At 63.2% G+C, this 57,471-nt stretch carries 51 protein-coding genes (1 of these 51 only partly in view); 23 read left to right on the plus strand and 28 right to left on the minus strand.

The annotated features are described in order from the left end of the window. Positions 1–372, plus strand: a 372-nt coding sequence (locus NKH29_RS05305; RefSeq protein WP_352999163.1) for an ABC transporter permease subunit, incomplete at its 5' end; no start/stop codon positions are given. A 33-nt stretch (positions 373–405) separates the two neighbouring features. Further along, positions 406–1,407: an Ldh family oxidoreductase gene (locus NKH29_RS05310; protein ID WP_352484390.1), complete on the plus strand. Its 1,002-nt coding sequence runs from the start codon at positions 406–408 to the stop codon at positions 1,405–1,407. Positions 1,408–1,464: 57 nt separating this feature from the next. On the opposite strand, the gene NKH29_RS05315 is transcribed toward NKH29_RS05310, so the two are convergent. Next, positions 1,465–1,734 carry a hypothetical protein gene (locus NKH29_RS05315; RefSeq protein ID WP_352484389.1) on the minus strand — a complete coding sequence of 90 codons (270 nt, stop codon included), beginning with the start codon at positions 1,732–1,734 and terminating at the stop codon, positions 1,465–1,467. 243 nt (positions 1,735–1,977) lie between these two features. Between NKH29_RS05315 and NKH29_RS05320 the strand changes: the two genes are divergently transcribed. Then, on the plus strand, positions 1,978–2,952 hold the full coding sequence (locus NKH29_RS05320) for a complex I NDUFA9 subunit family protein (protein ID WP_352999165.1): 975 nt from the start codon (positions 1,978–1,980) through the stop codon (positions 2,950–2,952). A 27-nt stretch (positions 2,953–2,979) separates the two neighbouring features. Here NKH29_RS05320 and NKH29_RS05325 read toward each other — a convergent pair whose 3' ends face one another. Further along, the gene (locus NKH29_RS05325) at positions 2,980–4,353 is read right to left on the minus strand and encodes a cytochrome P450 (RefSeq protein WP_023718033.1); all 1,374 of its coding nucleotides are present in this window, start codon (positions 4,351–4,353) and stop codon (positions 2,980–2,982) included. Positions 4,354–4,537: 184 nt separating this feature from the next. On the opposite strand from NKH29_RS05325, the gene NKH29_RS05330 reads away from it, so the two are divergent. From NKH29_RS05330 to NKH29_RS05345, 4 genes are all read left to right on the plus strand, one after another. After that, positions 4,538–5,107 carry an NADPH-dependent FMN reductase gene (locus NKH29_RS05330; protein ID WP_023718034.1) on the plus strand — a complete coding sequence of 190 codons (570 nt, stop codon included), beginning with the start codon at positions 4,538–4,540 and terminating at the stop codon, positions 5,105–5,107. A 58-nt stretch (positions 5,108–5,165) separates the two neighbouring features. After that, a complete protein-coding gene (locus NKH29_RS05335) occupies positions 5,166–7,832 on the plus strand; it encodes a caspase family protein (RefSeq protein WP_352789352.1) in 2,667 nt (888 codons plus the stop codon). Between the two features lie 146 nt (positions 7,833–7,978). After that, positions 7,979–10,450, plus strand: coding sequence for a DNA topoisomerase (ATP-hydrolyzing) subunit B (gene gyrB, locus NKH29_RS05340; protein WP_352999166.1), 2,472 nt, complete (start codon positions 7,979–7,981; stop codon positions 10,448–10,450). A gap of 248 nt (positions 10,451–10,698) precedes the next feature. Beyond that, positions 10,699–11,616, plus strand: coding sequence for a hypothetical protein (locus tag NKH29_RS05345; protein ID WP_023718037.1), 918 nt, complete (start codon positions 10,699–10,701; stop codon positions 11,614–11,616). 103 nt (positions 11,617–11,719) lie between these two features. Here NKH29_RS05345 and NKH29_RS05350 read toward each other — a convergent pair whose 3' ends face one another. From NKH29_RS05350 to NKH29_RS05400, 11 genes are all read right to left on the minus strand, one after another. Next, a complete protein-coding gene (locus tag NKH29_RS05350; protein ID WP_352484386.1) occupies positions 11,720–13,186 on the minus strand; it encodes a hypothetical protein in 1,467 nt (488 codons plus the stop codon). A gap of 140 nt (positions 13,187–13,326) precedes the next feature. Further along, positions 13,327–14,724: an NAD(P)(+) transhydrogenase (Re/Si-specific) subunit beta gene (locus NKH29_RS05355; RefSeq protein WP_352484385.1), complete on the minus strand. Its 1,398-nt coding sequence runs from the start codon at positions 14,722–14,724 to the stop codon at positions 13,327–13,329. 6 nt (positions 14,725–14,730) lie between these two features. Further along, a complete protein-coding gene (locus tag NKH29_RS05360; RefSeq protein ID WP_036244434.1) occupies positions 14,731–15,153 on the minus strand; it encodes an NAD(P) transhydrogenase subunit alpha part 2 in 423 nt (140 codons plus the stop codon). After that, positions 15,153–16,427, minus strand: coding sequence for a Re/Si-specific NAD(P)(+) transhydrogenase subunit alpha (locus NKH29_RS05365; protein ID WP_352484384.1), 1,275 nt, complete (start codon positions 16,425–16,427; stop codon positions 15,153–15,155). Before NKH29_RS05365 ends, NKH29_RS05360 begins: the two co-directional genes overlap by 1 nt. Positions 16,428–16,508: 81 nt before the next feature. Beyond that, the gene (locus tag NKH29_RS05370) at positions 16,509–16,733 is read right to left on the minus strand and encodes an aa3-type cytochrome c oxidase subunit IV (RefSeq protein WP_023718042.1); all 225 of its coding nucleotides are present in this window, start codon (positions 16,731–16,733) and stop codon (positions 16,509–16,511) included. A 236-nt stretch (positions 16,734–16,969) separates the two neighbouring features. Further along, positions 16,970–17,119: a DUF3096 domain-containing protein gene (locus NKH29_RS05375; RefSeq protein ID WP_023718043.1), complete on the minus strand. Its 150-nt coding sequence runs from the start codon at positions 17,117–17,119 to the stop codon at positions 16,970–16,972. Positions 17,120–17,244: 125 nt separating this feature from the next. Next, the gene (locus NKH29_RS05380) at positions 17,245–17,928 is read right to left on the minus strand and encodes an N-acyl amino acid synthase FeeM domain-containing protein (protein WP_245278538.1); all 684 of its coding nucleotides are present in this window, start codon (positions 17,926–17,928) and stop codon (positions 17,245–17,247) included. 244 nt (positions 17,929–18,172) lie between these two features. Further along, positions 18,173–20,485 carry a putative bifunctional diguanylate cyclase/phosphodiesterase gene (locus NKH29_RS05385; protein WP_023718046.1) on the minus strand — a complete coding sequence of 771 codons (2,313 nt, stop codon included), beginning with the start codon at positions 20,483–20,485 and terminating at the stop codon, positions 18,173–18,175. A gap of 152 nt (positions 20,486–20,637) precedes the next feature. Beyond that, a complete protein-coding gene (locus tag NKH29_RS05390) occupies positions 20,638–24,117 on the minus strand; it encodes an indolepyruvate ferredoxin oxidoreductase family protein (protein WP_352999168.1) in 3,480 nt (1,159 codons plus the stop codon). A gap of 224 nt (positions 24,118–24,341) precedes the next feature. Further along, positions 24,342–24,887, minus strand: coding sequence for a hypothetical protein (locus tag NKH29_RS05395; RefSeq protein ID WP_023718048.1), 546 nt, complete (start codon positions 24,885–24,887; stop codon positions 24,342–24,344). Next, a complete protein-coding gene (locus NKH29_RS05400) occupies positions 24,880–25,503 on the minus strand; it encodes a CGNR zinc finger domain-containing protein (protein WP_023718049.1) in 624 nt (207 codons plus the stop codon). Before NKH29_RS05400 ends, NKH29_RS05395 begins: the two co-directional genes overlap by 8 nt. Positions 25,504–25,663: 160 nt before the next feature. Between NKH29_RS05400 and NKH29_RS05405 the strand changes: the two genes are divergently transcribed. From NKH29_RS05405 to NKH29_RS05425, 5 genes are all read left to right on the plus strand, one after another. After that, positions 25,664–26,569 (plus strand): branched-chain amino acid ABC transporter permease, encoded by a 906-nt coding sequence (locus NKH29_RS05405; protein WP_023718050.1) that lies wholly within the window; start codon positions 25,664–25,666, stop codon positions 26,567–26,569. Between the two features lie 204 nt (positions 26,570–26,773). Continuing rightward, complete coding sequence (locus tag NKH29_RS05410) at positions 26,774–27,358, plus strand: TRAP transporter small permease subunit (protein ID WP_023718051.1); 585 nt, start codon at positions 26,774–26,776, stop codon at positions 27,356–27,358. Next, a complete protein-coding gene (locus NKH29_RS05415) occupies positions 27,358–29,130 on the plus strand; it encodes a TRAP transporter large permease (protein WP_031193698.1) in 1,773 nt (590 codons plus the stop codon). Before NKH29_RS05410 ends, NKH29_RS05415 begins: the two co-directional genes overlap by 1 nt. A 16-nt stretch (positions 29,131–29,146) precedes the next feature. Next, positions 29,147–30,172 carry a zinc-dependent alcohol dehydrogenase family protein gene (locus tag NKH29_RS05420; protein ID WP_023718053.1) on the plus strand — a complete coding sequence of 342 codons (1,026 nt, stop codon included), beginning with the start codon at positions 29,147–29,149 and terminating at the stop codon, positions 30,170–30,172. Positions 30,173–30,447: 275 nt separating this feature from the next. Next, complete coding sequence (locus NKH29_RS05425) at positions 30,448–30,822, plus strand: VOC family protein (RefSeq protein ID WP_352484380.1); 375 nt, start codon at positions 30,448–30,450, stop codon at positions 30,820–30,822. 150 nt (positions 30,823–30,972) lie between these two features. Here the strand turns inward: NKH29_RS05425 and NKH29_RS05430 are convergent, their stop codons facing one another. Beyond that, complete coding sequence (locus NKH29_RS05430) at positions 30,973–32,082, minus strand: TRAP transporter substrate-binding protein (protein WP_023718055.1); 1,110 nt, start codon at positions 32,080–32,082, stop codon at positions 30,973–30,975. 285 nt (positions 32,083–32,367) lie between these two features. On the opposite strand from NKH29_RS05430, the gene NKH29_RS05435 reads away from it, so the two are divergent. Further along, complete coding sequence (locus NKH29_RS05435; protein ID WP_352484379.1) at positions 32,368–33,141, plus strand: gamma-glutamyl-gamma-aminobutyrate hydrolase family protein; 774 nt, start codon at positions 32,368–32,370, stop codon at positions 33,139–33,141. A 6-nt stretch (positions 33,142–33,147) separates the two neighbouring features. Here NKH29_RS05435 and NKH29_RS05440 read toward each other — a convergent pair whose 3' ends face one another. From NKH29_RS05440 to NKH29_RS05460, 5 genes are all read right to left on the minus strand, one after another. Next, entirely contained in the window at positions 33,148–33,543 is a 396-nt protein-coding gene (locus NKH29_RS05440) for a hypothetical protein (protein WP_352484378.1), read from the minus strand. Between the two features lie 154 nt (positions 33,544–33,697). Next, on the minus strand, positions 33,698–34,678 hold the full coding sequence (locus NKH29_RS05445) for a 2-hydroxyacid dehydrogenase (RefSeq protein WP_023718057.1): 981 nt from the start codon (positions 34,676–34,678) through the stop codon (positions 33,698–33,700). Beyond that, positions 34,675–35,697 (minus strand): LacI family DNA-binding transcriptional regulator, encoded by a 1,023-nt coding sequence (locus NKH29_RS05450; protein WP_023676245.1) that lies wholly within the window; start codon positions 35,695–35,697, stop codon positions 34,675–34,677. Before NKH29_RS05450 ends, NKH29_RS05445 begins: the two co-directional genes overlap by 4 nt. A 68-nt stretch (positions 35,698–35,765) precedes the next feature. After that, positions 35,766–36,650, minus strand: a complete 885-nt coding sequence (locus NKH29_RS05455; protein WP_352484377.1) for a DMT family transporter — start codon at positions 36,648–36,650, stop codon at positions 35,766–35,768. A gap of 185 nt (positions 36,651–36,835) precedes the next feature. Continuing rightward, positions 36,836–37,243: a DUF2000 family protein gene (locus tag NKH29_RS05460; protein ID WP_352640551.1), complete on the minus strand. Its 408-nt coding sequence runs from the start codon at positions 37,241–37,243 to the stop codon at positions 36,836–36,838. A 51-nt stretch (positions 37,244–37,294) separates the two neighbouring features. Here NKH29_RS05460 and NKH29_RS05465 point away from each other — a divergent pair, with 51 nt between their 5' ends. Next, positions 37,295–38,167, plus strand: a complete 873-nt coding sequence (locus tag NKH29_RS05465; RefSeq protein ID WP_023718060.1) for an AraC family transcriptional regulator — start codon at positions 37,295–37,297, stop codon at positions 38,165–38,167. A gap of 1 nt (position 38,168) precedes the next feature. On the opposite strand, the gene NKH29_RS05470 is transcribed toward NKH29_RS05465, so the two are convergent. Both NKH29_RS05470 and NKH29_RS05475 read right to left on the minus strand, forming a co-directional pair. Next, positions 38,169–38,651, minus strand: coding sequence for a MarR family winged helix-turn-helix transcriptional regulator (locus tag NKH29_RS05470; RefSeq protein WP_023718061.1), 483 nt, complete (start codon positions 38,649–38,651; stop codon positions 38,169–38,171). Between the two features lie 203 nt (positions 38,652–38,854). Further along, entirely contained in the window at positions 38,855–39,577 is a 723-nt protein-coding gene (locus NKH29_RS05475; RefSeq protein WP_352716444.1) for an intradiol ring-cleavage dioxygenase, read from the minus strand. A 186-nt stretch (positions 39,578–39,763) separates the two neighbouring features. Between NKH29_RS05475 and NKH29_RS05480 the strand changes: the two genes are divergently transcribed. Continuing rightward, entirely contained in the window at positions 39,764–40,825 is a 1,062-nt protein-coding gene (locus NKH29_RS05480; RefSeq protein ID WP_023718063.1) for a CobW family GTP-binding protein, read from the plus strand. A gap of 153 nt (positions 40,826–40,978) precedes the next feature. Next, on the plus strand, positions 40,979–41,953 hold the full coding sequence (locus tag NKH29_RS05485; RefSeq protein ID WP_352999170.1) for a WD40 repeat domain-containing protein: 975 nt from the start codon (positions 40,979–40,981) through the stop codon (positions 41,951–41,953). A 4-nt stretch (positions 41,954–41,957) separates the two neighbouring features. Here the strand turns inward: NKH29_RS05485 and NKH29_RS05490 are convergent, their stop codons facing one another. Continuing rightward, a complete protein-coding gene (locus tag NKH29_RS05490) occupies positions 41,958–42,479 on the minus strand; it encodes a hypothetical protein (protein WP_348633211.1) in 522 nt (173 codons plus the stop codon). An 89-nt stretch (positions 42,480–42,568) separates the two neighbouring features. Between NKH29_RS05490 and NKH29_RS05495 the strand changes: the two genes are divergently transcribed. The 3 genes from NKH29_RS05495 to NKH29_RS05505 all read left to right on the plus strand — a co-directional run bounded on the left by NKH29_RS05495 (position 42,569) and on the right by NKH29_RS05505 (position 46,196). Next, on the plus strand, positions 42,569–43,951 hold the full coding sequence (locus NKH29_RS05495; protein WP_023718066.1) for an aspartate aminotransferase family protein: 1,383 nt from the start codon (positions 42,569–42,571) through the stop codon (positions 43,949–43,951). 14 nt (positions 43,952–43,965) lie between these two features. Further along, the gene (locus NKH29_RS05500) at positions 43,966–45,387 is read left to right on the plus strand and encodes a glutamine synthetase family protein (protein WP_352547943.1); all 1,422 of its coding nucleotides are present in this window, start codon (positions 43,966–43,968) and stop codon (positions 45,385–45,387) included. 86 nt (positions 45,388–45,473) lie between these two features. Further along, a complete protein-coding gene (locus NKH29_RS05505) occupies positions 45,474–46,196 on the plus strand; it encodes a UdgX family uracil-DNA binding protein (protein WP_280940411.1) in 723 nt (240 codons plus the stop codon). Position 46,197: 1 nt separating this feature from the next. On the opposite strand, the gene NKH29_RS05510 is transcribed toward NKH29_RS05505, so the two are convergent. The 4 genes from NKH29_RS05510 to NKH29_RS05525 form a co-directional block, all read right to left on the minus strand. Beyond that, the gene (locus tag NKH29_RS05510) at positions 46,198–47,463 is read right to left on the minus strand and encodes a glycerate kinase type-2 family protein (RefSeq protein ID WP_352789371.1); all 1,266 of its coding nucleotides are present in this window, start codon (positions 47,461–47,463) and stop codon (positions 46,198–46,200) included. A gap of 199 nt (positions 47,464–47,662) precedes the next feature. Next, positions 47,663–48,169 (minus strand): heme-degrading domain-containing protein, encoded by a 507-nt coding sequence (locus tag NKH29_RS05515; protein ID WP_352963166.1) that lies wholly within the window; start codon positions 48,167–48,169, stop codon positions 47,663–47,665. 75 nt (positions 48,170–48,244) lie between these two features. Beyond that, complete coding sequence (gene guaD, locus NKH29_RS05520; RefSeq protein WP_352910640.1) at positions 48,245–49,558, minus strand: guanine deaminase; 1,314 nt, start codon at positions 49,556–49,558, stop codon at positions 48,245–48,247. Next, on the minus strand, positions 49,555–50,772 hold the full coding sequence (locus tag NKH29_RS05525) for a urate hydroxylase PuuD (RefSeq protein WP_352999172.1): 1,218 nt from the start codon (positions 50,770–50,772) through the stop codon (positions 49,555–49,557). Before NKH29_RS05525 ends, guaD begins: the two co-directional genes overlap by 4 nt. A 139-nt stretch (positions 50,773–50,911) precedes the next feature. On the opposite strand from NKH29_RS05525, the gene NKH29_RS05530 reads away from it, so the two are divergent. The 4 genes from NKH29_RS05530 to dps all read left to right on the plus strand — a co-directional run bounded on the left by NKH29_RS05530 (position 50,912) and on the right by dps (position 54,799). Beyond that, positions 50,912–51,832 (plus strand): LysR family transcriptional regulator, encoded by a 921-nt coding sequence (locus tag NKH29_RS05530; RefSeq protein WP_023718073.1) that lies wholly within the window; start codon positions 50,912–50,914, stop codon positions 51,830–51,832. 76 nt (positions 51,833–51,908) lie between these two features. Then, positions 51,909–52,916, plus strand: coding sequence for an LLM class flavin-dependent oxidoreductase (locus NKH29_RS05535; protein ID WP_031193704.1), 1,008 nt, complete (start codon positions 51,909–51,911; stop codon positions 52,914–52,916). Continuing rightward, positions 52,913–54,166: an LLM class flavin-dependent oxidoreductase gene (locus NKH29_RS05540; RefSeq protein ID WP_352895479.1), complete on the plus strand. Its 1,254-nt coding sequence runs from the start codon at positions 52,913–52,915 to the stop codon at positions 54,164–54,166. Before NKH29_RS05535 ends, NKH29_RS05540 begins: the two co-directional genes overlap by 4 nt. Positions 54,167–54,310: 144 nt before the next feature. Further along, positions 54,311–54,799, plus strand: a complete 489-nt coding sequence (gene dps / locus NKH29_RS05545; protein WP_023718076.1) for a DNA starvation/stationary phase protection protein Dps — start codon at positions 54,311–54,313, stop codon at positions 54,797–54,799. A gap of 9 nt (positions 54,800–54,808) precedes the next feature. Here dps and xdhC read toward each other — a convergent pair whose 3' ends face one another. After that, positions 54,809–55,771, minus strand: coding sequence for a xanthine dehydrogenase accessory protein XdhC (xdhC, locus tag NKH29_RS05550; protein ID WP_352548003.1), 963 nt, complete (start codon positions 55,769–55,771; stop codon positions 54,809–54,811). Between the two features lie 62 nt (positions 55,772–55,833). Next, positions 55,834–57,471 carry the 3' portion of a xanthine dehydrogenase molybdopterin binding subunit gene (xdhB, locus tag NKH29_RS05555; RefSeq protein WP_352548005.1) on the minus strand. Its footprint extends 714 nt past the window's final position, so the window shows 1,638 of its 2,352 coding nt (coding positions 715–2,352); the start codon falls outside the window, past its right edge; it ends in the stop codon at positions 55,834–55,836.

The following is a 57,471-nucleotide window of genomic DNA, read 5'->3' on the forward strand; positions in this document are numbered from 1 at the left end:
ATCTCGTATGCCGGCTATGAAGGTGAAGTGATGCGTGGCGCCTTCGCCGGTGTACCGCATGGCCAACTCGAGGCGGCCCGCGCTTTCGGCATGAGCCGTTGGAAAATCTTCAGGCGAATATGGCTCCCGCAGGCGATCAGCCGGGCGCTGCCGACGCTGGCGGGTGAAACCGTTCTCCAGCTGAAAGCAACACCGCTGGTGGCAACGATAACCATGGTCGACATCTATGCCGTAGCCTCGCGGGTGCGCCAGGATCTCTTCGTCACCTACGAACCCTTGCTGCTTCTGGCGTTGGTCTATATGTCCATCACCGGTATCCTGGTGTTCGGCTTCCACCGGCTCGAGGCGCGGATCCCGAGCAAGCTAGGCTAAAGCTGTTAAAGTCGCGAATTCAGGGCAGCTACCATGCAACTCAGTCTCGACCAGGCGACAGGGCTGTGCCGGATGGCCGCACTTGGCGCCGGCGCCAACGAAGAGGCGGCGCAGTCGCTGGCTGCCTCGATCGTCGCGGCCGAGGCTGAAGGACTGTCGACCGTCGGGCTGTCGCATTTCATTGATTATCTCGAAGCGCTGGAAGCCGGCCGTATCGACGGCAATGCCGATCCTGTCATCACCAGGCCAGCGCTCGCGGTTTATCTCTCCGATGCCCGCGGCGGACTGGCGCATACCGGTTTCGACCGCACGATCGATGACCTCGCCAAGGCGGCGCGGCTGTTCGGCGTTGCCATCTTTTCGCAGAAGAATGCCTATACGTGCGGCGCGCTCGGCTATTTCACCGGACGGCTGGCCGCGCAGGGATTGGTGTCGTTCGCCGCGACCAACGGCCCGGCCGTGCTTGCCGGCTCGGGCTCGGTCAAGCCGGTCTACTGCACCAACCCGATGTCCTTTGCCGCACCCGCCGCGGACGGGGCGCCGCTGGTCATCGACCAGTCGTCGAGCGCCACCGCCTTCGTCAACATCCGCAAGGCCGCCGAGGATGGCAAGAAGATCCCCGAAGGCTGGGCTCTGGACGCCAGCGGCAATCCAACCACGGACCCGGCAGCCGCCATGAAAGGCGCCATGCTTGCCTTCGGCGGCCAGCGCGGCGCCAACATCGCGCTGATGGTCGAGGTACTGGCTGCGGGCCTGTCGGGCGCCAACTGGTCCCTCGATGCGCCATGGTTCAGCGGCGGGCCGGACAGTCCGGGAACCGGCCTGTTCGTGCTCGCCGTCGAGCCCAAGCTGCTCGATCCGGACTTCGAGAAACGGATGAAGGACCAGCTCGACCGGTTGCGGCGGCGCTATGGCGTGCATTTGCCGGGGCGTGCCCGGGCCGAGGCCGCGGAGAAGGCGGCGGCGCGCGGCATAAGCGCGCCGAAAGCCGTGGTGCAACGCATTTCCGAATTCGCCGCGCGCTATTCGTCCTGAAGAAATTCGTTTGTCCGATGAGCGGCTGAGGAGGCCGGCCGATCCGGCAGCGCGAGCCTACTTCCCGCAATAATGATCGTTGATGACGTTCGCCGCATTCGCGTCCGGTCCTACCCTGTTGTAGGAGCAGGGTTCGGCGGCCGTCGTGAACAGGTGGTTGTCATAGTAGCGCGGGCCGCCGAACAGGAACTCGATGATGTCGCCGTTGGCGGGAACATAGCGTTCGGGTTGAGCTTGGTGGTGATGCCGGTTTCCAGCGAATGCCGAGGCGCCAATGCTGCAGCCTGCTGCTAAAGCCAGAGCGAAGATCGCAACGCGTTTTGTCATTGGCAATATCCTTCATTCGGAATCAAACCATACATCTAAAATCGCCGACCGAACAAAGGTTCCTGTTTCGAATGGAGTTACCGCAAAGCCGGGCCTCGGCGGAGTTTTCTGCCGTTTCGAGCGGATCCGTAAAATCATGCTTCAACAATGCCGGGCGACCTATGGTCGCCCTTTGCCTTTGGCGCGAAACGGACTATGAAACGGCTTCAACCAAGCCATCTGGATAGCCCGCCGGAGCCAGCCATGACCGAAATCCTGCAGACCCCAAAGCTCGTCGTCGTCTTCGGCGGCTCCGGCTTTGTCGGTCGTCATGTCGTGCGGGCGCTGGCCAAGCGCGGCTACCGCATCCGGGTCGCCTGCCGCCGGCCCGATCTCGCCGGCCACCTGCAGCCGCTCGGCAATGTCGGGCAGATCCAGCCGGTGCAGGCCAATGTCCGGGTGCGCTGGTCGGTCGACCGCGCCGTGCAAGGCGCGGACCATGTCGTCAATCTGGTGGCGATCGCGCATGAGGCCGGCCGGCAGAAATTCACTGCCGTGCATGAGTTCGGCGCGCGCGCTGTCGCCGAGGCGGCGCGCGCCGTCGGCGCCGGCCTCACCCACATCTCGGCTCTGGGCGCGGATCTCCACGCACAATCGGACTATGCGCGTACCAAGGCGCTCGGCGAAAAGGCGGTTCTGGAGACGATCCAGGACGCCGTGATCTTGCGGCCATCGATCAATTTCGGGCCGGAGGACGGTTTCTTCAACCGCTTTGCCAACATGGCCCGCTTTTCCCCAGTCCTGCCGCTGATCGGCGGCGGTCAGACGAAATTCCAGCCGGTCTATGTCGGCGACGTCGCCGAAGCGGTGGCGCACTCGGTCGACGGCAAGGTCCAGGGCGGCCAGATCTATGAGCTCGGCGGGCCGCAGGTGCTCAGCTTCAAGGAATGCATGCAAGAGCTGCTTGTCATCATAGAACGCAAGCGGTTTTTGCTGCCTATGCCGTGGTGGCTGGCGAACCTCCAGGCATCAATTCTCGGGCTGCTGCCAAATCCGTTGTTGACCAAGGACCAGGTCCTGCTGTTGCGCCAGCACAATGTCGTGTCGGATGCCGCCGTCAAGGACAACAGGACGCTCGCCGGCCTCGGAATCCAGCCACGGTCGATCGGAACCATCCTGCCCAGCTATCTCTGGCGCTACCGCGCCGCGGGCCAGTTCCAACGCAAGTCCGCCGCATAGTACCGGCGCGAATGGACGTTCAGCCGCTTACGAGGCGCGCCGGGTGACTTGCATCGGCAGCCCGCCTTGCGGTTGCGTCGTCAGCTTCTGCACCGGCCAGGGGCGGGTCTCCGCGGTGGTGTCGAAGCGGTAGCGCGACAGCATGATCGCCAACGCAATGATCGCCTCCTGCATGGCGAAGCTGGCACCGATGCAGACGCGGGGGCCGGCGCCGAACGGCAAATACTGGAAACGGTCGATCTTTTCGCGATTCCCCGGATGAAAGCGCTCCGGCATGAAAGCGTCCGGTCGGTCCCATAATTTCCTGTGGCGATGGACGACCCACGGCATCACCAGCACCGCGGCGCGGCGCGGTATATAGAGGCCGTTCCAGGTTTCGGGTTCGATCGGTTCGCGGTTGATCGACGGCGCCGGCGGATAGAGCCTGAGCGCCTCGTCGAAGGCGGCACGGGTCAGCGGCATGGCGTCGAGCCATTTCGTCGGGTCGGGCTCACGCGCCAGCACAGCATCGATCTCGTGCTCGATCTTTTCGCGCTCCCACGGCGCTTCGGCAAGGCAGTAGAGCGTCCAGCCGAGCGCCCTGGCTGTAGTCTCATGGCCGGCGCCGATGAAGGTGATGATGTTGTCCTCGACCTCGGCCCGGGTCAGCCCGCCCGGTCCCTCCGCCTTCAGCAGCAGCGTGAGAAAATCCTGCGGCACCGTGTCCGGAGCGCGCCTCAGCCGCGCCTCGCGCATCTGCACCGTGTCGGTTACGATCTTGCGGAAGTAGGCCATGGTCTTGCGGCCGCGGATGCGCGTCAGGCGCGGCAGCCAATCGGGCGCACGCAAAAGGTCGAGCGGATCGACCCGGCCCATCGTCTCGAACAGGCGGTCGATCTCCTTGGCGAAGCTGCCCGGCTCGCCCGATATCTCGCCCGAAAACAGCGTCTCAGCCAGGATGTCGAAGGTGAGCAGCGTCATGTCGTGGGCGATATCCGACGTGCCACCTTGCTCGTAACGGGTGACGAATTCGAGCGTGCGTTTCAGCATCGGCTCGGCGAAGCCGAAAATGTGACGCGGCGTGAACACCGGCGCCATCGCCTTGCGCGAACGCCGCCACACCTCGCCTTCGGCGGTCAGCAGCCCGTCGCGCAGGATCGGCCGCAGGATCTTCTGGCGCACCGTCGCCATCTTGTAGTTCTTGGCGTTGTCGACCAGCACATGGCGGATGAGGCCGGGATCGTTGGCGATGACCAGCGGCCCACCGACGCCGTTCACCGAAATCCAGGGCTCGTTGTAGGTCGCCTCGCCCCACAGTTCGAGCGGATTGCGATAGACGATGCGGATCATCTCCAGCGTCGAAGGCGGCGCGGTGCGCGGCTTCGGCGCCGGCGGGACGAAGGGGACGGGCTGACTGTCCATGGCTTGCTCCGCTGACCCCTCAATGTAGTGGCTGGCAAGGCAAGCGTCCATGTGGCCGGACGACAAGGCGAAGCATCCGCTCTCTGGAATGTGACCGGGGCACCGGAAAGTGCCTGCTTGCTGTGTCCGGCTGTGTGTCTTAGGTGGCAGCACCACAGATGCCACTAACCGGCGGGAGCCTGCCTTGAAGCACCAGTTGAACGTCATCATCGGCAGCACGCGGCCGGGCCGCGCCGGACCCGTTTTCGCAAGGTGGTTGGAAAGTTTTGCGCGCGAACACGGCAAATTCGAGCCATTGCTCACCGATATCGCCGCCTTCAACCTGCCGGTGCTGGACGAGCCGCATCATCCTAGACTCGGCAGATACGAAAACAGCCACACGAAAGCCTGGTCGAAAGCAATCGACGCCGCCGACGCGTTCGTCTTCGTAGCGCCGGAATACAATTATTTCGCAGCCCCCGCGATCGTCAACGCGGTCGACTACCTGCTCAGGGAATGGCGATACAAGCCGGCCGCCATCCTCAGCTACGGCGGTGTCTCCGGTGGCTTACGAGCGGCGCAGGCGGTCAAACCGTTGCTGACCGCGGTCGGCGTCATGCCGATTCCGGAAGGCGTGGCGCTCCCGATGTACCAGAAGCTGCTCGACGAGACCGGCGCCTTCCTGCCCAGCGAGCAGGTGCTCGGCGGAGCCAAGACCATGCTGGACGAGCTGTCCCGCTGGAGCGAAGCGCTGAGGCCGATGCGCGCCAGCTAACAACGCGAACGGCCGGGCTTGCCGATGCCATAACTTGCTCATGCCATAAAGAGATGGAATGCTCCGGGAAATGACCGGGCCGGGGCGGTTCGATTTGCGTCTTCTGTTTGCTTTGCTGCTGATCCTCTCGACGGCCTCCGGTGCCATGGCGGAGCGGCGCGTTGCGCTGGTCATCGCCGAGAACGACTACCGGCTGATCCGGCCGCTCGCCAATCCCGTCAATGACGGCGAGGTCATGGAAACGGTGCTGAGGAAGCTCGGTTTCGAGGTCTTCCTCGAAACCAACCGCGACCTGCGGCGCATGCGCCGGGCGCTCGACGATTTCCGCGAGGATGCTAAAGGCGCCGACGTGGCACTGGTGTTCTTCTCCGGCCACGGCGTCGAGATCGCCGGCGAGAATCGGCTCCTGCCGGTGGATGCAGACGCGTCGTCGCTCGCTACGCTGGAAGGGACCAGCCTGCCGCTGGAGGAGATCCGCGCGGCCGTCGCCGCCACCAGCAAGGTCGGACTGATCGTGCTCGATGCCTGCCGCAGCGATCCGTTTGCTGCCACGGGCGGCGAAGGCCGCGGCGCAACGGCGCTGGTAAAAGAGGTCAGCGACAAGGTCCGGCCGGGTCTTGGCCGCATCGGGCGGGCAGAAAACATCCTGTTTGCCTTCTCGGCGGCGCCCGGCGAGACCGCCTCGGATGGGACCGGCCAGAATTCGCCGTTCACCGCGGCGCTGACGAAATACCTCGGCACCGAGGGTCTTGAGATCCGCTCCGTGCTGACGCTCGTGCAGCAGGAGGTCTACGATCTCTCGCGCGGCAGGCAATTGCCCTATGTCGAGAGCGGCCTGCCGCAGTTGTTCTTTGCCACGACAGCCAAGGAGAAACTGCCGGAGCGCGAACGCTTGTTGCTGGCCATGGCCGAGGTGACGCCCGCGATGCGTGGCGAGGTGGAAAAGATCGCCAGCGACGCCGACATGCCGCTGGCACCGCTCTATGGCGCGTTGATCAGTTCCGATGCCGGCCGCCTCTCCGCGGACAGTCTGAACGCCAGGCTGCGTGAGGCAGCCGACGCCTTCGTCAAGGTGCGGAGCGAAATGCGGACGCTTTCCTCCGACGATCTCAGAGTGGCAGCGTTGCGCCGGCAGGCGGAAGAGCAGCTTTCGCTGGGAGCGTTCGATGCCGCGCGGAAAAAGCTTGCCGAAGCAGCCGAGATCGACAATATCTCGCGCAACGCGCTGAAGGCCAATTTCGTCAGTCGCACGCTTTCCGAAGCCGCGACGCGCTATTTGTCCGGCGGGGCAGCGCGCGCCGACCTCGACTACGCCACAGCCATCAAGGATTATGAATCCGTGCTCACGCTTTATGGCGAAGCCGGACAGGTGGTGCTGTCGCTCGACGACGCCGACCGCTTGATCCGCACGCTGGACGAGCTCGGCAAGCTCTATACCACGGTCGGCAACATCGATGCTGCTGGCCGCGCCTTCGAGGCGCTGCAAGCCGATCTCGAGCGGCGGTCGCGCCACGAAACCGATCCCAACGTGAAGCGCGACTTCGCCGTCAGCCACGTCAAGCTCGGCAACGTGCGGATGGCGCAAGGCAATCTGCCGGCAGCGCTGCAAAACTATGAAACGGCCAAGACCATTCTGCAGGACCTGACCGAGGCAGAGCCGGACAATCTGGAGTGGTTCGGCGACCTCGCCATGACCGACGACAAGATCGGTAACGTGCTGGCGACGCAAGGTGATCTGGCCGGCGCCGCACAGGTCTATCAGGAAAGCCTGTCGATCAAGAAACAGCTCGCTGCCGGAGAGCCCGACCGTGCCGAACTGCAGCGCGACCTGACCATCACCTATGATGAGATCGGCCACCTTGCCCATGTCGCAGGTCAACTGGACAACGCACAGGCGGCCTATCAAGAGAGCCTGAAGGTGCGGCTGGCGCTGGCGGCGGACAGACCGGGAGACGCCGATCGGCAGCGTGACGTCTCGGTCAGCCACGATACGATAGGCGACCTGCTGCGCGAACGCGGCGACGCCGCTGGGGCGCTGACGGCCTACAAGGAAGGCCTGGCGATCGTCAAGCAACTGGCGAAACGCGATCCGGACGACACCGAGCTGAAACGCGACCTGTCCGTCGGCAACGCCAAGGTCGGCAACGCGCTGAGCGACCAGCAGAATTGGCCGGCGGCACTTTCGGCTTATCGTCAGGCATTCTCGCAAGCCAGCGCGCTCGCCGCCGGCGACCCGAACAACACCGATTGGCAGCGCGACCTGTCCGTGTGCCTCGAGAAGGTCGCCGGCGTCCTGGCGATACAGGGCGACCACAAAGGCGCACTGAAAGCCTATCTGGACAGCTACGCGATTGCGGAGAGGCTGGCGAAGCTCGATTCCGCCAATTCCGACTGGCAGCGGGACTTGTCGATAACGCTGTCCGAAGTCGCCACGCTCCGCCTCAGGCAGCGCGACGTCAGGGGAGCCCGGCAAGCCCTTCAGGACAGCCTTGCCATTCGCGAGAAACTTGCCCAGTCAGATCCGGACAACGCCACCTGGCAGCGCGACCTGGTGCTTGCCTATATCGACTACGCCCAAGTCGCAAAGGACCCGAAAGCCGTCCTTTCCAAGGCACTCGACATGACGCTGGAGCTCGACCGGACCGGTCGGCTGGCGCCGCGATACAAGTTCATGATCAAGTTTTTGCGTGAGCGGCTGGCCAGGATCGAAGCCAGGCGCCGGTAGCGGGTTCACGCGACGGTCATTCCGTTCGGAAATGCCTGCAAACCTTGGAAAAACCGCCTTTTGCGCCTATATCTACGACATTAGGAATGCGCGATTCGACGCCGATTTTTCGCGCTCTGCACACGGCACCAATCAGACAGGTTTTCATGAGCGACCAGACCGACATCGCCAACGGCGTTGAAGCCGAATACGGCGCCGATTCCATCAAGGTTTTGAAGGGCTTGGACGCCGTTCGCAAGCGGCCGGGCATGTATATCGGCGACACCGACGACGGCTCGGGCCTGCACCACATGGTTTATGAGGTGGTCGACAACGCCATCGACGAAGCACTGGCGGGCCATGCCGACCTGGTGACGGTGACGCTCAATCCGGACGGCTCGGTGACGGTCATCGACAATGGCCGCGGCATTCCGACCGATATCCACACCGGCGAAGGCATTTCGGCGGCCGAAGTGATCATGACGCAGCTGCATGCCGGCGGCAAGTTCGACCAGAACTCCTACAAGGTGTCGGGCGGCCTGCACGGCGTCGGCGTGTCGGTCGTCAACGCACTGTCGGCCTGGCTGAAACTGAAGATCCGCCGCAACGGCCAGATCTACGAGATGAGCTTCACGCATGGCGACGCCGACGCACCGCTGCGCATCACCGGCAGTTATGAACAAGACAAGCTCCCCGGCACCTATGAAGGGCGCAGCGGCAGCGAAATCACGTTCTTGCCGTCGTCCGAGACCTTCACCATGGTCGAGTTCGACTATGGTACGCTGGAGCACCGGCTGCGCGAGCTCGCCTTCCTGAACTCCGGCGTGCGCATCGTTTTGACCGATGCCCGCCATGCCGACATCGTGCGCCATGAACTGCACTATGATGGCGGGCTGGAAGAGTTCGTCCGATATCTCGACCGAACGAAGAAGCCGTTGCTCGACAAGCCGATTTCGATCCGCGCCGAGCGCGACGGCATCACCGTCGAAGTCGCCATGTGGTGGAACGACAGCTACCACGAGAACGTGCTGGCCTTCACCAACAACATCCCGCAACGTGACGGCGGCACGCATCTCGCCGGTTTCCGGGGTGCGCTGACACGCCAGATAACCGGCTATGGCGACTCCTCGGGCCTGACCAAGAAGGAAAAAGTGGCGCTGATCGGCGACGATTGCCGCGAAGGGCTGACCGCGGTGCTGTCGGTCAAGGTTCCCGACCCGAAATTCTCCTCGCAGACCAAGGACAAGCTGGTGTCGTCCGAGGTTCGCCCGGTGGTCGAAGGCCTCGTCAACGAGGCGCTCGGCACCTGGCTCGAGGAGCACCCGACCGAGGGCAAGGCGGTCATCGAGAAGGTCATCCAGGCCGCTGCCGCGCGCGAGGCCGCGCGCAAGGCACGCGACATCACCCGCAAGAGCTCGCTCGGCGTCACCTCGTTGCCCGGCAAGCTGGCCGATTGCCAGGAGCGCGATCCGGCGAAATCCGAAATCTTCATCGTCGAGGGCGACAGCGCGGGCGGCTCGGCCAAGGGCGGCCGTTCGCGCCAGAACCAGGCCATTCTTCCGCTGCGCGGCAAGATCCTCAATGTCGAGCGCGCCCGCTTCGACCGCATGCTCGGCTCCGACATGATCGGCACGCTGATCACCGCGCTCGGCACCTCGATCGGCAAGGACGAGTTCAATGCCGACAAGCTGCGCTACCACAAGATTATCCTGATGACCGACGCCGATGTCGATGGCGCCCATATCCGCACCTTGCTGCTGACCTTCTTCTTCCGCCAGATGCCGGAACTGATCGAACGCGGTCATCTCTATATCGCGCAGCCGCCGCTCTATAAGGTGACGCGAGGGAAGAGCTCGCAATATATCAAGGATGAAGCCGCCTTCGAGGAATTCCTGATCGGCTCGGGGCTGGAAGAAGCGTCGCTTGCGCTCAGCACGGGCGAGGTGCGGGCCGGACAGGATCTGCGCGGCGCCATCGACGATGCCCTGGCTGTCCGCCAACTCATCAACGGATTGCATACGCGCTATAACAGAGGCGTGGTGGAGCAGGCAGCGATTGCCGGCGCGCTCAACCCCGAAATCTTCACCGACCTCGGTCGCGCCAACGAGATGGCCGAGCGCGTTGCCCGCCGTCTCGACATTATCGCCGAGGACACCGAGCGCGGCTGGACAGGCCGCATGTCGACCTCCAACGAGGGCGTCGGCGGCTATGTATTCGAGCGCACGGTGCGCAGCGTCAAGGAGTTCGCGCATCTCGACCTGGCGCTGATCAATTCCGCCGACGCACGCCAGCTCGACCGCTATGCGCCGCGCCTGGCAGAAATCTATGGCGAGCCGCCGGTGCTGCGCCGCAAGGATGTCTCCGAAACAATTTCGGGGCCGCTGGCACTGCTCAATGCCGTGTTTGCCACCGGCCGCAAGGGTCTGACCATGCAGCGCTACAAGGGCCTTGGCGAAATGAACGCCGAGCAGCTCTGGGAAACGACGCTCGACCCGAATGTGCGCTCGCTCTTACAGGTCAAGGTCAATGACGCGACTGACGCGGACTCACTGTTTTCGCGACTGATGGGCGACGAGGTTGAGCCAAGGCGCGAATTCATCCAGGAAAACGCGCTGTCGGTCGCCAATCTGGACATCTGAGCCGCCATCCAGAATACCCAGCCTGCAGGCATGAAGTGCATTGGTGCATCTTGGCGCACCGACGCCGACTGCTGCACCGCAACAAAGATCACCGAGGATCTCCCGGAACGGAAAGTCTTTCAAGGCATTGTAGTTGATCACAATCGCCGCAGGAGGCATTCATGGGACGTGGCATTTTGCTCTGGCTTCTCGGAGTCCCGATTCCGATCATTATTCTGATTCTGCTTTTTGCAAGGTAGGAGGCTTCCATGCCGTCCACCCTAACGACTACCGAGGTTTCCGCACCGACGGAATCCTCATCCCCCGCCGTCAGCTGGGGACCAATCGTCGCCGGCGCCTTTGCTGCGTCGACGCTTACCTTCATCTTGATGCTGCTCGGCTCCGGGCTTGGACTTAGCATGGTGTCGCCATGGTCCGGCTCGGGTGCGTCAGTCACAACTTTCGCCGTTTCCACCGCCGTCTGGCTGATCGTCGTGCAGTGGCTGTCGTCGGCCCTCGGCGGCTACCTCGCCGGACGCCTGCGCACCAAATGGGTCGGCATCCACACCGATGAAGTCTTCTTCCGCGATACCGCTCACGGCTTCCTGGCCTGGGCGCTGGCGACGCTGCTCGTCGCCGGCGTGCTCGGCACGGCGCTTTCGGCCGCGATAGGTACCGGTGTCCAGGCCGCTTCGACTGTGGCATCCGGCGCGGCAATGGGCGCTTCGGCAGGTGCTGCTGCAAACGCTGGTGGCGCCTCGACTGACAACGCCACATCGTATTTCGTCGATACGCTGTTCCGCCCGGCCGATCCGGCAAGGCTCGCTGCCGCCAATCCGGAGAGCGACGCCGCGGCAACGGCGCAGGCATCGCGCATTCTGATCGCGAGTGCCGCAGCAGGCGAAATATCGGCCGACGACAAGACCTATCTGTCGCGGCTGGTGGCCGCCCGCACGGGCCTGTCCGAAGCCGATGCCACCGCTCGCGTCGATGCGGTAATCGCCAAAGCGCAGGAGGCCAAGGTCAAGGCCCAGCAGGCGGCCGACACCGCCAGAAAGGCAGGCGCCACCTTCTCACTGATTGGCGCGCTGTCGCTGGTCGTCGGGGCTTTCATTGCCAGTGCGGCTGCAGCACTTGGCGGCAGGCAGCGCGACGACGAGGAAGCGATTTTCCTGACCAATCGTTGATCGGCGCCTAAGCGAACTCGGTCCGCTTCGAAGATTACCCCGAAGCGGACCTTGCTTTGAGCTGTCGGCGCAGCATTGTCGTGCGTTGCTCGCCACCGACAGCTCAGTCCCCCAGCTTGCGGCCGAGATCGACCGCATCGCGCAGCACGGCAAGGTGCGAGCGCGGCACGCCGGACGGTGCGTTGGCCTCGACGCCGCTCGCCGTCAACGACCAGTAGAGCGTGTGTGTGAAGACGCGGCCGAGCGAGCCGCGCAGCTCGACCTGGATGTTTTCCACGCCCGGACCAAAGTTCTCCGTCATCGGCCCGGAGATCGGGTCGCCGGTCAACCAGCCATTGCCTCTGTCGAAAATGTTGGTCCAGCGCATCGCGGCAAACATCGCGCCATGATGCACCGCCCGCTGTGGCTTGCCCGAATGGCTGCGGCCTTCCTGATAGAGCATAGTCCCGCCCGCCGCCCTGTCGGCGATCGGCGGGCATGCCGAGAACAGCCGCTCGGCGATGCCGCGCCTGAACTCGGCAAGATTGTAGGTCACCAGAAACTCGCTGTGGGTCAGCGGACTGCCGAGCGTGACGAAATCGCTGATCTTCCACGGCAGCGGATGATCGGCGTCACTGTCGCGAAGCTGCCGGTAGAGTTCCCATTGGCCGCGCCGGAATGTGGGGAGGTCATCGAGGCGGTCGGGCCAGGCGGAAGCATCGGTGGCCAGCATCGCCTTATCGACGGCGTGGATCGCCTTCAGCCTCGCTCTGTCGCGAATGGCTTCCAGCTTTCGAGGCCTGAAATCGGCCCATAATATCTGCAACAGATCATAGGCTATGATCGACCCCAGGCTGTGCGAGACCAGCACGATGCGGTCGTAGGCGTCGTCCACCATAAGGCGCTTCAGCAGCTTGAGGCCACGCTCGCGGACCAGCGCGCGCTTCTCGACCGTCGCCGCTTCGGCCCGCACATAGGCGGCGGCATCGCCGAAATAGGGCAGGCCAAACTGGTCCACCGACCAGATAACGAACGACGCCAGGACGGTGACAAGCACGCCGGTCGTCCAGGAGATATAGCCTTGCCAGGCCGACGTTGCGAGCGCCAGCGCCGCGCCAAGGACGACGATGGTGGCCAAAAGCGTGACGACATAGAGTTTGCGCACATCGCGCGGAATATCGGCGGGCTTGCGCCAGAGCAGGGTCGTCACCCAGGCAGCAAGGCGGCTCCGGGTCGTGCCCTGGGTGATGTCGGCCCAGTAAAGCTCGTAGAAATCGGTGCGGCGGCCATCGACATCATACGGTGTGGTGATCCGGCGAAGCTCGTGCGAATTGGTCCGGCTGTCGGGCGTGATCCAGCTCTGGTTGATCTTCGCACCCATTGGGTCGGCCGGATCAGCGACATGGGCATAGAACGGAGCACGGGCCGGATCGTGGCTCCAAACGGCCTGGACAAATCCCCTCAACGTGTCCATGGGCCGCTGTTCGCCCATACCGTGCACGACCACCACCGCCTGGCTGCGCTTGCGCGGCACCTTCTCTGCTGCGGTCAGATCGGCGGCCGGCGACGCGGCAGAACCAGGGTCGGGCACAGCACCTCCACCGATGACGCCGTTAGACAAGACGACGGGTCGCTATCGTAGCTTCAGAACCGGTAACAGCCAAGAAAAAGCCCGGCGCGGAGCCAGGGCTGTATTTCGACGACCGGCAGTGAGTTGGCAACGACGCCGTTTCAGTGATCAATCGCCTTGACGATCTCCTCGGTCATCTTCTTGGCGTCGCCGAGCAGCATCATGGTGCCGTCCTTGTAGAACAGCGTGTTGTCGATGCCGGCATAGCCGGACCCGAGCGAGCGCTTGACGAACAGGCAGGTGCGCGCCTTGTCGACGTCGAGGATCGGCATGCCATAGATCGGCGACGATTTGTCGTCGCGGGCGGACGGATTGGTGACGTCGTTGGCGCCGATGACATAGGCGACATCGGCCTGCGCGAACTCAGAGTTGATGTCCTCCAGCTCGAACACTTCGTCGTAAGGCACGTTGGCTTCCGCCAAGAGCACATTCATGTGGCCGGGCATGCGGCCGGCCACCGGATGGATGGCGTATTTGACGTCGACGCCGTTGGCCTTGAGCTTGTCGGCCATTTCGCGCAGCGCGTGCTGCGCCTGGGCGACGGCCATGCCGTAACCCGGCACGATGATGACCTTTTGCGCATTCATCATCAGATAGGCGGCATCCTCGGCAGAGCCCTGCTTGACGGTGCGCTCGATGCCGTCGTCGGCAGCGGCTGATGTCTCGCCGCCGAAGCCGCCGAGGATGACCGAGATGAAGCTTCGGTTCATGCCTTTGCACATGATGTAGGACAGGATGGCGCCCGATGAGCCGACCAGCGCGCCGGTGATGATCAGCGCCAGATTGCCGAGCGTGAAACCGAGTGCCGCCGCTGCCCAGCCCGAATAGGAATTGAGCATCGATACGACCACCGGCATGTCGGCGCCGCCGATCGGGATGATGAGAAGGACGCCGAGCACGAGCGAGGCGGCAACGATCAGCCAGAACACCAGCTTGGACTCGGTGGTGACGAGCAGCATGATCAGCACAATGAGCGCTATGCCCAGGGCTGCGTTGATGAAGTGACGGCCGCCGATCATGATCGGCTTGCCCGACATGCGGCCGTCGAGCTTCAAGAAGGCGATGACCGAGCCGGTGAAGGTGACGGCGCCGATGGCAACGCCGAGGCTCATCTCGATCAGCGCCTGGGCATGGATATCGGCGACGGTGCCGATGCCGAAACTTTCCGGCGCATAGATGGCGGCGGCCGCCACCATGACCGCGGCAAGACCGACCAGCGAGTGGAAGGCGGCGACCAGCTGCGGCATCGAGGTCATGGCAATGCGCCGTGCCGTGACCGCACCGACCGAGCCGCCGATGGCGAGGCCGAGCACGATCAGCGCAAAGCGGCCGGCGGAAGGGGTGGCCAGCGCCAGCGTCGTGACAATGGCGATGCCCATGCCGATCATGCCGTACATGTTGCCCTGGCGGCTGGTGGTCGGATGCGACAGGCCGCGCAATGCCAGGATGAACAGGATGCCGGAGACCAGATAGAGGAAGGAGGCGAAGTTGGCGTTCATAGCGGCCTACTTTTCCTTCTTCTTGTACATGGCCAGCATGCGCTGGGTGACGAGGAAGCCGCCGAAGATGTTGACCGATACCAGCATCAGCGCAACAAAGCCGAAGCCGGTGGCGATGCCCGAGGCCGAGATGCCGACGGCAAGCAACGCGCCGACGACGATGACGGAGGAAATGGCGTTGGTGACCGCCATTAATGGCGTGTGCAGCGCCGGCGTGACCGACCAGACGACGTAGTAGCCGACGAAGATCGCCAGCACGAAGATGGCGAAGCGGAAGACGAAGGGATCGATCGCGCCGCCGGACAGCGCGTGCGCGGCGTCACCAGCGGCCTCGGTGCCGGGCGCGGTGGCCAGGTTCTGGACCGCAAGGCGGACGGCAGCTGTGGCCTGGTCGAGCTGGTCGAGGGCTTTCTGCAGGGTCTGATCCATCACGCGATCCCTCCGGTGGTCTTGGGCTTCCTCGAAGCGGCCGGCCTCTTCGCAGCCGGCTTTGCCGAAGCCTCGGCAACCATCGTCTTGGCCGGAATGGCCGGCGGTTCGACATGTTGGCCCTTTGGCGGCTCCTGCTCAGCCCTGACGAAGGCGGGATGCACGACCTTGCCGGCATCGGTCAGCATGGTTGCCTTGACCAGCTCGTCGTCGCGGTTGATGGCAAGCGTCTTCGTCGCCTTGTCAACCAGCGTCTCGAGGAAGGCATAGAGGTTTCTCGCATAGAGCAGCGAGGCGGAGGCGGCGACGCGACCGGGAACGTTGAGATGGCCGACGATCTTTACCCCGTTGGCGGTGGTCACCACCTGCCCCGGAACGGCGCCCTCGACGTTGCCGCCACGCTCGACCGCAAGGTCGACGATCACCGAGCCGGGTTTCATCGAGGCGACCATTGCCGCAGAAACCAGCTTCGGCGCCGGCCGGCCCGGTATCAGCGCGGTGGTGATGACGATGTCCTGCTTGGCGATGTGCTCGGCGGTCAGCGCCGCCTGCTTGGCCTGATACTCCCTGGACATTTCCTTGGCGTAGCCGCCGGCCGTCTCGGCCGCCTTGAATTCCTCGTCCTCGACCGCCAGGAACTTTGCGCCGAGCGAAGCAACCTGCTCCTTGGCAGCCGGGCGCACATCGGTGGCGGTGACCACGGCGCCGAGGCGGCGCGCGGTGGCGATGGCCTGCAGACCGGCGACGCCGACGCCCATGATGAAGGCCTTCGCCGCCGGTACCGTGCCAGCCGCCGTCATCATCATCGGCAACGCCCGGTCATATTCGGCAGCCGCGTCGATCACCGCCTGATAGCCGGCGAGGTTCGCCTGGCTGGATAGAACGTCCATCGACTGGGCGCGGGTGATGCGCGGCATGAACTCCATGGAAAAAGCAGTAGCACCGGCCCTGGCCAACGCGGCGACGCCGGCATCGTTGCCATAGGGATCCATGATGGCGATCACGGCAGTGCCCGGCCGATAGACTTTCAGCTCGGCATCGCTCGGCCGGCGCACCTTCAGCACGACATCAGCCCTGGAAACATCGCCGGCCTTGCCGATCGCGGCGCCGGCCTTGGCAAACTCCTCGTCGGGAATGCGCGACGCCGCGCCGGCGCCAGCTTCGACGACCACGTCGAAACCCAGCGCCGCCAGCCGCTTCACCGTGTCGGGCGAGGCCGCGACGCGCGGTTCGTTCGCGTCGAGCTCACGAGGGATGAAAACCGTCTGTCCCACCGCATGATCCTTTCGGCCGCAACCCGTTACCGCAAGACGCCGGCCGGCCCCCGGCGGCGTCCTCGACAAAAATTGGAGGAGTTATCGGAGAATAAAGGCGCCGACGGCCAGGATCAGAACGAACAGGATGGTCCCCGAGAAGAAGCCGCCCACAAAGAAGCCGAACGCCATGGCCAGAAGCACTGCGGCGCAAAACAGCGACCCGTATTTGGCCAGCATCAGGAAGCCGGCATAGGTGCGGTCGTGCTCGGCATAGTCCATCTTCGCGCCCAGTTCGACAGGACCGGTCGGCGTGTGTTCAGCCATAGGAATACCCCTTCGAAGACATCTTTCAGGCACATAGCGAAAAGCCGCGTTAAGGGCAATGGCGCTATTGCCGCATCGCCGCAGCCAACAGTCTCAAGCGAAACTTGAAATCGCTGCGTCAATGATGTGGCGCAACGTGCGCAGCGGCTATGACTGACCCAACCCCTGAAACGAGGCGGGTCGGAGCGCGGCGATACCAATCACAATGGATGGCAGGTCCGCTATTGCCGATGTCGTTAGCTGGCGAGATGCGGGAACAGCCCGAGCAGGCCGACAACGATCAGATAAAGGGCGACGATATAATTGAGCAGCCGCGGCATCACCAGGATCAGCACGCCTGCAATCAGTGAGATAAGCGGGGTGAGGGCGAGCGTGGAAATGGTCATATCGGTTCCTTTGATCGGATGGCTGTCGAAGCGATACGTGGCGGATATCGGCCGTGCCGACCTACCACCAGCACCCTTGCCGTTATCCAGAACGCCGAAGCTACCGGAAGGCTCCATGGGCTCGTTCAGGCGGCTTCGCGAAAATACTTGGCGGTTGGCAGGATGGTCAGCGGAGCGAGTTCGCCGGCACCGGGCGCATTGAATAACATACGCTGCTCCATTGGCGTCGAACGGAAGAATGGAAAGCGCGACAGCGACCGTTCGCGAATAGCGCCAACATCAGCACGGTAGAGCACGACCTTGTTATAGACGCCAGGATAGGCACGAGGCTCACTGATCTTCTCGGCGTAGTAGATCCGCTTGTAGAAGCCGGCGTGATCCTCGCGGATGGTCGAAAGGCAATAGGGCGCGTTGAAGTGAAAACATGCCATGCCGGCGAGCCGCAGCGTGAGATAGGGTATTTGCGGATAGACGCGCGACCATTCCGGGTCGGAGGCGAACCGACTGGGGCAGACGAAGCTCATGCCCTCCTCGAGCATCGGCATGACGATGTCACCGAAAGCTTTGGTGGAAGGCGATCTTGGCGTCGACAGCGTTACGTGATGAATACGCAGTGTGCTGACGAGTTCCTGGTCGATGTAGACACCGAACCGGAAGACGTTAGGCACCTCGTCGAGTTCGTCGTGAATGGTGTGGTTCTCGTTATCGGGAACCATATCGTTGGAACGGTACGACTTGTAGCGCAGGCGATAGATGTCCTCGAGATCCTCGCCCTTGTCGCAACGGCGGTATTCCGTCCGCTCCAGCATCGCCGAAACATTCCTGGCGAAACTAGACATAGTTTCGGACGAATTTTCACCGCCCGCGCTCGCCGCATGGCCGAGCGAACTCAACTGGGCACACATGAACTCTATTCCCCGCGATTACCGCCACCAGCCGACACTACGGACGGGTCATGAGATGTAAAGATGAAAATAAGTACGAGCTCGTTTACCGCTCGTTAAGGTTAACAATTAATAAAATTATACTAAAATACGCGGTTTTCAGCGCAAATCAGCGCCGCGGCGCCTTCCTTGCGGTCTGGATGTCTTTGGCGAATGGCCAGACGGTGCTTGACATCGTCTCGATGCCGGACGCGCTGAGTGCCGACCCGAACAGAAAGCCCTGGACCAGGTCCGGCTTGACCTGCAATGCTAGGATCTTGAGCTGTTCGAAGGTCTCGACACCTTCGACGGTAACCGAAAGTCCCAGCGGCCGTGACAGGTTGACGATGCCCTTGAGCAATTCGAGCGACCGGCTGTTCTGGGTAACGTCGATCAGGAACGAGCGATCGATCTTGATCTTGTCGAGCGGCAGTTTGTGGAGATAGCTGAGGCTCGAATAACCGGTACCGAAATCGTCGAGCGCGATGCGAACGCCGAGCCGCTTCAATTCCTCGATATATTGGCGTGTCAGCGACTTGTCATCGAGCAGCGCCGTCTCGGTGACCTCGATCTCGAGGCGGTCGGCCGGCAGACCGGAACCGGCCAGCGCATCGCGAACCTTCTGGATGACATCACGATTGCGGAAATCCTTGGCCGAGAGATTGACCGACACGCTGGTCTGGGCCGGCCATTTGGCGCATTCCGTGCAGGCCGCATGCAGGACGAAAGTGCTGATGTCGGAAATGATGCCCATTTCCTCCGCAAGAGGAATGAAGATACCGGGGGAGATCGGCCCGAGGTCGGGATGATCCCAGCGGCACAGCGCCTCGCAACTGGCGATCCGCATCGTGTTCATCGCGACGATCGGCTGGTAGACGACTCGCAGCTCCTTGTTTTCCACCGCACTGCGCAGATCCGCCTTCATCAGCTGGCGGCTGCGGAAGGCAGCGTCCATGGAGGCCTCGAACAGCCGCCAGCCGTTCTTGCCAAGCTCCTTTGCCTTGTAGAGTGCAAGGTCGGCCTTGACGATCATGGCATCGACGTCGGTATCCCTGACCCGCGAGAGCGCCGCACCTCCGCTGGCCTGGATGCGCAATCCGTGGCCGGCGACATCGACCTCGCCCTGTAGATTGACAAAGATCTCATCAACCTGGCCGGTCAGATGGCTTTCATCTTCGATGCGTTCGAAGAAGATCATGAACTCGTCGCCGCCGAAGCGGCTGACGGTGATACCTGGCCCGGCGATCGCGGCCAGCCGCTCAGCGACGGCGTAGATCAAACCGTCACCGACCGGATGGCCGAGCGTATCATTTACGCTCTTGAAATCGTCGAGGTCGAGCACGACCAGCCCGCAGAGACGATCCGGATCGCCCGAGGCCATGGCCTCCACGACCAGCTCATGGAAATAGGCGCGATTGGGCAGACCGGTGAGACTGTCGTAGCGCGCCATGAAGCGGATCTTGTCCTCCGCCTCGACGCGGGCGGTCACATCCTCGAAAGTGATGACGCCCAGTTCCTGGCTGCCTTCCCGGGCAGAAAATTCATAGTGCTGGCCGTTGGCGAGCGAGACCAGAACCTTGCGGTCGCGGCCCTCGCGCAGGGCGCGCGTCAGTTGGGCTTCGATGTAGCGGCAATCCTTCGGCGCCAGCATGCCGCCGGCAACGCCGCGCATCAGCAGACCGTGGATCGACCGTCCGAGCAAGGCATCCGGCGATTTGAGCGACATCAGGTGCGCGGCTTCGGCATTGGCCACCGCTACCCGGCCGTCCGGACCGAGCATGACAAGACCATGCGACATGGTGTTGAGGGCGCGGTTGAAACGCTGTGCGATGCGGTTCGCCTTTTTTTCCTCCGAGACGGCGGCAAAAAGCACGTCGCGGACCGTGTCGGCGAATTTGCGAATAGCAAACAGGAATGGGGCGGACAGGAGCCCGAGAAGGATGTGGTAGATATCGCCACGTAAAAGGAACCCCAACGAGATCGGCCACGTCAAGGCAAGCGTCAGGATGGTGACCATGCGCGGGGAGCCATAGTTGCGCCCGGCAATGGAGGTGGCCGTGGCCAGCGTCAGGCAGACGGAGGCGATCTCAGCGAAATTGTCGCGCGCAAAATAGATGCCAAGCAGGCAGAAGGCGCCAAGCGTGAGCCCGTGCAAGGAGCCATAGAGGATGTAGTCGTTCTCGCGCTTGTGCGCCTCTTCCCAGGTCGCCGGCGGGGGCAAGCTGTTGTATTTGCGGAAGTTTCTCATACGGAAGATGCCGACGAGAACCATCGCGATCGCGACAAGCAGATAAAGCGGGTCGCCGCTTTTCCACCAGACAAGGCCGATCAGGAAGGTCTGCGCGACAATGCCGATCGAAAGCGTAACGCCGTCGCGAAACAGAGTTTCCACGAACGGAATGTAAACGTCGACCGGAATCTCGTTTTGTCTTTTCAGATTCACGCCTGGATCCCAACCCTTGGGAACCCAGCAGTGTCACATTGGCCTTAAGAAAGGTTTAGAGAGGCGGTTTGAGACCTGCCGGGATCCCCCGCTGACGCTGCGGAAACAGAGAAACTACCGTTCAGGTAAACAAGGCGTATCACGGTGCGGAATCATTCGGCGGCTTGAAGCTGCGGCCGCAGTGGCGCCGTCGAAAGGCGGTCGAGCAGACGCTGGCGTTCGCCGGCGGCTTTTTCGGCACTGGCCCGCTTGACGTGGCCATAGCCGCGGATGAGCGCCGGCACCGAGACAAGCGCGGCAGCGGCCTCGATCTTGCCCGGTGCCAGCGCGCCGGCGACAAGCTCCAGGTCGGCTTCATAGATGGCAAGAAGCTGCCGCTCCATACGCCTCTCGGCGCTGTAGCCGAACAGGTCGAAAGCGGTGCCGCGCAGGCCCTTCATCGCCGCCAGCAGGCGGAACCCGTTCATCATCCACGGACCAAAGCTCGATTTCTTCGGCTTGCCGTCACTGCCGCGCCTGCCCATGATCGGCGGTGCGAGATGGAATTCGAGCCTGTCGTAACTCTGGAACTGCTTTGCGAGATCTGCGGCAAAGGAGCCGTCGGTATAGAGCCGCGCCACCTCGTATTCGTCCTTGATAGCCATCAGCTTGAACAGGTTCTTTGCGGCAGCTTCGGTCACCACGGTCGAACCGAGCACGACCTTGGTTTCGGCCTTACGCAGCGCTGCCAGTCTGTCGGCATAGCGCTTGCCATAGGCGGCGTTCTGATAGGCGGTCAGGAAGGCGACGCGGCGGGCAATGATGTCGGCCAGCGTCTCGGCAATCGCGGCAGGCTGCGTGGCCTTGCCCGGCTGGGTGAGAAGGCCGCGCACGAAATCCGGCTGGTGGGCGGCGCGGCGACCCCAGCGAAATGCCGCGACATTCATCGCCACCGCCTCGCCGTTGAGCTCGATTGCCTTCTCGACCGCCTCGTCCGACAGCGGCAAGCCGCCATGCTGGAAGGCAAAGCCGAGCATAAACATGTTGGCGCCGAGCGAACTGCCGAACAGCGCGGTGGCGGTGCGGGTGGCGTCGAAGAAATGCGCCTTGTCGTCGCCCGCGGCAGTTCTTATCGCTTTCTTCAGCCGCTCGATAGGCAGCGAGAAATCGGCCGAACGGGCGAACTCGCCCGGCATGATCTCGGCGGTGTTGGCGAGGAAGATGGTATAGCCTTCGCGCACCGCGGCCAGCACCTTCTTTGCACCCGAAACGACGAGATCGCAGCCAAGCACGAGATCGGCCTTGCCGGCCGATACGCGAATGGCGTGGATGTCGTCCGGCGTGCGGGCAATACGGACATGGGTGAACACGGAGCCGCCCTTTTGTGCGAGGCCGGCCATGTCGATCATGCCGCAGCCCTTGCCTTCGAGGTGGGCTGCCATGCCGAGCACTGCGCCAATGGTGACGACGCCGGTGCCGCCGACACCGTCGATGATTGCCGCCCAGCCTTGTTCACCGAGCGTAAATTGCGCCGGCGCCGGCACCCCCGCGAGCGGGTCGGCCGCGCCGGCTATGCCTTCGGCTTTCCTGATTTTGGCGCCGTGGACGGTGACGAAGGACGGGCAGAAACCATTGACGCAAGAGAAGTCCTTGTTGCAGCTCGACTGGTCGATCTTGCGCTTGCGGCCGAATTCGGTCTCGACCGGCTGGATCGAGACGCAATTCGACTGCACGCCGCAATCGCCGCAACCTTCGCAGACCAGCTCGTTGATGAAGATGCGCTTGTCGGGATCGGGGAAGGTGCCGCGTTTGCGGCGGCGGCGCTTCTCGGCGGCGCAGGTCTGGTCGTAGAGCAGCACCGAGACGCCCTTGACCGAACGCAACTCGCGCTGGACGAGATCGAGGTCGTCGCGGTGGTGGATGGTGGCGCCGGCGGGAAATTCCACCTTGCCGGTATATTTGTCCGGCTCGTCGGTGACGATGGCGATGCGCTCGACGCCCTCGGCGCGCACCTGCCTGGCGATCATGTCCACCGTCAGGCCGCCCTCGTGCGGCTGCCCGCCGGTCATCGCGACGGCGTCATTGTAGAGGATTTTGTAGGTGATGTTGGCGTCGGTCGACAGCGCGAAGCGGATCGCCAGCACACCCGAGTGGTTGTAGGTCCCATCGCCCAGATTCTGGAAGATGTGCTCGCGCTTCGAGAACGGCGCCTGGCCGACCCACTGCGCGCCCTCGCCGCCCATGGCAGTGAAGCCGACGGTGTTGCGGTCCATCCACAGCGCCATGAAATGACACCCGATTCCGGCGGCGGCGAGCGAGCCGTCCGGCACCTTGGTCGAGGAATTGTGTGGGCAGCCGGAGCAGAAGAAGGGCGTGCGCGAGGCGATGTCTGACGTGTCGGCCAGCATCGCCTGGAACTGGCGCAATTTCGCCACCCGCGCGGCAATTTCTTCCGACGGGCCGATCGTTAGCAAGATCCTCTCGCCGAGTGCGATGGCAATGTCGTTGGGGTCGAGCGCGCCCTTGGCCGGGAACAGCCAGTCGCCGCGTTCGTTTTTCTTGCCGACGATGACCGGCTGCGTGGCGGTGCCGTAAAGGTTCTCGCGCAGTTGCACCTCGATCAGCGAGCGTTTCTCCTCGACGACAACGATGGTGTCTAGGCCGCGAGCAAAGTCGGCGATGTGCTGCAGGTCGAGCGGCCACGGGCAGCCGACCTTGAACAGCCTGATACCGATACGATTGGCGGCCACTTCGTCGATGCCTATGTCTTCGAGCGCCTGCCGAACGTCGAGATAACTCTTGCCGATGGTGACGATGCCAAGCTTCGGGCTGCTGCCGCCTGAATAGACGATCCGGTTCAGCCCGTTGGCGTGGATGAAGGCCGAAGCAGCGGCGCGCTTGTATTCATGCAACCGCTCCTCCTGGCCGAGCATGTCGATCTCGTTACGGATGTTGAGGCCGCCGGGCGGCATGTCGAAGTCCGGGATGACGATATCTAGCCGGTCGAGCGCGGCATCGACCGAGGCCGTCGATTCGATGTTGTCCTTGACGCATTTGATCGCCGCCCAGGTGCCGGCAAAACGCGACATGGCAAAGCCGTAGAGGCCGTAGTCGATGATCTCCTGGACACCGGCCGGATTGAGGATCGGCACCATGGTGTCGACAAACAGGAACTCGGTGGCATGCGCGTTGGTCGAGGATTCGGCCATGTGGTCGTCACCCATCAGGGCCAGCACGCCGCCATGTTTCGACGAGCCGGCGAGATTGGCGTGACGGAACACGTCGCCGGAGCGGTCGACGCCCGGACCCTTGCCGTACCAGACCGAAAAAACGCCGTCACGAGTGCCCTCGCCCAGCAATTCGGCCTGCTGCGAGCCCCAGCAGGCGGTGGCGGCGAGCTCCTCGTTGAGACCGGGCTGGAAGACGATGTCCGACTGCGCGAGCTGGTCCCGGGCCTTCCACAGCTGCATGTCGAGGCCGCCGAGCGGCGAGCCGCGATAGCCGGAGACGAAACCGGCGGTGTTCAGGCCAGCCCGGCGGTCGCGCTCGCGTTGCATCAGAAGCATGCGGATGACTGCTTGGGCACCCGACAGGAAGATGCGCTCCTTTGCCAGGTCGAACTTGTCGTCGAGCGCGACATTGTGCAGCGTCATCAGGCATTTCCTGTGCGGAAGCCGCACCTGGAGGGTGCGCGGCCAACGTCGGAGTCAAGTACCTATAGTCTTTCTTCCCTTGCCGGGGAGGTCAAACAAAATCGAAGCCGCCAGGCGGTCCGCAACAAATCATCAACGCCGCGCCCGCCGGCGTAAGAAACCGCGCGTCGGCTGTTTTCGACAGCAATAAAATTCCGCGCCATCCGATGCCGTCGAAAAATGCGTCAGAGACCTTTCGAACAGTCGGGCTTAGGTTCGTTCGGCAACTTGCCGTCCGGGTGGCCGGCAAGGTCCGGATTGGGCGTATAAAGCTGATCGATGACCAGCGGCCGGTCGGGCAGGACGGACTGGTCCTCCGTCGACATCAGAGTGGTGTCGATCTTCTGGAGGATCGTGCCGTCAGCGTCCTTGATGCTGATCGCGATCGCGTAAGGCTTGTCCTTGACGACGCATTGAAGCGCCGGACTCTCCAGCGTCACCTTGTCGAGCTTCGGCCAGATTTTCTGCTCGACTGCCAGCGGCTCGCCGCCGGCCGGGTTTTGGAAGCTGGCGACCGCGACCTGCCCCTCCCCCATCGGCCGCAACGGCCGCAGCGTAACGAGGTAGGTCGCCCTGGCGAGGCGATAGTTGAACACGAATATCTTGCCTGAAATCTCGAACAATTTGCCATCGCCGTTGTCGTCCGTGCCCGTCTCGCGACAGGCGCCGAGCGCTGCAGCCACAATCAGCGCAACCCCGACAACGATCGAGCGCGAAAACAGCCTAGCCATTCTGGACCTCGCCATTGTGGACCTCGTTCGCCGCCGTCCGGCGGCGATAGTGACGGTTTGCCTTCTGGCGGTTGCCGCATACCGCCATGTCGCACCAAAGGCGGCTGGAATTGCGGCTTCGGTCGACAAACAGCCAGCTGCAGTTGGGACAAATCCTCAGCCTGGCGATGGTGTCGCCGCGCAGCAGCGACAGCGCCGAGACCGCCAATGCCGCCTCAAAGGCGATCGGCGTCGCCGGGTCGCCGAACGGTTTTCCAAGCGTCCCGATTTCGGTGCGGCCATGGGCGAGGCCGTCGGCGCAGGCTTCCAGGAATTCAGGCATGTCGGCGGTGGCGATCGCACCTTTCGACACCGCGCGGCGAAACAGCCGATCGGTGGTTTCGCGGATCGACAGTACCACCGGCGCGATCTTGTCCGGCGACGGGGCCTCCAGCCGCCTGCCGCCGAGCTCGGCGGCGCGAAAGCCGCTGGCGGCTTCGGCAAAGCGGGCAATCTCGGCGGGATCGTCGAAACGGTCGAAGGTCTTCTCCGGATGGTGCCGCAGCACAACGGTGTTCGCCGTGTCGAGCGCAAGCATGCCGCCGGTGAAGCGGTGCGGAGTCCAGGATACCGTCATGCGATGAAATCTAACCGATAAATCGCATTTGACAAGTTAGATTCCGAGTGCAACGCTCTTCACGGCTGCGAGCGCCGCGGCTTGTAGCACTTTGATTTTGTGCATGATCCCAGCGAAAGTCGATTTCCGATTATTCGGAGCCATGCACCGAGGATTTTGCATGCTCTATTTCTTCCAGCAGGTTCTGAACGGGCTGCATTCGGGCGCGCTCTACGCACTGCTTGCCTTCGGCTATGTGCTGACTAACGGCATCCTGCACCGCACCAATCTTGCCTATGGCGCGCTGTTCGCCTTTTGCGGGCAAACGATGATCCTCACCGCGGCATTCGGCTATCAGGCACTGTGGCTGACGCTGCTTGCATCGGTCGCGCTCGGCATAGTTGCGGCGTTTCTCTACGCGGCGCTGATCAGCCACGTTCTGTCACGAAGCATCTTCGAACCCTTGGCCGACCGCTCGCCCAATGCGATCGTGGTGACAACGCTCGGTATATTGCTGGTCTTGTCGGAAGCCAGCCGCATCGCCGCCAACACCCACGATCTGTGGTTGCCACCGATGCTGGCCCAGACCATCGTCTTCGCGCAGAGTGCCAGCTTCAAGGCGACGTTGACGCTGATCCAGTTGCTCGATTGCGCTGCCGTGCTGGCGGCCATTGCGCTGGCTGCGTGGGGCTTCACACATTCGAGCTTCGGCCGCAGTTGGCGCGCCGTTTCCGACGATCCCAAGGCTGCTGCGATGTGCGGTGTCGATGTCCGCGCGGTGTTTCGGCGTGCGGTGCTTTTCGGCGGCCTTTGCGCTGCGCTGGCCGGCGTGCTCGCCGGCTTCTACTACGGCAACATCAGCTTCGGCACCGGCCTGGTCTACGGGTTGAAGATCCTGTTCGTGACGGCAGTAGGCGGCTATCTTTCGCCGCTGCGGGCGGCACTGGGCGCCGCCGCTTTCGGCATGGCCGAATCGCTATGGGCCGGCTATTTCCCGCTCGAATGGCGCGATGCCTGGATGTACCTGTTCCTCGTCGCCATGCTTGTGCTGATCGGCGCCGGCCGCGACCAACAGAAGATCGCCTGAGCCGCACCCGACTTTGGTTGGTGAAAGAGCCGCATGTCCTTGGACATGCAAAGGACGCGGCAGCTTTTTTGCCGGTCGTCACCTCACAACTGTGTTTATGCGGGCAGGCCCGTGTTGACCCGCCGAACCACGCACTGCATACCGTTGGTCCACAGCGGCGCAACGGACAGGGAACCGCCGCGCTCTGACACAAGGGAGGAATGCATGGCAGGGCTTCTCGCTCTTTCCAGAACCATTGACCGTTTGAACGAATTCATCGGCAAATGGGTATCGTGGCTGATCCTGCTCGCAATTCTGGTAAGCGCCGCTAACGCCGTCATCCGCAAGCTGTTCGACATGTCCTCGAACGCCTGGCTGGAATTGCAGTGGTATCTGTTCGGCGCCGCCTTCATGCTGGCCGCCGCCTACACGCTGAAGCAGAACGACCATATCCGCATCGACATCGTCTACGGCATGTTCTCGCGCCGCGTGCAGCACTGGATCGACCTTTTCGGTCACGTCTTCTTCCTGATGCCGTTCGTGACATTGATGGTGGTCTATTTCGTTCCCTATGTGTCGCTGTCGTATCGCAGCGGCGAGATGTCGAACAATTCCGGCGGGCTGATCATCTGGCCGGCGAAGGCGATCCTGCTGGTCGGCTTTTTCCTGCTTGCGCTGCAGGGCATTTCCGAAATCATCAAGAAAATCGCCATCATGCGCGGTCATATGGACGATCCCACTCCATTCATATCGGTGCATGAACAGGCCGAGCTAGAAGCCAAGGCGCTCGTCGAAGAGGTGCGCTCGTGATCGAGTTCATCGCCCAGAACATGGCGCCGATCATGTTCGCCTCGCTGATCTTCTTCCTGCTGATCGGCTACCCCGTCGCCTTCTCGCTTGCCGCCAACGGCCTGATGTTCTTCTTCATCGGCGTGCTGCTGTCGCCCTATTCGGGCGGCTCGATCAACCTCGCCTGGCCGTTGCTGCACGCGTTGCCGGACAATTTCTACGGCAGCCGGGTGATGTCGAACGACACGCTGCTGGCGATCCCGTTCTTCACCTTCATGGGCATCGTGCTCGAACGATCCGGCATGGCCGAAGACCTGCTCGACACGATCGGCCAGTTGTTCGGACCGGTTCGTGGTGGCCTGGCCTATGCCGTGATTTTCGTCGGCGCGCTGCTGGCCGCGACGACCGGCGTGGTGGCGGCTTCCGTCATTGCCATGGGGCTGATTTCGCTGCCGATCATGCTGCGCTACGGCTACGACCGGCGGCTGGCATCCGGCGTCATCGCAGCATCGGGCACGCTCGCCCAGATCATCCCGCCGTCACTGGTGCTGATCGTGCTGGCCGACCAGCTCGGCCGCTCGGTCGGCGATATGTACAAGGGGGCGCTGATCCCCGGGCTCATTTTGACCGGCATCTACATGCTCTACATCCTGCTCATGTCGATCGTCCGGCCGAAGTCGATGCCGGCACTGCCGCTGGAGGCCCGCACGCTCGGTCACGGTGTGCTGTCGCTGCTGGCGGCGCTGCTGGCGGCGGTGGTGGTTTCCTATGCCGCGTATCGCTACCTCGCGCCAAACCATGGCGGCAATGCCGATATCCTCGGCGCCACCATCGGCGTGATCTTCATCTATGTCGTGGCGATCATCGACCAGCGCCTGAAGATCAACCTGATGTCGAGGTTGGCACAGCAGGTGATCATCGTGCTGATCCCGCCGCTGGCGCTGATCTTCCTGGTGCTGGGTACCATTTTCCTCGGCATCGCCACGCCGACGGAGGGCGGCGCCATGGGCGCCGTCGGCGCGCTGGCGATGGCGGCGATGAAGGGGCGGCTGTCGCTCGACGTGGTCAAGCAGGCGCTGGCCTCAACGACGCGGCTGTCGTCCTTCGTGCTGTTCATCCTGATCGGCGCGCGGGTGTTCTCGCTGACCTTCTACGGCGTCAATGGCCACATCTGGGTCGAGCACCTGTTGACGTCGCTGCCGGGCGGTGAAGTCGGTTTCCTGATTGGCGTCAACATCCTCGTCTTCGTGCTCGCCTTCTTCCTCGATTTCTTCGAGCTCGCCTTCATCATCGTGCCGCTTTTGGCGCCGGCGGCCGACAAGCTCGGCATCGACCTGATCTGGTTCGGCGTGCTGCTCGGGGTTAACATGCAGACCAGCTTCATGCATCCACCGTTCGGCTTCGCGCTGTTTTATCTGCGCTCGGTCGCCGCACGCGTGCCCTATCTCGACCGGCTCACCGGCAAACAGATCGCGCCCGTCACCACCGGGCAGATCTATTGGGGCGCAGTGCCGTTCGTCTGTATCCAGGTGATCATGATCGGCCTGACCATCGCCTTCCCGCAGATGGTGATGCACTACAAAGGCGCCGTCGTCGATCCAGCGACGATCGACATCAAGGTGCCGGAGATGCCCAGCCTGTCGCCGCTCGGCACGCCGCCGGCCGGTGGCAGCACGGCACCCGCTGCGCCCGGCGCGCAGGACCTGTCGCAGCCGCCAAGCTTCGACGAAAAGCCGCCCGCGAAACCGGCGGCACCGGCAACCGATCTGTCGCAACCACCGAGTTTCAATTGACGAAGGCCCGGCAGCCATGAAGGCGGTGCGACTGGAGCGAGTGGGCGGCCTCGCCGTGTGCGAGGTCGAGAAACCGACTGCCGGACCGGACGAGCTGCTGGTGCGGATCGAGGCGTGCGGCGTCTGCGGCACCGACCGGCATCTTTTCCATGGCGAATTCCCGTGCACGCCGCCGGTGACTCTCGGCCATGAATTCTCCGGCATCGTCGAGGCGATCGGACCTGCCGTATCCGGCTTTGCCGTCGGCGACCGCGTCACCGGCGATCCCAACATCGCCTGCGGCCGGTGCGCGCATTGCCAGGCCGGCCGGGTCAACCTCTGCGGCAATCTGCGTGCCATCGGCATCCATCGCGATGGCGGCTTTGCCGAATATCTTGCCCTGCCGCAGAAACAGGCTTTCGTCCTGCCAGGCGATCTGACGCCGACGCATGGTGCGTTCTGCGAGCCGCTCGGCTGCTGCCTGCATGGCGTGGACCTTGCCGCGATCAGACCAGGTTCGTCGGTTGCCGTGCTCGGCGGCGGCGTGATCGGCCTGCTCACCGTTCAACTGGCAAAGCTCGCCGGTGCGACGACCATCATCCTGTCGACGCGCCAGGCCTCGCGGCGCGCCCTTGCCGAGGAACTTGGCGCAACGGCGACGGTCGATCCCAGCGCTTCCGACATCACCGACGCGATCGTCGGCCGGTCGGGTTTGATGCCGGGCGGCGTCGACGTGGTGTTCGAATGCGCCGGCGTGAAAGACACCGTCGAGCAGGCGATGCGGCTGGCCAAGGCGGGCGGCACAATTGTCGTCGTCGGCGTCATGCCGCAAGGCATGAAAGCGGCGTTCGAACCGTTCGACCTGCTGTTCCGCGAGTTGAAGGTCCTGGGCTCCTTCCTCAATCCCTTTACCCATCGCCGGGCCGCCGATCTCATCGCCTCGGGTGCGATCGAGGTAGACCGGCTGATATCGCGACAAGTCGACCTCGACGAGGCGGTGGCGATCATTGCCAACCCGTCGGCACCAGGTGAGGTCAAGGTCCTGGTAGTGCCTCAGGGCTGATCGATCGGGCCAGTTGCCACCGGCGGGGCGACCGGTTACAGAAACTACGCCGAAAAAGACATTGCCGGTTCGGTAGTCCGGCTCTTCCCGTCCTGAGCACGATGCTCGGGGAAGCCTGTTCGCCACATTACTTGTGGGAGAACCCGCGGCCGGCAAGCGAGGCGAAACTCGCGAGCCGGTCGGGTCACGTCCGGATTTTCGGATGTAGCGGTCCCGCCGGTTTGCGCTCTTCGGTCGAAGCCTGTCCGCATTCAACCCGTGGCAGGAGACGCATCATGAAACTGAACCACATAAATCTCGTCACCACCGAAGTTGCCGGCCTTGCCCGCTTCTTCACCAGCCATTTCGGCTTTGAATTTGTCGCCGTGCGCGGCAAGGACGCCTTCGCGGTTCTGCGTGGCATCGATGGCTTCATCCTCAATCTGATGAAGCCGGGGAAAGGCGAGCCCGCCAGCTATCCGGACGGCTTTCACGTTGGCTTCTTCGTCGGCAAGCCGGAGTTTGTGCATGCAAAGCGAGCCGGGCTTGCCGATGCCGGCCTGCAACCGGGCGAGGTCCAGCAGCTAATGCGCGGCCGCATCCAGTCGACGACGTTCTATTGCCATGCGCCGGGTGGAGTACTGGTCGAAGTCAGTGCGTCCGAAGGCTGACAGGGAAGGACCGCGGGGCGTGGCTCGCGGTCCTTTGACGAGATCCATCAAACGCCTGGAGCGGAATGCATTCAAACCAAACGGGACATCCGCTTTGTTTTAGCCCTTTTCTGCGACGCCGAGTGGAGCCACTCGGCGTCGCAGAATATTCTAGAGCTTGCCGTTGCGCTGCTGGACCATCATGAAGGTGTCGTAATTGTACTCGGCCACCTGCGCCCAGAGATAATGCTCCTTGCGGAACGCCTTGATCGAGTCCCAGATCTTCTTGAACGGCGCGTTCGAGGCTTCCATCTCGGCATAGACTTCGTTGGCCTTTTCGAAACAGGCGGCCATGATCTCCTGGCTGAACGGGCTCAACTTGGCGCCGCCGGCAACCAGCCGCTTCACCGCCGCCGGGTTGAGGTAGTCGTATTTCTGCAGCATGTTGGCGTCGGCCGCTTGGGCGGCAGTGTGCACCAGCGACTTGTAAGCCGGCGAAAGTTCGTCGTATTTCGCCTTGTTGAACATCAGATGGACGGTCGGTCCACCTTCCCACCAGCCGGGATAGTAGTAATAGGGCGCAACCTTGTAGAAGCCGAGCTTCTCGTCGTCGTAGGGGCCAACCCATTCGGCGGCGTCGATCGTGCCTTTTTCCAGCGCCGGATAAATGTCGCCACCGGCGATCTGCTGCGGAACTACGCCGAGCCTTTGCACCACTTTGCCGGCAAAACCACCGATACGCATCTTGAGGCCGGAAAGGTCGGCGACCGTTTTGATCTCCTTGCGGAACCAGCCGCCCATCTGCACGCCGGTATTGCCGCCCGGCAGCCCGAACAGACCCTGCGTCGCCAGGAACTCGTTGAACAGATCGATGCCGCCGCCATGATAGTGCCAGGCGTTTATGCCGCGCGCGTTGAGCGAAAACGGAACCGCCGCCCCCAGCGCCCAAGTCGGGTCCTTGCCCCAGTAATAGTATGCCACCGTATGGCAGGCCTCGACGGTGCCGGCAGTGGTGGCGTCGGCGGCCTGCAGGCCGGGAACGAGTTCGCCGGCGGCGAAGACCTGGACCTGGAAGTTGCCGTCGGTCGCCTCCGACAGCATCTTGGAAAACACTTCGGCGCCACCATAGATCGTATCGAGCGACTTCGGGAAGGACGACGCCAGCCGCCAGGTCACTTTCGGGTTGGACTGGGCGATGGCCGGCGCAGCAAGTGTCGCGGCAGCGGCCGCGGCGCCGAAACCGGTGGTGCCGGCCTTGCGGATGAACGAACGACGATCCATGAAGTTCCTCCCTTTTGGATCAACTGACCGACATTCGGGACGCTTCGGGGCCCGGATCGGCTTCGAGCCCGACAATACACAGGCAAGGAGTCGAGTCCAGCGTGGCAGCCCGGTTTGAGTGGCGCATTTCGGGGAAATTCACGGCGTTGGGGCAGATCTTGCAACTATAGTCTAAGGTCGATTAACTGGCCTACGCGACACGCCGAAACTTGCCATGGAAATGCGCCTTCGGATCGCCTATTTTGCAGGCAGATAATTCGTTGCACCCGATGGGATCCGGACCAAATGCACCAGCCGCTCGTCGCCATATCGACCGACGTCCGCCAGTTCGACAATTACATCTGGCATGCCGCGCCACAGCAATATCTTGAAGCGGCGCTTTCGGGTGCAGGCGTGTTCCCGCTGCTGGTACCGTCCTTCGGCGACCGGCTCGACTTCGATGAACTGCTTTCCGCCGTCGACGGCGTCATGGTCACCGGTTCGAAGTCCAACGTTCATCCCTCGCTCTATGGCGGTGACGCCAGCGAAGCCAATGGTCCTTACGACTCCGCCCGCGACGCGACGACGTTGCCACTGATCCGCCGGGCGGTGGAGCGCGGGGTACCGCTGCTCGCCATCTGCCGCGGAATCCAGGAGATGAATGTGGCACTGGGCGGCACGCTGGCGACCGAAATCCAGGAACGCGTCGGTTCGCTCGACCATCGTGCGCCGGCAAGCGACAATCAGGACGAACGCTTCGCCATCCGCCAGAGCGTGTCGATAAAACCCGGCAGCTGCCTGGCCGGGGTCTTCGGCGCCGGCGACATCCTGGTCAATTCGGTGCATCGCCAGGCCATCGATCGGCTTGGCCCGAAGCTGCAGGTCGAAGCGGTCGCCGCCGACGGCACTGTCGAGGCGGTTTCGGTCAAGGACGCCCGCGCCTTCGCTGTTGGCGTGCAGTGGCATCCAGAGTACTGGGTCGAATCTGACAACATCTCGGCAAAGATTTTCCGCGCCTTCGGCGACGCTGTACGTCTGCATCAGGCGGCGAAATCGGGCGCGCGCGCAGCGGCAGAATAGCGCTCGTCAGTTGCCGGCCGACGCCAGCGATAGCAGCGGCAGCGCCGGCGCGTAGGATTCGTAACCGTCGCCATCGGCGACTGAGAACATGACGATTGGATCGGTGCCGTTGGCGCTGAATGTGACCGTGCCGTCATTCTGCTCTCGCCAGAACTTCGCCTGCTCGACACCGGGCAACACCCGGCGGCAATTCGCGGCGACCGTCAACAGCGACAAGCCTTGCGAAATCTCGGCGCCACGGCTGACCGCACAAGACGCCTCGTCACCATGGGCTACCAGCCGGTAGTTGCCGGATGAAGGTGGTGACTCACTGGCTGCACGGCTTTCACCGCTACCGGCATAAAACAGTTGGACGCTGCCGAACAGCACAGCAACCGCCATCAATGCAGGAAGCGTTTTCATCCTGTTTCTCCGCGCATTTCAAGCGCGCCGCGTTCGAAGAGATCAGGAGGCGCGCTTCATCTTGCTGTCATGTGCTGTCAGGCGGACAGACACTAGGAAGGGACCAGAATGATTCCGAAGGGTTAAGCTGAAGTTAATAGATATGGCAGCCCGCTTACGGCCTTGCCTTGACATTTGCCGTCTCCGGCACCGGCGTCAGTGCCTTGCGCTGCGAAAACCACGAGACCAGATTGTCGACGCATAGGTCCGCCATGGCGCGGCGGGTGTGCTGCGAGGCGGAGCCGACATGTGGCAAAAGCGAGGTGTTGGGCGCGGCAAGCAACGCCGCTGGCACATTCGGCTCGTCGGCAAAGACGTCTAGCCCGGCAGCGGCGATGCTGCCGCTGGCAAGTGCGGCGGCAAGGGCTGGCTCGTCGACCGTGCTGCCCCGGCCGATATTGACGAAGACGCCGTTCGGCCCAAGAGCCGAGAGGATTTCGGCATTGACTGCCCTTTCCGTCGCGGCCCCGCCGGGCGCCACCGAGATCAGTGTGTCGACCGCCTCGGCGAGACCTTTCAGCGTCGGGTGATAGTCATAGGACAGGCCTTCGACGCGGCGCCGGTTGTGGTAGGCGATGGGCAGCCCGAAAGCGTCGAGCCGGCGGGCAATGGCGAGGCCGATGCGGCCCATGCCAAAGATACCGACATGGCGCCCGCGCAGGGTCAGCCGGCTCAGCGGATAGTTGCCTTTGCGCAGCCAACTTCCGTCGCGCAGCCAGGCCTCGGCGCGCGGCAGTTCGCGGATGGTGTTGATCAGCAAGCCGAGCGCCGTATCGGCGACCTCTTCGGTCAGCACATCCGGGGTGTTGGTGACCATGATGCCGCGCTGTACGGCGTGGCGGACATCGACAGAATCATAGCCGACGCCGAAATTGGCGATGATCTCGAGCTTTGGCAGCGCGTCCATCAACGCGGCGCTTATGCCGCCGAAGGCGGCTATGCCGCGCACCGTACGGCGCATGTCGTCGGTGACCAGCGACGGATCGGCGCCTTCGATCCGGACGCGGCTGAACGCCCCGTCGATGCGGCCGACCGCATGGTCGTTGAACTGGCCCGGCACCAGAATGGCGACAGCTTGCTGTTCGGTTTTTGTCATGCACGTTCCACCGGTTTGCCGGTCGACTGGCGCACATGCAGTTCCGGCTTGATCAGTTCCTGCGACGGCCGCACCGTCTGTCCGTTGAGTTTGTCGAGCAGCGCGCTGGCGGCGCGGCGGCCAACCTCGCGCTGGCCGTTCCAGACCGTGGTCAGTGCCGGCGTCGCGATCGCCGCTTCCTCGAGGTCGTCATAGCCGGTAACGGAGATGTCGATGCCCGGCACCAGCCCCGCGCGCGCAATGCCGTTCATCAGGCCGATGGCGACGAGGTCGTTCCAGCAGCAGGCCGCGGTAGGCCTGTCTTTCAGCGCCAAGAACTGCCCGGCAGCCTCGAAGCCGGCCTGCTTGGTGCGCGGGCCGGCGATACGCCATGACGGCCTGACCTCGAGCCCTGCCGCCTCCATGGCGTTGACATATCCCTGATAACGGTCGCGGCCGGTCGACGTCTGGTCGGTACCGCCGATCATGGCGATGCGCTTGTGGCCAAGCGAGATCAGATGATTGGTAGCAAGCCCGGTGCCATAGGCATCGTCGCCGCGAAACACCGGCACGTCGGCACCTTCGACGGTGCGTGCAATCAGCACTGCCGGGAGACCGTTCTCCTCGGCCATGATTATGTCTTCGGGCGGCGTGCCGATGGCTGGCGACATGATGACGCCGTCAGCGCCGAGCTGCAGAAGCGTGTCGATGAAGGTGCGCTGTTTCTCGAGTTGGTCGTAGTGGTTCGACAGGATGAAGGTCTGCCGGCTGCGGTCGAGTTCGCTCTCGATCGAACGCAGTATCTCGGCAAAGAACGGGTTCATGATGTCGTGGACGACGACGCCGACAATGCCCGAGCGTGAGGTGCGAAGGCTGGCGGCGCGGCGGTTGTAGATATAGCCGATGGCGCGTGCATGTTCCTTGATACGGTCGCGGGTGCCGCCGGCGACCAGCGGGCTGTCGCGCAAGGCCAGCGAGACCGTGGCCGTGGACACGCCGAGCGCATCCGCGATGGTCGAAAGCTTGATCTTCTGTGCCAGCGCCCTGCGCTCCCGAAGCAATTTAAACTGTTTAAAGGCCGGCTCTTATGCCATCGATCCCGAGCAAATCAAAGTTTTTTTGCCAGCGCTTCCGCCTCCGCGTCCAGCGTCGCGCGGTTGTGCAAGCGAAGCCGGTGCTCGCGGTGGACGATGTAGAGGCCGCTGGCGACGATGACGGTGGCACCGACCAGCGTCCAGCGGTCGGGAAACTGGTTGAAGACGATCAGGCCGGAGATGATCATCCAGATCATCTGCGAATAGGGATAGGGAGCCAGGGCCGTGGTGGTGGCAAGGCGATAGGCCTGCACAAGAAGCCAATGGCCGATGGCGCCGAAGACGCCAAGCATCAGCAATATGAACCAGTGCCAGCCATCCTGCGGCAGCGAAAGCGAAAACGGCAGTGTCGGCAGCAGCAGCACGGCCGGCGCCAGCGCCGAAAACAGGATGAGACTTTCCGAGGTTTCCGTCGCCGACATACGGCGCGTCATGATGACGTAGAAACTGTTCGATAGCATCGAGCCGAGCGCAAAGAGATGGCCGACGCCAAAAACCCCGATGCCCGGCCGGGTGATGATGAGGACGCCGACAAAGCCGCTCATGATCGCCAGCCAGCGCCGCCAGCCGGCCCATTCGCCGAGCAACGGACCGGCAAGCGCGGTGATCACCATCGGGCCGAAGAAGTAGATCGAGGTGGTTTCCGCCAGCTGCAGCGTCCGCAGCGCCAGAATGTTGAACATGGTCGATCCGAACAGGAGCAGACCGCGCGTGAGATGCGCCGGCAGGTTGGCGGGACGAAAACGCAACGGCTCACGCCATCCGCGCAGAAAGACGCCGACAAGCAGGACATGGACCGCGAAGCGGGTCCAGGCGACGATCAGCGCCGAGACGCCAGCCAGCACAAGGTACTTGCTGCTGGTGTCGAGGAAGGTGAAAAACACATAGACGGAAAGCATGCACAGGATCGCCGCCGGCGACGTCGCGCTTTCGTCTTGTCTTGGGGGAGCATTCAATTTCAGGCCGGACGGGAAGCAAGGCAGTCCCTCACCAATGCGGGAATTGTCGCCAGCGGGCAAGCCAAAAGAGGCTGGCACACCGACAGGCGACGACAGGCTCAGTTTTGTTCCTGGTGGCCGGAGAGTCAGGTGTGCATGCGGGCACCCTTGGTGATCTTGTCGACGAGCTTCTTTTCGGCGCGAAGCGCGATGCCGACCACCTTGGCATCCTCCGGCGCAAATTCGGCAAAGACGGCACGGTTGGCCAGATCGTACCCAGTCGAAAACATTTCCTCGACATAGAGCGAAACCCTCACACCACGCTCCAGCGCCCGCCGCTGGATCGTTCCGAGCGCCTGGCCATCTGCCGAAAGCACGATGACCGGCTGGATCGATAGCGGGTTGTAGATATTGCCGGCGCGGTCACGGTAGGGCTCGCCGATGAGCTCGGGAAACTGCGCGACGATGCCGCTGGTCAGAAAGGCGGTGACGTTGAGCTTCTGCCAGACGGGAAGATCGTCCCTGAGCACGATTGCAAATTTCGTATCGAACATGCGACAGTTTCCAATCCGAAAGGGGGCCAATCCGAGGCTGCGAGTGAAGCGATGCCGCACGGTCTAGACGGGGAAGCCTTTCAGGGTCTTGGACGTTTGTGCGTGGATGCAGCCGAGAACTGCATCGTATCGGCACCCGGTACTGCCGGCATGGAACGCATCGAGGCCCGGTTCCACGGCAACGCCTTCGATCTCCATCGCCACGACACCTATGCAATCGGGGTGACGCTTTATGGCATACAGAGCTTCCGCTATCGCGGCGCGACGCATCAGAGCCTGCCTGGCCAGATCATTATCCTTCATCCCGACGAAATGCACGATGGCGGCGCCGGCACAGAAGACGGATTGCGTTACAGAATGCTGTATTTGGAGCCGTCCCTGATGCTCGATTGCCTCGGCGGCGGGTCACTGCCGTTTGTCGGGGATGCCGTGATGACAGACCGCGATTTCCGCGCGACGCTGCTTTCGGCGCTCGGGCCGCTGGATCAGGAACTGGACGAGCTGTTTGTGGTCGATTTCATGACGCAGCTGATGCAAAGCCTGGCCCGGCACGCCGGTCAGCCGGCGAAACCGATAGCGAAAACTGCGTGGCGTGCCGCCAGTCTGGCGCGCGACTATCTGGAGGAAAATGTCGCGCGGATTGTACGTTCGGATGAATTGGAGGCGATCACCGGATTGGACCGTTATGCCCTGTCGCGGCATTTCCGCGCCACCTTCTCCACCAGCCCGCACCGGTTCCTGTTGATGCGCCGGCTTCAACGAGCCCGTCGGATGATCGAATGCGACGAGCCGCTGGCGCAAATCGCCATCGCAGCCGGCTTCAGTGACCAAAGCCATTTCAATCGGCATTTCAAGAAGGCGTTCGGCGTCACACCCGGACGCTGGTCGGCACTGACGCGGCGGCCGTCAGCGGCGAACGCGTGACCTATTCAAGGATCTTGTCCTCGATATCCAGTTCGTCATCGGGGAGCACCATTTCGCCGTTCGAAAGATTCGCTTCGACACGGGCAAGCAGCTTGAACAGCGATTTCTGATCCTTCTTGTCGAGACCCTTCAATGCCTGCTTTTCGGTCTTCTTCACCGATTTCTCGATGGCGTGGATAATTTCGCGGCCGGTGTCGGTGAGGAAAATATGCGCCTGGCGGGCATCGGCGGAGGAGGCCCGCTTTTCCAGAAAACCCTGCGCCTGCAGCCGGTTGATGGTCTTGGTGATGGTCGGCGGACGCACGCCGAGGCGGCCGGCAAGATTGCCGGGCGTCTGCCCGTCCTCGCGGTCGAGCGCCAGCATGATCTGGTCCTGACCGGCATAGAAGCCATGCGCCAGAAGCCGGGCGGCGAGCGCCGTGCGCGCCAGCCGCGCCGCCGAATGCAGCCGGCTCATTGTTGCAGTCTTGTCCGCCTTGGCCATGCTCATCCCTCCTCGGCCGAACCGGTGCGGACAGCATAGAAGCAGGCCGCCGATTGGCAATGACGATCGAAAACATTCCGGCTCGGAAAATAGCTTTGCCGGCAAGCATCGCGGTGTTCGCCGTGGCTAATGCCAGATGTTTATTTCAGTTAGATGACAAACGACTTTCCGCGACGGCTGGATGGCGACGTGACGAGGTGTCCTCAACCGGCCCTCACCGCGACCACCATCAAGGCCTGATAGGCGTCCGCCATTTCCCGCAGCGCTGCCTGCGACGGCGGCCCGGCCTGCCGCGCAATGCCGTCCCGCATGTTCGATGTATCGCGTTTGCCGGGGCGATCGTTATAGGGCGCGACGGTGGCGAATATCTGCTCGCTCAAGCTGTCGGGGAAGAACATCTGGCCGGTCATTGCCGAGCGGTCGTCGGGGAAGATCTTGAAATGGATGTGGGTGGTGCGGCCGCGATACCAGCCGGGATAGATGGTGGCGAAAGAAGCGATGCCGCTTCCATCGCTTCTCTGCCAGCCGCGCAGAAAGCTCTGGCCGGACGTGTCGATATCCTGCCCGTCGCCCTGTCCGGGATAGCCGGAATAGGCGCCCTGGGCGTCGCAATGCCAGATATCGACGCGTGCGCCGGGAAGCGGCCGGCAGGCGGCGTCGACGATTTGCAGCCGCACATTGAGGGCGACGCCCTTCTTGCCCTCGGTGATATCGGCGCGTTCGAGCTTCGGGTCGAAATAGAACGGTCCTTCGGTGACCTCGGGCGTCATGGTGCAGACGCCGGCACCGGCTTCGAACAAAGCAAGCCCGGCATAGGGCGAGACCTGCCCGGCCCTTGCGCCGGCGGGCAGGAATATGCCGCCCGTGGTGACCGCTACAAGACCGAGAGCCTGCCGCCGGCTTAATGGCAAGGACTTGTCGGACATCTGGCGCCTCCTCAGTGCGAACAACCCCTCGCCCTATCTAGGCCCCACCGCCAGCCCGCGCCAATGAACGTTCGGCAATGTGAGGAAAGTTCGGCAATACCGGCCTCTTTGGCCCATCGGTTTGCCTCGTGCAAAAGCCGAGCACACATCCTATATGGAGCCGACAATCCCTATTCGAGGCACAATATGAGCGACGCACAGACGCAGATCCCCGTTACCGTCCTTACCGGCTATCTCGGCGCCGGCAAGACGACACTGCTCAACCGCATCCTTTCGGAAAACCATGGCAAGCGCTACGCCGTCATCGTCAATGAGTTCGGCGAGATCGGCATCGACAACGAGTTGATCGTGGAATCCGACGAGGAAATCTACGAGATGAACAATGGCTGCATCTGCTGCACCGTGCGCGGCGACCTGATCCGCGTCGTCGAAGGTCTGATGCGCAGGCCCGGCCGCTTCGACGCCATCGTCGTCGAGACCACAGGCCTCGCCGATCCCGTGCCGGTAGCGCAAACCTTCTTCATGGACGACGATGTGCGTTCCAAGACCAGGCTCGATGCGGTGGTGGCGCTGGTCGACGCCAAGCACCTGCCGCTGCGCCTCAAGGATTCCCGCGAGGCCGAGGACCAGATCGCCTTTGCCGATGTCGTCGTGCTCAACAAGACCGACCTGGTCACCCCCGAAGAGCTGAGCAAGGTGGAGGCGACGATCCGCGCCATCAACCCGGCGGCACGCATCCATCGCACCACACGCGCCGGCGTGGCGCTGTCCGAGGTGCTCGATCGCGGTGCGTTCGACCTGTCCCGGGCGCTGGAGAACGATCCGCACTTCCTCGAGGCGCATGACGATCACGACCATCATGATCATGATCACCATGATCACGAGGGCCATGATCATCACGATCATGACGGGCATGACCATCATCACGCGCACCCTTCCGACATCCATGATGTGACGGTGCAGTCGGTGTCGCTGCGCGGCGGCGAGATGGACCCGAAAAAGTTCTTCCCGTGGATCGAGAAGGTCACCCAAATGGAAGGCCCGAACATCCTGCGGCTGAAAGGTATCATCGCGCTGAAAGGCGATGACGAGCGCTATGTCATCCAGGGCGTGCACATGATCATCGAAGGCGACCACCAACGCGCCTGGAAGGACGGCGAGAAGCACGAGAGCCGGCTGGTGTTCATCGGCCGCGAACTCGACGCCGAGCGGCTGAAGACAAGCTTCCAGGCCTGCCACGCCGCTTGATTTAGCTGCCCTTTCCCCCTTCTCCCCTTGTGGGAGAAGGGGCGCCCGCAACGCTGGCGCTCTCTCCTCACGACGATCCGAAGCACGGGTTGAGACCCGCAGCTCAACCCCTTAAGGGTGGGGCAGCAGAAATCTCGAACGGAATGGTCTCTCATGCCGACAGTCGCCCCGCTCGATCTCGAAGGCCACTGCCTCGCCGCCGTGTTCCTTGGCGACGTGCCGCATTTCGCGCTGGCCGCCGGCACAATCCATCGGCTCGACCATGGGCACAAGACGGTGCAGGCCAATGACGGGCTGCTCGCCGCCCTTCACGATGGCGCAAACGACCGGCTGATCACCGGCGGTGAGGACGGCAAGATCTTTGCCGTGACCGCAGGCGGCAATACTGCGGAATTGGCGACCGCAGGCAAAAAATGGATCACCAGCGTGGCCGCCGGGCCGCAAGGCGCTGTTGCCTATGCTTCGGGCAAAATTGCCTATGTGCGTTTTGCTGACGGCAAGACCAGGGAATTCTCGCATCCGCGCTCGGTCGAGGGGCTGGCCTTCTCGCCCAAGGGCATGCGCTTCGGCGTTGCCCGCTACAATGGCGCGACGCTGCATTTCCCGGCCGCCGACGGCAAGCCGGTCGAGCTCGAATGGGCCGGCGCCCACACCGGCATCACGTTTTCGCCGGACGGCGGCTTCGTCGTCACCACAATGCAGGAAAACGCGCTGCATGGCTGGAAACTCGCCGACGGCAAGCACATGCGGATGTCCGGCTATCCCGGCAAGGTCAAAAGCCTGTCGTGGAGCGCCAAGGGCAAATGGCTGGCGAGTTCCGGCGCTCCGGCGGCGATCGTCTGGCCGTTTTCGGGCAAGGATGGGCCGATGGGCAAGGCGCCGCTGGAACTCGGCACGCGCGGCAGTGCGATGGTCACCTCCGTCGCCTGCCATCCGAGCCAAGATGTAGTGGCGGTAGGGTATGATGACGGCATGGTGATGGCGGTGCGCTTCGCCGACGCCAGGGAAGTGCTGCTGCGCCGGCCAGGCAAGGGCGCCATCACATCGATGATGTGGGACAAGGAAGAGCGCCGCGTCGCGTTCGGCAGCGCCGCCGGCGATTGCGGCGTCATCGACATTTCCGCCTAGCCCGTTAGTCGGCTCCGCAAGATACTTTGCCGGTCAATTCAGCCGGCTTGCCATCCTTTTCGGCATCGTCCGTTACATCATAGATTGAGAGCAAATAGCGGCCGTCATAGACGCCTTCGTCGCTGGCCTTGGTCAGGATCGCCAGTTCGACATAGTCGTAGGCGTTTTCGACCTGCCGTTCGCGATAGACGAGCAGCCGCAATTCCTTGTTGTCGAGCCAATATTGCGTGAGGTTCTGATCCTCGAACACAGTCTTGCGCAGACTGTCGCCGACTGGCCTGCCCAGAATTTCGAGCTCGCCGCGAAAATTGAAGGTCGGCCCGCCCATGCCTCTGGTGACCCCGGCATCGACCTCAAATTTGACGGCTGCATCCTCGGCGGAACACCAGATGCCGCCGGATGCCAAAGCCGCACCAACCGACGACAGCAGCGTTGCCGCGCAGATGATCGCCCGCACCATCGTGTCCCCTCCAGCCGAAGTGCCATTGGCGCCCGAAGGCGGCTCGCGGTCAAGCGCCTGTTCCATTCAAATGACCGCTGACCCAACACAGGGCAGCCGCCCGCCAATTGCGGTGGCGGATGCCGATTGTCTAAAGTGCGGCGGAGAGGGCCGCCATGAACGTCATCGACCATTCAAAGACCTCCATCGGCGGCATCGGCCCGGCCCGGATTGCCGAGTTGCGCGAGACCGAGGCAGAAGCCTTCCGCCAGGCGCGGCCGAAATCGATGGCGAAAATCGGCAATGGCCTGCCCGGCTTCTTCGGCGGCGTGCCGATGCACTGGATGAACGACTGGCCGACGCCGTTCCCGATCCTCGTTGATAAGGCCAAAGGCACCGCCATCAGAGATATCGACGGCAACCGGCTCGACGATTTCTGCCTCGGCGACACCGGCTCGATGTTCGGTCATTCGCCGCCGCCGGTCGCCCGCGCCATCCGCCGGCAGGCCGGACGCGGTCTGACCTACATGCTGCCTGCCGAGGACGCGCTCGCCATCGGCCCGCTGCTGCAACAGCGCTTCGGTCTGCCGTTGTGGCAGATCGCGACGACGGCAACCGACGCCAACCGCTTCGCGCTGCGGGTTGCCCGTGCCGTTACCGGCCGGGAGAAGATCCTGGTCTTCAACGGCTGCTATCATGGCTCGGTCGACGAGACGATGGTCCGGCTGGTCGACGGCAAAGCGGTGAACCGACCGGGACTGGCCGGCGAATTCCGCGACCTGACGCGGGCAACTGATATCGTCGAGTTCAACGATCTGCCGGCGCTTGAGGCCGCACTTCAGGGCAACGATGTCGCCTGCGTCATCGCCGAGCCGGTGCTGACCAATTCCTGCATGGTGCTGCCCGAAGCCGGCTTTCATGACGGCTTGCGGCGTCTCACCCGTGCGACCGGCACGCTGCTTCTAATCGACGAGACGCATACGATCTCGACCGGTCCCGGCGGCTATACAAGCAAATACGGGCTGGAGCCGGACCTGTTCGTGCTCGGCAAGCCGATTGCCGGCGGCATACCGGCGAGTGTGTGGGGCATGAGCGAAGGCGTTGCGGCGCGCTATGCCGCTTATATCAGCCGGAAAGAGCCCGGCTATTCCGGCATGGGGACAACGCTGTCGGCCAATCCGCTGCAATTCGCGGCGATGCGTGCCACGCTCGAAGACGTCATGACCGACGAGAACTACAGCCATATGGACCATCTGGCGCGGCGGCTCGACGCCGGGCTGACTGCCGTTATCGATCGCTATCGCCTGCCCTGGCATGTTGCTCGGGTCGGCGCCCGCGTCGAGTTCATCTGCGCGCCAGGCCCGCTGAGGAATGGCGGCGAAGCCGAGAGGGCGCATGCGCCGGAGCTCGAAGCGGCGATGCATGTCGCGCTGGTCAATCGCGGCGTGCTGATCGCACCGTTCCACAATATGATGCTGATCTCGCCGGCAACTCGCGCCGCCCAGGTGAACCGGCTGATCACCGCCTTCGGCGCGGTTGCGGCAAAGCTTACGGCATGAGACAAGCTGGCAGCATGAAACAAGCGCCCAAGCAAAGTTTGAACCTGGTCACGGCATCCCCTTCGGGCTCGACGCCCGCCGAGGCGCAGGCCTTTCTCGACGCCCATCCGGAGATCGAAGCGTTCGACATCGTGCTGACCGACGCCAATGGCGTGGGGCGCGGCAAGATCGTGCGCCGACATGAGTTGATGAGCATCTTCGAGGGCGGCCGGCACATGCCGATCTCGATCCTCGGCCTCGACATCACCGGCGAGGATGTTCACGAGACCGGGCTGATCTGGACGACCGGCGACGGCGACCTGCGGGCGTGGCCGATCCCCGGCACGCTGGTGCCGCTGTTCGGCACCCAGCCGCCGCGCGGCCAGGTGTTGATGGCGATGTACCATCTCGATGGCCAGCCGATGTCGTCCGACCCGCGGCTGGCGCTCGCCCGCCAGGTAGATATCCTCGCGGCCAAGGGCCTGCATCCGGCCGGCGCCTTCGAGCTCGAGTTCTTCCTGCTCGCCAATGAGCGCGATGCCGAAGGCAAGGTGCAGCCGGCGCATGCGGTGCTCGACGGCCGCCGCTCGGCCAAGACAGAGGTCTATTCCGTCGACCATCTGCACGGCATGGAGCCGCTGTTTTCCGACATCTATGCCGCGGCCAAGGTGCAAGGCATCCCGGCCGAGACGGTCATCTCGGAATATGCGCCCGGCCAGTACGAACTGACGCTCAATTACCGCAAGGACGTGATGCGGGCGGCCGACGATCTCGTCATGCTCAAGCGGCTGGTGCGGGCGCAGGCACGCCGTCATGGTGTCACCGCTTGCTTCATGGCCAAGCCGATCGAGAAGTATGCCGGCTCTGGCATGCATTTTCATGTCTCGCTGCTGGATGATGCCGGCAAGAACGTCTTTGCCGAAGCCGGCGGCGAAAGCTGGTCGCTTCCGCTGCTGCGCGGTCTCGGCGGACTGATCCAGACGATGGCGGAATCGATGCTGGTGTTCGCGCCGCACGCCAATTCATGGCGGCGCTTCGTATCGCAATCCTATGCGCCGGTGGCGCCGACCTGGGGCGTCAACAACCGTTCGGTGGCGCTGCGTGTGCCAGCCGGCGATGCCAAGAACCGCCGCATCGAGCACCGGCCATCGGGCGTCGACGCCAACCCTTATCTAGTCGCGGCAACGGTGCTGGCCGGCATCACTAGGGGTCTCGACGAAGGTCTTGACCCCGGCCCTGAAACCACCGGCAATGGCTACGAATCCGCCGTCACGCGCACGACGATGCCGGTCGACTGGCGTGCCGCGATCGAGGCGGCAAGGGCGTCGACCTTCCTCAAGGGCGCATTGGGCGAAGACCTGCACCGGACATTCGTGGCGATCAAGCAGTCGGAATATCTGCGCGTGGCGCGCACGGTCAGCGAACTGGATTATCACCTCTATCTGCACGAGGTTTAGGGCTTCACATCGTCGGCCATCTGCCGGTGAAGGCCCATGCGGAATAATTTCAGCGGAACCTTCGGCGGGCTTTGCTCATTGCGTGTCTGATTGCAGGAGCGAACAAGGCCGCCTTAGTCATGATCGCCAGGATGCAGACAACCCCGACGCCGCACCATGCCAAGGTGCAGTCGAGAGGCTTGCCTGCAAGCAAGTCCCCGGACACGACAGAAATCGACGCCAGGACGATTCCTGAACTGCGCGAAACGGCCAAGATCTGCCGCCGCTGTCCGCTATGGCGCGATGCCACGCAGACCGTGTTCGGTGAGGGTCCTGATAAAGCCAAGGTGATCTTCGTCGGCGAACAGCCGGGCGACCAGGAGGACCTGGCGGGCAAGCCTTTCGTCGGTCCGGCCGGGAAGGTGTTCGACGCGATCCTGGATGATGCCGGCGTCGATCGGCTGAAAGTCTACGTCACCAACGCGGTTAAGCATTTCAAGTTCGAGCCGCGCGGCAAGCGGCGCATCCACTCCAAGCCGAATGCCGGCGAGGTGCAGGCTTGCCGCTGGTGGCTGGACAAAGAGATCGATCTGATCAAGCCCAACCTGGCGGTGGCACTCGGCGCCACTGCAGCGCAGGCGCTGCTCGGCAAGGTGGTGCCGATCATGAAGATGCGCGGGGCGGTAGTGGAGCGCGACGATGGCTTGCGTGTCTTCGTCACCATCCACCCGTCCTTCATTCTGCGCATTCGCGAGCCGGCGGACAAGCGGGCCGAACGCGAGCGGTTCCTGCAGGATATGAGAGCGGTGAAAAGGCTGATGGCGGCCTGAGCTATTTGATCAATATCGCCCGGAGATCGTTGATGTTTGTGCCGGTCGGACCGGGTACGAAAAGGTCATCTACGGCATTGAATGCCGTCCAGGCGTTGTTGCCGGCAAGCATGGCCTTGGCATCGACGCCCGCCGCGCGCATCCGCGAAACTGTCGAGCCGTCGGCGAAGGCGCCGGCATTGTCTTCCGAACCGTCAATGCCGTCGGTGTCGGCGGCCAGTGCGTGCACGCCCGCCATGCCGGTGATGCCGATGGCGAAGGCGAGCAGGAATTCCGAGTTACGGCCGCCTTTGCCTTTCGCGCGCAGGGTCACCGTCGTCTCGCCGCCCGACAGGATCAGCACCGGCTTTGCAAATGGCCGGCTGCGCGTCGCCACCTCGCGCGCGATTGCGGCGTGGATGCCACCGACCTCGCGTGCCTCGCCCTCGATGGAATCGGAGAGAATGACGGCCTGAATACCTCGGCGCTTCGCTTCGGCCGCTGCTGCTTCCAGCGAGACGCCGGCCGAAGCGATCAGATGCACCTCGTTGCGGATAAAACGCGGATCGTCCGGACGTGGCGCATCGGCCGCCGGCGACTTGATATGCGCCATGACCGAAGCCGGCAGCTTCATGCCATAGGCAGCGATCGACGCCAGTGCGTCCTCACGGCTGCCTATGTCCGGCACGGTCGGACCAGAAGCGACCAGAGCCGGATTGTCGCCCGGAATGTCTGATACCACCAGCGAGACCACCTTGGCCGGATATGCGGCGGCCGCCAGCCTGCCGCCCTTGATGGTGGAAAGGTGCTTACGGATCGTGTTCATCGCGGTGATCGGCGCACCGGAGGCGAGCAGCGCCTCGTTGACGGCGATCTCATCGGCCAGCGTCAGACCTTCGGCGGGTGACGGCAGCAGCGCCGAGCCGCCGCCGGAAATGAGCGCCACGACAAGGTCGTCCGCAGTCAGTCCCTGGACTTTTTCGAGCAGCCGCCGCGAAGCTTCCAGCCCGGCGGCATCCGGCACCGGATGCGCCGCCTCGATGATCTCGATGCGCCGGCAGACCGCGCCATAGCCGTAGCGGGTGACGACCAGCCCTTCGATCGGCCCGTCCCACGCTTCCTCGAAAGCAGCCGCCATCTGCGCCGAGCCTTTTCCTGCACCGATGACGATCGTGCGGCCCTTCGGCCTTGCCGGCAAATGATTCTTGATCGTCCTCTGGGGATCGGCGGCGGCAACGGCGGCGTTGAAGATGGATATAAGGAAGGATTTCGGGTCGAGAATGGTCATACTGAGCTGCCACCGACGTTCTGCGAACTTCTGCGGCGTCTGCGCTGCCCCTCACCCTTACCCTCTCCCCGTCCAGAGACGGGGAGAGGGGGTCGCAACCCATCTATCAACTGGACACGCCAGCGTTGGAGCGCTTCCCTTCTCCCCGTCGCTACACGGGGAGAAGGTGCCGGCAGGCGGATGAGGGGCGGCGCCAACGTCACGATGTTGCTTCCGGCGGCAGGACCAACTCCTGGCTATCGACGCCCAAGTAGCTACACAGCGCATCGACGACCACGCCATGGTCCTCACGCTCCGGCAGGCCCGAGACGGCGATCACGCCGATGACACCGGCGCCCTTGACAGTGATGGGAAAGCCGCCGCCGGCCAGCACGTAGTCGACAATGTCCAGCCCCTCGCCAGGCTTGAAGCTGCGGTCGGGGCGCTGCTGCTCCAGCACCATGCGGTAGGTGCTTTTCAGGAACCGCCGCACGACGTTGATCTTGCGCCGCGCCCAGTCCGGATTGGAAGCGTTCGAGCCGGGCATTGCCGCATAGAACAGCGGCCGATCGAAGGTTCTGATATCGACGATGATCGGCAGGTTCTCGGTCAAAGCCCGGTCGCGGATCGCCGAGCCGATCTCGAAAGCGACAGCCTCGTCAAAGGCGGAGAAAACAAGCGCGGCTTCCTGTTTCTTGATCAGAGCGATGTCGTCCGCAACGGCCATGTCGTTCCCCTGTTAATCTCGTCGCACGCTTTGGCCGATGGCTGCCGTTCGGTCAAGCCGGGACGCCGGGACCAGCTAGGTCGCCATGTCCGCCTTAACTGCCCGACCGGCGACATAGACCTCGTGCACGGCGCGGTCGTCGCCTAGCGTCTGCAGCAGAAACAATTCCTCGGCGAGCGTGTCCGCCGTCTCCACCCGCAGCCGCATCGCCGGCGTGGCGCGGGCGTCGAGCACGACGATATCGGCGTCGCTGCCTTCCTCCAGAGTGCCGATCTTTTCCGCAAGCGACAAGGCCTCGGCATTGCCGCGGGTCAGTTGCCAGAATGACTGAAACGGATTGAGCTTCTCGCCATTCAGCGCGATCACCTTGTAGCCCTCGTCCATGGTGCGCAGCATCGAATAGTTGGTGCCACCGCCGACATCGGTGGCGGCGGCGATGCGGAGCGGCTTCTCGCGGCGGCGATAGCGCTGATAATCGAACAGGCCCGAGCCGAGAAACAGGTTGGAGGTCGGGCAGAACACCGCCACCGAGCCGCTATCCGAAAGCACATCCGCCTCGCGTTCCGACAGATGAATGCAGTGGCCGAACAGGCTTTTGCGGCCGAGCAGTCCATACTGCTCGTAGATGTCGGTATAGTCCCGCGTCTGCGGATACAATTGCTGCGTAAAGGCGATCTCGGCGTGGTTTTCCGACAGATGCGTCTGCATATGCAAGTGCGGATATTCGCGGCAGAGCGCGCCCGCCGTTTCCAATTGCTCGGGTGACGAGGTGATGGCGAAGCGTGGGGTGATGGCATAGTGCTGGCGCCCCTTGCCGTGCCACTCCTCGATCAGCGCCTTGCTGTCGTCATAACCCGATTGCGGCGTGTCGAGCACGCCGTCCGGCGCGTTGCGGTCCATCATCACCTTGCCGGCGATGTTGAGCATGTTGCGGTCATGCGACTCGGCAAAGAACGCCTCGGCCGATTCCTTGTGTACCGAGCAATAGGCGGCGACAGTCGTCGTGCCATGACGCAATACTTCATCCAGGAACAGCCTGGCGATACGGCGGCCATGCTGAGCGTTCTCGAATTTTGTCTCTTCCGGAAAAGTGTAGGTGTTCAGCCAGTCGAGCAGCTCGGCGCCGAAGGAAGCGATGACCTGCATCTGCGGAAAATGCGCGTGCGCATCGATAAACCCGGGCAGCAGCAGATGCGGCCGGTGGTCGATCTTTTTCGTTCCCTCGCCCGCCTTTTTCTCGACCTCGGCATAGGCGCCCGCGGCAACGATCCTACCATCGCGGAGCAGCAGGCCGCCATCTTGCTCGTAGCGCCAGGCGGAATGGTCGTCGACGGTTTCGGGCCAGCGCAAAAATGACAGCGTGCGGCCGCGCAGGAGCGTGCTGGTCATTTCCTTGCGCCTTCGAACCATGCCACCAGCAGCGCCCGTTCCTTGTCGGTGATCTGGGTGACGTTGGCGGGCGGCATGGCGTGGCTGCGGCCGGCCTGCAGGTAGATCTCGCCGGCGTGCTCGGCGATGCCGGCATCGGTGTCGAGCATCACGCCCTTCGGCGCGTGGTAGATGCCCTCGTAGGACGGCTCCGCGGCGTGGCACATCGAACAGCGGCCAAGCACCGTATCGCGCACGGCAGGGAAATGCGCCGAGGCAACGTAGACCTGGGCCGCCGCCGACGCCTTCGCCTCGCCGGTCAGCAACTTCGGCACCGTCGACAGCCAGATGATGACCAAGAACAGCACGGCCGCCGCCAGCCAGGTCCAGGTCGGATTGCCTTTGCGCGCATGCCTGGTGTTGAAATAGTGCCGGATCAGCACGCCGATGATGAACACCAGCGAGGCGATGACCCAGTTGAACTCTGTCCCGAACGCCAGCGGATAATGGTTCGACAGCATCAGGAACAAAACGGGCAGCGTCAGGTAGTTGTTGTGCAGCGAGCGCTGCTTGGCGATCTTGCCGTATTTCGGATCGGGCTTACGGCCGGCGATCAGGTCGGCGACGACGATCTTCTGGTTGGGGATGATGACCATGAAGACGTTGGCCGACATGATCGTCGCGGTGATGGCGCCAAGATGCAGGAAGGCGGCGCGGCCGGTGAACAGGTGGGTCAGTCCCCAGGCCATGAATACCAGCACCCCATACAGCACCAGCATCAGGCCGGTGTCGCTGTTGCCGAGCGGCGAACGGCACAGGAGATCGTAGACCACCCAGCCGACGCCGATCGTCGCCAGCGACAGCAAGATGCCTATAGGCACCGACATGGCAAGCACATTCGGATCGATCAGGAACAGGTCCGCCCCGGCATAATAGACCACGCACAGCATCGCGAAGCCTGACAGCCAGGTGGCGTAGGATTCCCACTTGAACCAGGTCAGGTGCTCGGGCATTTCGGCCGGTGCCACCAGATATTTCTGCACGTGGTAGAAGCCGCCGCCATGCACCTGCCATTCCTCGCCGAAAGCGCCTGCAGGCATGCCCGGGCGTTGGCGCAGGCCGAGGTCGAGCGCGACGAAATAAAAGGACGAGCCGATCCAGGCGATGCCGGTGACGACGTGCAGCCAGCGCACGGCGAAACTCAGCCAATCCCAGAATATCGCGAAATCCATCATGAAAAATCGTCCCTGCCGATCGACTGACTTTACGGACTGGAGCGCAAACGGAAAGGGCTGAGGTGCACGATGACTTTCAAAAAAAATTGGAAAATACTAGGCTGATCATACGCAGCCACATGAGAGCCCCGAAAGCCGCATGGCCTATCTCGATAACATCGCCGTTTTTGTTCGCGTCGTCGAACTCGGCAATTTGTCGGCGGCTGGGCGCGACATGCGCATTTCGCCGGCGGTCGCTTCCAACCGGATCAAGGAGCTCGAGAAGCATCTCGGTGTCAGGCTGTTCAACCGCACGACGCGGCAGTTGATGCCGACCGAGCACGGCACGGTGTTCTATTCCGGCGCCAAGCAGGTGCTCGAGGCGGTCACCGAGGCCGAAGCTGCGGTCAGCGCGTTATCCGGCCAGCCGCGCGGCACCATAAAGGTGACAGCGCCGCTCGGCCTCGGGCGGAGACTGGTGGCATCCGGCATCCCGGATTTCCACGACAGATACCCAGATATCGAGGTGCGGCTCCGGCTTTCCGACCACAATGTCGATATCATGAAGGAAGGCATCGACGTTGCGTTCCGGCTGGGCATCATCGAGGATTCCAGCCTCAGGATGCGCGGCATCATGGACTGCGAGCGAGTGCTGGTGGCGGCTCCGCAATATCTGGAGGCGCGCGGCGAGCCGAGCGAGCCGAGCGAGTTGATCGGCAAGAAGCACGATTGCCTGATGCTGCGCTATTCCGGCGCGCGCGAATATGTCTGGACCCTGCAGACGCGGAACGGGCCGCAAAAGTTCGAGGTGCACGGCCCCTACGATACCGATGACGGCGACGTGCTGACCGGCTGGGCGCTGTCCGGCCGCGGCATCATCAACAAGCCGCGCTTCGAGGTCGAGCCGTTTATCCGCGACCAGCGGCTGAAGGTGATCCTGAGCAAAACGCCGCCGACGCCGGTGCAATTCGCCGCCGTCTACCCGCATAAGAAGCTGCAGGATCCGAAGGTGCGGCTGCTGCTCGACTTCATGGCCGAGCGCTGCCAGCGGCTGATCAGGGATATTCTGGCCGGCAAATGATCGCCGGCTGGCCGGTTGCTTTCCGTCCAGCCGGCGAAGATATTTCTTATGGAATCTCACTCACCAGGGAAGACCGATGGCCAGCGGCGCCACAATGCATCTAGCCGTTTCACTAGCTCCGGAAACTGCTCCCTCCTCTCCGTCCGACGTCGTTCCGGATTTCAGTCTGCTGACGCGGTCCGTGCAAAAAGCCGAAGCGGCCGGCCTGGATATGGTGTTGCTCGCCGATTCCGCGCCGGTTGCAGGCGGACCGAACCGGCAAATGCGCTTCGAAGCAACGACCTTGCTGGCAGCGCTGGCGACGGTGACAAGCAGGATCGGTCTCATCGCCGCGGCGTCAATGGTCGCCCACCAGCCCTATAATCTCGCGCGCCGTTTCGCTTCGCTCGACATTATCAGCCATGGCCGCGCCGGCTGGAACGCCAGCATGATGCCCGACCCGCGCGAGGCGGCCAATTTCAGCCGACCGGAAGGGTTTTCCGGCGACGCATTCCGCCTGCGCGCCGAGGAATTCGTCGGCATCGTGCAAGGCTTGTGGAAAGGCTGGGACGCAGACGCGCTTCTGTTCGACAAAAGTGGCGGCCGCTTCTTCGATCCCGAGAAGATGCACCTTCTCGACCACAGGGGCGAATATTTTTCTGTGCGCGGGCCGCTCAACGTGGCGCGGTCGCCGCAGGACACGCCGGTGCTGGTCATGTCCGGCCTGTCCGAGCCCGACATGGATATCGCCGCCCGCACCGCCGATGTTGTCCTGCTAGACCAGCGATCGATCGACTGGGCTGACGATCTGAAGCGCCGTGCGCTTGCCTTCGGGCGCAGGCCGGAGGGGCTGAAGGTGCTGATGAATGTTGTCACGGATGGCGAGATGGCCGCCATGCCGGATATGTTTGCGGATAGGCTCGAAGAGTGCTTTCGCTCGAAAGCCTGCGACGGTTTCAACATCGCCGTGCCGCTCACGTCGGCGCTCGACGATTTCATCGGTCTCGTGCTGCCGGAGCTTCGCCGCCGCGGCCTTGTCCGGTCCGGCTACAGCGCGGCGACACTGCGGGCCCATCTCGGGCTTGCAGGGGAGGATCGGCAATGAGCGCCGGTCGAGGCCAGATGAAGCTCGGCGCCTTCCTATGGGCGACAGGCCACCACATCGCCGCCTGGCGCCATCCGCAGGCGCATGTCACGGCTGGCATCGACATCGATCATTACATCCAGCTGGCGCGGACGGCGGAAGCGGCGAAGTTCGACATGATCTTCTGCGAGGACGCCGCCGGTGTGCGCGAGGCCAATGTCGACATCGCCAGCCAAACGTCGCGCTCGATTGGCTTCGAGCCGATCAGCCTACTTGCGGCGCTCGCGGTGCAGACGGAGCGCATCGGCCTCGTCTCCACGGCATCGACGAGTTACAACGAGCCTTACGGGCTGGCGCGGACCTTCCTGTCGCTCGACCATCTGAGCGGCGGGCGTGCCGGCTGGAACCTTGTCACTTCGGCCAGCCAGATCGAGGCCGCCAATTTCGGCTCGACCGGTCTGCGCCCGCATGCGGACCGTTACGGGCGGGCGCGCGAATTCGCTGCCGTGGTTGCCGGCCTTTGGCGAGGCCAGGGTGGACACGAAGGCAGAAGTTTTTCGGTGCGTGACCCGCTCGATCTGCCGCGCTCGCCACAAGGTGCACCGGTCATGGTGCAAGCGGGAGCGTCGGACGAGGGTCGTGACCTCGCCGCCCGGACCGCCGACGTGGTCTTTACGGCGGCGCAGACATTCGAGGAAGCGAAGGCCTTCTACGACGACCTCAAGGGACGGCTGGCTGCCTATGGGCGCAAGCCGGACGACCTCAAGATCATGCCTGGGGTGGCGCCGGTCGTCGCGGCAAGCGAAGCGGAAGCCCGGGCAAAACATGATGAACTGCAGGAGCTGATACCGGACGATGTCGGCGTTGCGCTGCTTTCCAGCTATCTCAGCATATCCGATCTCTCGCGCTATCCCATCGACGGACCGCTGCCGCAGCTGCCGGCCAGCGAAGGCATGCAGAGCCGGCAGGCGCTCGTCATCGAGCAATCGCGCCGCGACAACCTGTCCATTCGCCAGCTTGCCCGTCATTTCGCCGGCGCGCGCGGCCATTGGCGCGTCGTCGGAACTCCGGCCCAGATCGCCGACCAGCTCGCAGCACGCTTCGAGGGCGGCGCGGCAGACGGTTTCAACGTGATGCCATCCTATTTTCCCGGCGAACTCGATGCCTTTGCCACGCTTGTCGTGCCGGAGCTGCAGCGGTGCGGTCTGTTCCGTACGGATTATGACGGCAGCACGCTGCGCGACCATCTGGGCTTGAAAAGGCCGGCGTAAACGACGAGCGGAACGAAAGTCGGAGATCGCCGTTTTGGGATGCTGTGCCGCGGCGATGAGGGCGTCTGCGCGCATGTTCGATTGACCTTCCACAAACTTCGCCCTCTTCAAACCACGCGGACGCAACCGCCACAGGAGCCGATCATGGATGCCATCGCCACCCGCAACGACCTGCAATCCAATGCCAAGAAAGAGTGTATCGATCTTCTCAACGCCCGCCTCGCCGACGCCATAGATCTGGCCTTGATCACCAAGCAGGCGCACTGGAACGTCAAGGGGCCGCAATTCATCGCCATCCATGAGATGCTCGACACGTTCCGCGAGGAGATCGACGGACATGTCGACACCATTGCCGAGCGCGCCGTACAGCTCGGCGGCACGGCGCTCGGCACATCGCAGGAGGTGTCGAAGGCGACTATGCTCGAGGCCTATCCGACCGACATCCACAAGACCCGAGATCATCTGGCGGCGCTGATCGACCGCTATGCCGCGACCGCCAAGCGGGCCCGCGCGGCGATCGACGAAGCGGCGGGAGCGGGCGACGCCGACACCGCCGACATCTTCACCGCCTATTCACGCTCGCTCGACAAATTGCTGTGGTTCCTCGAGGCACACACGCAGGAACAGGAATAGAAGGAAACGTCAGCCCGCCATCGCCTTGCCACGACGTGCTTTGGACGGAGCTGCCGGTTCTATCGCGTGGGCGGCCAACGCCGTCATGATCTCGGCTGCGGCGAGTGCGGCGATCACTTGCGGGCGCTTGTCCTTGACGGCATCGCCGCCGATCGGCGAGACGAGGCGGTCAAATTCCGCCTCGCTTCCGTCCGCCGACTTAAGGAACCAGTTCCGAAACGTCGCCTTCTTGGTTCTGGAGCCTATCATGCCGACATAGGCGGCATCCCGGCGTTTCAGCGCCTCGGCGACGATCAGGAAATCCAGCGCGTGGTCATGGGTAAGGACGACGAAGGCGGATCCAGCCGGGGCTTCGCGCACCGTCGCCTCAGGCATCGGCGTCAAACAGGTTTCGACCGTGTCTGGCATGCCCTCCAGCGCTTCGGCTCGCGTCTCGGCAATGACGACATGCACCGGCAGCAAAGCCACCGCCGAGGCCAGCGCATGGCCGACATGGCCGCCGCCGAAGATGTAGACATGCGGCAGCTGCGCCTCCTCGGCTTCCGCCGCCGCGACCAACTTGGCCTCAAGCGCGGCGTCAACCAGCCGGATCAGCACCTCGACCCTGCCGCCGCAGCACTGCCCGATCTCCGGGCCGAGCGCGACGTCGAGCGTCGCGACAGCGTTGCGGCCAGCCCCCTTCTCCCCGTAACTATACGGGGAGAAGGGGCCGGCAGGCGGATGAGGGGCGGCGCCAGCCTCGACAGATTCGCCAGAACCTGAGGCCGATCGACCAAGCATCTGCCGCGCTTTGTCGATCGCCATATATTCGAGCTGGCCGCCGCCGATCGTGCCGAAAGTGGCCGATCCTGAGACGAGCATGAAGGCACCCCTCTCGCGCGGCGTCGAGCCTTTTGTCCCGGCCACCTCAACCAAGGCGACCCGGCAGGCACCGGCAAGAAAGGCTTTCAGGCTCTGCATTTTCGCGTTCATCATTCGCGTTCCCTGTTGGGAAATATAGAGTTTTTCGGCCTGAATTGCACGTTTTCCGGGATTCAAGTGCCGGTCCTGGCTTCTCGCTTCAGCCGTTCGATCGCCATCAGCACCCGTTCCGGCGTGGCAGGCGGGTCAAGGCGCGGGCAGATCTTGTGGCCAGCAACGCTCGCCACCGCATCCGACAGCGCATGCAGCACCGACATTGCGAGCGGAAAGGGCGGCTCGCCGACCGCCTTGGAGCGGTGCACCGTCGGCTCGCCTGCTTCCGCCCAGTCGGCCAAGGTGATGTTGAAAATCTTCGGCCGGTCCGAAGCGAGCGGGATCTTGTAGGTCGACGGCGCATGGGTGCGCAGCCGCCCCTTGTCGTCCCACCACAGTTCCTCCGTGGTCAGCCAGCCCATGCCCTGGATGAAGCCGCCCTCGATCTGGCCGAGGTCGATGGCGCGGTTCAGCGAACGCCCGGTTTCGTGCAGAATATCGGTGCGCTCGACGACATATTCGCCGGTCAGCGTGTCGACCGAAACTTCCGAGCAAGCCGCGCCATAGGCGAAATAATAGAAGGGGCGACCCTCGCCCTTGTCGCGGTCCCAATGGATTTTCGGCGTCTTGTAAAAGCCAGCCGCCGAAAGCTGGATGCGCGCCATATAGGCCTGCCTGACGAGATCGGCGAAGGCGATCTCCTGGTTACCGATGCGCACCCGGTTTGGCAGGAACAGCACCTGGTCGCGCGGCACCTGGAATTTCTCGGCGGCGAAATTGGTCAGCCGGTCCTTGATCTGGCGGGCGGCGTTCTGCGCCGCCATGCCGTTGAGGTCGGAGCCGGAAGACGCGGCAGTGGCCGAGGTGTTCGGCACCTTGCCGGTCGTCGTCGCGGTGATCTTGACCTGATCGAGGTCGATCTGGAACTCTTCCGCCACAACCTGCGCCACCTTGACATAGAGGCCCTGCCCCATCTCGGTGCCGCCGTGGTTCAGGTGCACTGAACCATCGGTATAGACATGCACCAGCGCGCCGGCCTGGTTGTAATGGGTGGCGGTGAACGAGATGCCAAACTTGACCGGCGTCAGCGCCAGTCCCCGCTTGATGAAGCGGCTGTTGGCATTGAAAGCATCGATGGTGCGGCGGCGCCTTGCATAGTCGGAACTCGCCTCCAGCTCGGCGACGATGCGGTGGATGATGTTGTCCTCGACCGTCTGGTGGTAGGGCGTGATGTTGCGGTCGCTGGTGCCGTAGAAATTCTTCTTGCGGATTTCGAGCGGGTCCTTGCCGACGGCAAACGCGACTTCGTCGATGACGCGCTCGGCGCCGACCATGCCTTGCGGGCCGCCGAAGCCGCGAAAGGCGGTGTTCGATACCGTATTGGTGTAGAGCGGCGCCGATTGCGCGTGCACCGCCGGCCAGAAATAGGTGTTGTCGCAATGGAACAGCGCGCGGTCGGTGACCGGGCCGGAGAGGTCGGCCGAGAAGCCGCAGCGCGCCGCGAACATGAAATCTACGCCGAGAATATTGCCCTCATCGTCGAAGCCGACCTCGTAGTCGACGAGGAAATCGTGGCGTTTGCCGGTGGCGATCATGTCGTCGTCGCGGTCGGGCCGGATTTTCACGGCCCGATGATGTTTCTTCGCGGCGATAGCGGCCAATGCCGCAAACTGATTGCCTTGCGTTTCCTTGCCGCCGAAAGCGCCCCCCATCCGGCG

This window comes from Mesorhizobium sp. M1295 (genome assembly GCF_040318135.1).
Taxonomy (GTDB): domain Bacteria; phylum Pseudomonadota; class Alphaproteobacteria; order Rhizobiales; family Rhizobiaceae; genus Mesorhizobium.

Excerpts from the sequence above, each read along its gene's own strand:
- NKH29_RS05370 (WP_023718042.1), bottom strand. The coding sequence starts at position 16,733 with ATGGCTGAACACACGCCGACCGGTCCTGTCGAACTGGGCGCGAAGATG.
- NKH29_RS05475 (WP_352716444.1), bottom strand. The coding sequence starts at position 39,577 with ATGTCCGACAAGTCCTTGCCATTAAGCCGGCGGCAGGCTCTCGGTCTT.
- NKH29_RS05325 (WP_023718033.1), bottom strand. The coding sequence starts at position 4,353 with ATGGACAGTCAGCCCGTCCCCTTCGTCCCGCCGGCGCCGAAGCCGCGC.
- NKH29_RS05460 (WP_352640551.1), bottom strand. The coding sequence starts at position 37,243 with ATGTTCGATACGAAATTTGCAATCGTGCTCAGGGACGATCTTCCCGTC.
- NKH29_RS05400 (WP_023718049.1), bottom strand. The coding sequence starts at position 25,503 with ATGACGGTATCCTGGACTCCGCACCGCTTCACCGGCGGCATGCTTGCG.
- NKH29_RS05540 (WP_352895479.1), top strand. The coding sequence starts at position 52,913 with ATGAGCGCCGGTCGAGGCCAGATGAAGCTCGGCGCCTTCCTATGGGCG.
- NKH29_RS05380 (WP_245278538.1), bottom strand. The coding sequence starts at position 17,928 with ATGCTGGAGCGGACGGAATACCGCCGTTGCGACAAGGGCGAGGATCTC.
- NKH29_RS05345 (WP_023718037.1), top strand. The coding sequence starts at position 10,699 with ATGCCGTCCACCCTAACGACTACCGAGGTTTCCGCACCGACGGAATCC.
- NKH29_RS05445 (WP_023718057.1), bottom strand. The coding sequence starts at position 34,678 with ATGACAAAAACCGAACAGCAAGCTGTCGCCATTCTGGTGCCGGGCCAG.
- NKH29_RS05455 (WP_352484377.1), bottom strand. The coding sequence starts at position 36,650 with ATGCTTTCCGTCTATGTGTTTTTCACCTTCCTCGACACCAGCAGCAAG.
- NKH29_RS05480 (WP_023718063.1), top strand. The coding sequence starts at position 39,764 with ATGAGCGACGCACAGACGCAGATCCCCGTTACCGTCCTTACCGGCTAT.
- NKH29_RS05390 (WP_352999168.1), bottom strand. The coding sequence starts at position 24,117 with ATGACGCTGCACAATGTCGCGCTCGACGACAAGTTCGACCTGGCAAAG.
- NKH29_RS05535 (WP_031193704.1), top strand. The coding sequence starts at position 51,909 with ATGGCCAGCGGCGCCACAATGCATCTAGCCGTTTCACTAGCTCCGGAA.
- NKH29_RS05495 (WP_023718066.1), top strand. The coding sequence starts at position 42,569 with ATGAACGTCATCGACCATTCAAAGACCTCCATCGGCGGCATCGGCCCG.
- NKH29_RS05410 (WP_023718051.1), top strand. The coding sequence starts at position 26,774 with ATGGCAGGGCTTCTCGCTCTTTCCAGAACCATTGACCGTTTGAACGAA.
- NKH29_RS05310 (WP_352484390.1), top strand. The coding sequence starts at position 406 with ATGCAACTCAGTCTCGACCAGGCGACAGGGCTGTGCCGGATGGCCGCA.
- NKH29_RS05430 (WP_023718055.1), bottom strand. The coding sequence starts at position 32,082 with ATGGATCGTCGTTCGTTCATCCGCAAGGCCGGCACCACCGGTTTCGGC.
- NKH29_RS05530 (WP_023718073.1), top strand. The coding sequence starts at position 50,912 with ATGGCCTATCTCGATAACATCGCCGTTTTTGTTCGCGTCGTCGAACTC.
- NKH29_RS05315 (WP_352484389.1), bottom strand. The coding sequence starts at position 1,734 with ATGACAAAACGCGTTGCGATCTTCGCTCTGGCTTTAGCAGCAGGCTGC.
- NKH29_RS05335 (WP_352789352.1), top strand. The coding sequence starts at position 5,166 with ATGCTCCGGGAAATGACCGGGCCGGGGCGGTTCGATTTGCGTCTTCTG.
- NKH29_RS05440 (WP_352484378.1), bottom strand. The coding sequence starts at position 33,543 with ATGAAAACGCTTCCTGCATTGATGGCGGTTGCTGTGCTGTTCGGCAGC.
- NKH29_RS05420 (WP_023718053.1), top strand. The coding sequence starts at position 29,147 with ATGAAGGCGGTGCGACTGGAGCGAGTGGGCGGCCTCGCCGTGTGCGAG.
- NKH29_RS05435 (WP_352484379.1), top strand. The coding sequence starts at position 32,368 with ATGCACCAGCCGCTCGTCGCCATATCGACCGACGTCCGCCAGTTCGAC.
- NKH29_RS05465 (WP_023718060.1), top strand. The coding sequence starts at position 37,295 with ATGCCGCACGGTCTAGACGGGGAAGCCTTTCAGGGTCTTGGACGTTTG.
- dps (WP_023718076.1), top strand. The coding sequence starts at position 54,311 with ATGGATGCCATCGCCACCCGCAACGACCTGCAATCCAATGCCAAGAAA.
- guaD (WP_352910640.1), bottom strand. The coding sequence starts at position 49,558 with ATGACCAGCACGCTCCTGCGCGGCCGCACGCTGTCATTTTTGCGCTGG.
- NKH29_RS05320 (WP_352999165.1), top strand. The coding sequence starts at position 1,978 with ATGACCGAAATCCTGCAGACCCCAAAGCTCGTCGTCGTCTTCGGCGGC.
- NKH29_RS05500 (WP_352547943.1), top strand. The coding sequence starts at position 43,966 with ATGAAACAAGCGCCCAAGCAAAGTTTGAACCTGGTCACGGCATCCCCT.
- NKH29_RS05490 (WP_348633211.1), bottom strand. The coding sequence starts at position 42,479 with ATGGAACAGGCGCTTGACCGCGAGCCGCCTTCGGGCGCCAATGGCACT.
- NKH29_RS05470 (WP_023718061.1), bottom strand. The coding sequence starts at position 38,651 with ATGGCCAAGGCGGACAAGACTGCAACAATGAGCCGGCTGCATTCGGCG.
- NKH29_RS05375 (WP_023718043.1), bottom strand. The coding sequence starts at position 17,119 with ATGACCATTTCCACGCTCGCCCTCACCCCGCTTATCTCACTGATTGCA.
- NKH29_RS05395 (WP_023718048.1), bottom strand. The coding sequence starts at position 24,887 with ATGGCTAGGCTGTTTTCGCGCTCGATCGTTGTCGGGGTTGCGCTGATT.
- NKH29_RS05510 (WP_352789371.1), bottom strand. The coding sequence starts at position 47,463 with ATGACCATTCTCGACCCGAAATCCTTCCTTATATCCATCTTCAACGCC.
- xdhC (WP_352548003.1), bottom strand. The coding sequence starts at position 55,771 with ATGAACGCGAAAATGCAGAGCCTGAAAGCCTTTCTTGCCGGTGCCTGC.
- NKH29_RS05515 (WP_352963166.1), bottom strand. The coding sequence starts at position 48,169 with ATGGCCGTTGCGGACGACATCGCTCTGATCAAGAAACAGGAAGCCGCG.
- gyrB (WP_352999166.1), top strand. The coding sequence starts at position 7,979 with ATGAGCGACCAGACCGACATCGCCAACGGCGTTGAAGCCGAATACGGC.
- NKH29_RS05425 (WP_352484380.1), top strand. The coding sequence starts at position 30,448 with ATGAAACTGAACCACATAAATCTCGTCACCACCGAAGTTGCCGGCCTT.
- NKH29_RS05355 (WP_352484385.1), bottom strand. The coding sequence starts at position 14,724 with ATGAACGCCAACTTCGCCTCCTTCCTCTATCTGGTCTCCGGCATCCTG.
- NKH29_RS05525 (WP_352999172.1), bottom strand. The coding sequence starts at position 50,772 with ATGATGGATTTCGCGATATTCTGGGATTGGCTGAGTTTCGCCGTGCGC.
- NKH29_RS05405 (WP_023718050.1), top strand. The coding sequence starts at position 25,664 with ATGCTCTATTTCTTCCAGCAGGTTCTGAACGGGCTGCATTCGGGCGCG.
- NKH29_RS05485 (WP_352999170.1), top strand. The coding sequence starts at position 40,979 with ATGCCGACAGTCGCCCCGCTCGATCTCGAAGGCCACTGCCTCGCCGCC.
- NKH29_RS05360 (WP_036244434.1), bottom strand. The coding sequence starts at position 15,153 with ATGGATCAGACCCTGCAGAAAGCCCTCGACCAGCTCGACCAGGCCACA.